Below are 56563 nucleotides of genomic sequence, written 5' to 3'. Positions count from 1 at the left end.
CCTAGGATTTTTTTGGACCATTAAGGTCATTAAGTTCATGGAGAAAATGCTGCTCAAATCGATTTTGGCTTTCGCGTCGCTCATTATTTGCCATATATAAGCGGATTTTCACGGATTTTGGCGCCGCTTTCATCTCAGATTTACTTCTGATGTTTTGGCCACGAATGCACGAATGCTTGTAATTCGTGCATTCGTGGCCAATTATTCATCATGTTACAATCTCACTGATATACAATGTAAGACTTGCCCATTTTTTGCCACGACCTAAGCAGCGCGAATTGGTTGAAGGCAATGCATGGATTTTCACGGATCGCACGGTTCTAGCCATTTGACGGCGGGATCAAGTCGGTACAATCTTAACTACCTAACTTCTTAACGGCTAAAAATGGCTTCAAACCAGCCTTTCGGTAAACAAAAGCAAAGCGCCTTACTGAACTTAATGTACTTAATGGTTCAAATTTTTACCGCTGATTTTTTGCCGCGAATTCATGGCCATTCGCTGCAGATTTGGACTATCGAAAATGTTGCTTTTTGCCGACGATTGAACAAAAGCGCAATTTTTCTGGTTAACCGGTTCGCAGCCCGGATGGACACGGAAAGCCCGCAGTTTGCAAGCCTGTATTTTTTTGCGGCTTCGCAGCGACCGGAGGAAGCTCGCGAAGCCGCCTTAAAAATAGGGCTTGAAAACGAGGACTTGCAGTTACAGCCGGAATTTGCTGCCCAAATTATTAATTATTAATTGAACCCAGCTGTCAATATCATTCTTGATAACTTTAAAGCCTGCGACTAGCCTCGCGCGTGTATTAAATTTATATTAGCACAAAACTGATTCCCCCGAAATGACTGAGCTAACCAATTACGACGAAGGCAATATACGATCCCTCGACTGGAAAGAACACATCCGAATGCGTCCCGGCATGTACATCGGGAAGCTCGGCGACGGTTCTTCTCCGGACGACGGCATCTACATTTTGCTCAAAGAAGTCATGGACAACTGCATCGACGAGTTCGTCATGGGCGCGGGCAAAACCATCGAGGTCTCGATTCGCGACAAGCAGGTCACGGTTCGCGATTACGGACGCGGCATTCCTTTGGGGAAAGTCATCGACGTGGTCTCGAAGATGAATACAGGCGGAAAGTACGACTCACTTGCGTTCAAGAAATCTGTGGGTTTGAACGGCGTCGGGACAAAGGCCGTGAACGCTTTGTCGAATTATTTTCGTGTGGAATCGGTGCGGGACGACAAACAAAAAGCCGCCGAATTCTCTGCCGGAGAACTCACGCTTGAAGAAGACTTGATCGAAACCACGAAACGCCGCGGCACCAAAGTGGTTTTCGTGCCGGACGAAGCGATTTTCAAGAATTTCAAGTTCCGGAACGAATACGTTATCCGAATGTTGAAGAATTACTGTTATCTCAACACAGGACTTTCGATTTATTACAACGGAGAGAAATATTCGTCAGAAAACGGGCTCAAGGACTTGCTCGAGGAAGAAATCCAGATCGAGGAAATGGTCTATCCAGTAATCCATTTGAAAGGTGAGGACATCGAGATTGCGATGACGCACTCGAAAACCCAATATTCCGAAGAATACCATTCCTTCGTAAACGGACAGAACACAACCCAAGGCGGAACCCACCTGAACGCATTCCGCGAAGCGATGGTCAAAACCGTGCGCGAATTCTACAACAAAGGCTTTGAACCGAGCGACATCAGAAAATCGATCGTAGGCGCAATTTCGGTAAAAGTCATGGAGCCGGTTTTCGAATCGCAGACCAAGACCAAATTAGGCTCGACCGAGATGGGGCCTGAATTGCCGAGTGTGAGAACTTTCATCAACGATTTCATCAAGACGAACTTCGACAATTTCCTGCACAAGAATCCGGAAACCGCCGATGCCTTGTTGCGAAAAATCCTTCAGGCCGAACGCGAGCGCAAAGAACTTTCGGGAATCCGTAAACTGGCGAGAGACCGCGCCAAGAAAGCGAGTCTTCACAACAAAAAACTGCGCGATTGCCGCGTGCATCTGCCCGATATCAAAAATCCGCTGAGTCTTGAAAGCACGCTTTTCATTACCGAGGGAGATTCCGCTTCGGGATCGATCACAAAATCGAGGAATGTCAACACGCAAGCTGTCTTTTCATTGAGAGGAAAGCCGTTGAACTCGTACGGAATGTCAAAAAAAATCGTGTACGAAAACGAAGAATTCAACTTGCTTCAAGCGGCCCTGAACATCGAGGAAAGCATGGAAGACCTGCGTTACAACAACATCGTGATCGCCACGGACGCCGACGTCGACGGAATGCACATACGCCTGCTGCTGATCACGTTTTTCCTGCAATTCTTCCCCGAGATGATCAAGAAAAACCACCTGTATATTTTGCAGACGCCTTTGTTCCGCGTGAGAAACCGCAAGGAAACTATCTATTGTTATTCTGAGGAAGAACGCGTCGCAGCCATAGAAAAGCTCAAACCGAAACCCGAAATCACGCGATTCAAGGGATTGGGAGAAATTTCGCCTGACGAATTCGTGCATTTCATCGGAGCCGACATCCGCCTCGATCCCGTCATGCTCGACGAAGCCACGACGATCGAGTCGCTTTTGGAATTTTACATGGGCAAGAATACGCCCGATCGACAGGAATTCATTATCAGGAACTTGAAGGTGGAACTCGATGTGGTGGAAAAGAATTAATAATTATTAATTAGTAATTAATAATTGGTTTTCGGCAGCGAATTCCGGCCATTCGCTCATAGTCCTCGTTTTTTGTCTGGTTTTTGTAGCCTTTGCACTGGCTTCCTGCGGTCGCCGCGCAAAGCCTCAAAAACCAAAGCCAAAAAGCCTGCGGGCTAACCGCGATGTCCGGGCTGCAAACTGGAAAATACAACCTGCAAGGTTTTCAAAACCTTGTAGGTTTCAGGACGAAACAACATCCGTAAGTTGCGGAAAATCGATATGAACTAAAACGTTCAGAACTAAAAATAAAAACCTGAAAGGTTGAAAAAACCATGCAGGTCAGGACTAAAAAATGCAAGAAGACGACCAAAACAACATCCCCGAAGACGAGAATTTCGACGACCTCGAGCCTACGTCCGAAGACCAATCAGTAGACGAAACCGCTTCGGAGAGTTTGTCGCACGACGCATCCTCGGCAGAAAGCGCACATTTTTTCGAAAACCAGGAAACGAATCCCGAAGACACGATCACCAAAGTCACCGGCATGTACAAGGACTGGTTTCTCGATTACGCGTCTTACGTAATCCTAGAGCGCGCTGTTCCTGCGATTGAAGACGGTTTCAAGCCGGTTCAAAGACGTATCATGCATTCGATGCGCGAACTCGACGACGGCCGCTACAACAAGGTGGCCAATATCGTCGGGCACACGATGCAGTATCACCCGCACGGCGACGCTTCGATCGGTGACGCGATCGTGCAGATTGGGCAAAAAGACTTGCTTATCGATACTCAGGGAAACTGGGGAAATATCCTTACGGGCGACGGAGCGGCGGCTTCGCGTTACATCGAGGCGCGTCTCACGAAATTCGCCCACGATGTTTTGTACAGTCCGAAAATCACGCAATGGCAAGCCTCATACGACGGACGTAGAAACGAGCCGGTAAACCTTCCGGTGAAATTTCCGCTGCTTTTGGCGCAAGGCGCTGAAGGAATCGCCGTGGGTTTGTCGACGAAAGTCTTGCCTCACAACTTCAATGAGTTGATCGACGCCTCCATCAAAATCCTAAAGAACAAGCCCTTCACGATCTATCCCGATTTCCCGACGCAGGGAATCGCCGATGTTTCCAATTACAACGACGGGATGCGAGGCGGTCGCGTTCGCGTGCGCGCCAAGATTTCGCAGCTTGACAAGAATACGCTCGTCATCACGCAAATCCCGTTTTCGACCAACACATCGTCTTTGATCGACTCGATTCTGAAAGCCAACGACAAAGGCAAGATCAAGATCAAGAAAATCGAGGACAACACCGCGGCCGAAGTCGAGATCCTGATCCATTTGTTTCCGGGCGTTTCCCCGGATAAAACCATTGACGCCTTGTTCGCGTTCACGGCTTGCGAGACGTCGGTTGCGCCTTTGGGTTGCGTTATCGAAAACCACAGTCCGCGGTTTGTGGGCGTTTCCGAAATGCTTCGGGTTTCTACGCATCGCACCGTTGATCTGCTAAAAGCCGAACTCGAGATCCAGCTCAACGAACTCGAGGAACAATGGCACTTTTTGTCGCTTGAAAGAATCTTTATCGAAAACAGGATTTATCGCCTTATCGAGGAAGAAGAAACCTGGGAAGGCGTGATCCGCGCGATCGACGAAGGTTTGAAGCCTTTCACGAAACATCTGAAACGCGCAGTCACCGACGAAGATATCGTCCGCTTGACGGAAATCCGAATCAAACGCATCTCGAAATTCGACATCGACAAAGCCCAGGAAAAACTCGAAGCTTTGGAAGGCGACATCGAACAGGTCAAACACCATCTCGAACACATCATTGATTTTGCGATCGCTTTTTTCACGACGCTCAAGGAGAAATACGGAAAAGGACGCGAGCGCCAAACCGAATTGCGTTCGTTCGACAATATCGAGGCCACGAAAGTCGTGCTTCGCAACACCAAATTGTATGTGAACCGCGAAGAAGGTTTCATAGGAACCGGACTCAAAAAGGACGAATACATCGGCGATTGCAGCGACATTGACGACGTGATCGTGTTCCTGAGAAACGGAAACATGATGATCGCCAAGGTCGACGACAAGAAATTCGTAGGGAAAGACATCATCCACGCGGCGGTTTTCGACAAGAACGACAAGCGCACGATCTACAACATGGTGTATCGCGACGGAAAATCGGGATCGAGTTACATCAAGCGCTTCAACGTTTCGGGCGTGACGCGCGATAAAATGTACGATCTGACGCAGGAAAAGCCGGGTTCGATGGTGCTGTATTTTTCGGCCAATCCGAATGGGGAAGCCGAAGTAATCACGATTTTGCTGAGACAGATCGGAACCATCAAAAAACTCAAATTCGACCTCGATTTCGCCGACATGGCCATCAAAGGAAGGGCTTCGCGAGGCAATACGGTTTCCAAATATCCGATCAAGAAAATCGAACTCAAGGAAAAAGGCATTTCGACGCTTTTGCCAAGGAAAATCTGGTTTGACGATACCGTTCAGCGTTTGAACACCGATGCGCGGGGCGAACTTTTGGGCGAATTCCGTCCAACCGACAAATTGCTCGTGATTTCCTCGACGGGAAAACTCAAGGTCATTATACCGGATCTGTCCACGCATTTCGAACAGGATATGATCATTCTCGAGAAATGGATTCCGAAAAAACCGGTTTCGGCAATTTATTACGACGGAGAAAAAGAACGGTATTTCGTGAAGCGCTTTTTGGTCGACAATGAGAACAAGGAAGACGTTTTTATCACCGAACACGAGAAGTCGCAGCTGGAAATCGTTTCCACGGATTATCGTCCGGTGGCCGAAATCATCTTTGCCAAAGTGAAAGGCGTGCAAAAGGAAAACCAGACGATAGACATCGAAAGTTTTATTGCCGTGAAAGGTTTCAAGGCCTTGGGAAATCAACTGACATCGGATAAAATCAAGCAAGTCAATATGTTGGAATCGCTGCCTTATGACGAACCTGTCGAGGAAATTCCCGAAATGCCTGTCGATATCGGGGAAGCTCCCGATTCTGAAATTGACGACGAAGGACAGATAACTTTGTCTCTGGAATGATGACTAATTTGCTCCTAAATTGCAAATTTCCTTTTTAACCAGTAGCTGTGAAGGCCAATCGTTGACTCAACTTCTCGATTGTATACTTGGTTCAATGACAATTGATTAAGCCACGAATACACGAATCCCGGAACTTGTGTAGTCGTGGCTTTTTATTTTGCGTTGTTGTCCAAGCCGCAAGAAACGTACTTACAAGCTGTAATTGACATTGATGCCAACACGGTATTTTGCATTGACTCGGCCGCCGGTCAAATCCTGGTTCAAAGGCAATAGAAACTGCGCTCCAGCCGACCAACGTTTGATTCCGCCTTCAATCCCAAGCTTTCCGAAGAGAATGTTGCCCGAAGTTCTCGAAACCAATTGGCGGTATTGCTTGTTGCCTTGGGAAACTTCTCCGGCCACGCCAACTTGAGGCGAAAGTGAGAATGCGTCCCGTTCCTGCAACCAAAAAAACGTTCCCGAATAGTTGAATTGGTTCCCGAATCGGTAATGTTTTTGGTTTTCGGTTTTCACCACGTAATTCAGCATGGTCTGGAATCCGAATTTTTTTCTTCTGATCGTGTTTTCGGCCAAAAACAAATAATCCCAACTTCCCGTTCCAAGCTGAAAACCCGGATTGATACTGCCGTTGTTGGCCTCGTCATATTTTCCTGTCGGAGCTTTTAAGCCGGCACCAAGTTGGATCGTATGCGCAAAAAATGTGGAATCGGTCATGGTTTGGTAGACGCGATAAAGTCCGATGACGGTCAAATCGCCCAATCCGGAAATCGTATGCGAACCCGTTTCGGTCTCACGCGTGTTGTTGTGGTAAGGCAAAAGCACGCTCACTTGCGCATTTTTGAAAACCGGAATTCTTCCCCAAACTTGTACCGAATTGAATTGCTCGGTGAACCAGGGCGAATTCGCGTAAAGGCCGTCGGTGCTGGAATAGCGTTGGTAAATGTAGCGCAGCCCGACGAAATTCGTGTTGAGCAACGATGCAAAACCCATGCTTCCGCCAGTAGCCGAACATCCGCACGCGTCGCAATCGTCCAGCATTTTGGCGAACTGTCGTTTGTAATTTGTCGAAAGCGTGTCGGTTTCCGAAGCAAAAGCCAAGATCGGAAACAGCAAAATCAGTATAAATCTTTTCATTGGAATTCTGAAAATTTAGGATTGGTCAGGAAATCATCGTCCGTCAAAGTCTTGAGAAACGCGATAAGCTTGGATTTTTCGTCTAGTGTCAATGGAATTCCAGGCGTTCCGTTCTGGTTCAAAATCGGATCCAAAGTCGCCGAAGGTTGCACGCCCGCCGCATAATGGTCGAGTACGGCATCCAAAGTATAAAATCGGCCGTCGTGCATATATGGCGCGGTTTTCTCGACATTTCGCAAACTCGGAACCTTGAATTTGTACTTGTCCGAAACCAGGTGCGTGACGCGAAAACGTCCTTCGTCGTTCAATTGCATGTTTACTGCAAGTCCGTTGTTTCGGAACGAATTGTCGGTTTGCAAGTCTGTTGCGTGACAGGATGCACATTTGTTCTGGAAAATCTGGTAACCCGAATTTTCGTCGGGAGTCATGCTGCCACCGCTTTCGTTGCGACGGAACTTGTCGAAACGCGAGTTCGAGCTTTGCAGCATGGCCATGAATTGTCCAAGGGCTTTGAGCAGGTGTTCCGTATCGATTTCGGCGTTTGGAAAAGCGCGTTTGAACAACTTCCGATAGTCGGGATCGGACTGTAAAACAGTGACGATATTCGCCAGATTGCCATGCATTTCGACTTCGCTCGTAATCGGGATTACCGGTTGCAGGTCGAGATTGTCGGTCGATCCGTCGTACATGAAAAACGGTTGGAAAGCCATGTTTTGGATGGCCGGTGTATTTCGCATCCCGACGGCGTTGTCGATTCCGTGGCTCAAACTGTGGCCGTGGTGCGTAAAGGCGTGTTGCTGGATGTGACAAAACCCGCACGAGATCGTTCCGTCAGCTGAAAGCCGTCCTTCGTAAAAAAGCTTGCGTCCGAGCTCGAATCCGGCCTGAGTCGGTTGGTTCGCTTCGAAATTGTAAGCGAGATCGGGGAAATTCGACGGTTTTTCGATCGCAAGCGGCACATCGACATAAGAAGTTTCATCGGACGAGCAAGAAGCCAATCCGATGAAAACCAAAATAAAAATCCGCTTCATTACTCGTTGTGTACGTGGTTGACCGTAAACATTTGCGACAGGTTGGCCGTGATCAAAGGCAAATTCGCTCCGCCCATGATCATCGCGCCCATTCCGCCTTCGTTGTTTTGGGACAGGATCACCTTGTTCGTTCCGTCGATGATTTTCGAGGCATCGGCAAAAATGTGCACCTGAGGCGTGATGTTCGTGCGCACCAAAGCGGCGTTCGTGAACGGAATCGTGACCGAAGTGTAATTGTAATCGGTTCCGGTTTTGCCCGTATGAACCATGAATACGGTTTCCGACGAAACGCCCGGAGCAGTGAAAGTGCCTTCGAACGCCAGAAATTTATAGCCCGCGCTCCATGACCAAAGCATGTCCTGCGATTGCGCCAAAGCCAAAAAGTCGCCTTGTCCGTCGGCGCCCAACTGCCATTGTTGTTCGTCCACGCCAATCCCGAAACTGATCGAAACGTAATCGCCGGACGGAATGCCTTGGAGGTTGATGATTTGGGATGCCATATCGGTTTCATCGACGATAAAATAACTTTGTGATTTCGGGTAGGTGAACGTGGTGCCGTCGGCTTTGTTCAATTTGATGTTGCTGACGATGTACTTGAGTTGGGAAACCTTGAGTATCTCACTTTGGGAAGTCGTGTTCGGTTGCGTGTTCAAAATCAGGTTGTTCGATCCGTAGACGTTGTCGAATTCTATGTTGATACTGCCGTCGCCTGCCAAATTCGCATTTGAGTCGTCGCTGCTGCATGAGGCCAAAAGGCATGCGCTTGCCATTGCGGCAAAAAGTGTTTTTACTGTCATTTCCAAAATTTTGAGAATAGTTGATTGTTGCCGAAAAGGCGTGAAAATGCAGAACCCGTAAAGGTTCGCAAACGAGAAAATCAACTAGGCCAAAATAGGCGGATGGAAAACGCTGCCGTCAAAACCGACGGCTTTCGAGGTATGAAAAGCGTAAAAAGGGGTACGTGCGGAAATCTCAAAAACGGGCTCAAGCACGATTTCAGTCGCCGTGTTGCAGAACAATTCGATAGGTGAGAAGGCTTTCTTGTCGTTTTGGGAAGCCGGTTTTTCGGTTTCGGACGACTTGGCCAATTCCTGCATCAGGTGACATTTACCATTACATTGCATTTCTGGTTTGGCCTTGTTCTCACAAAGCACTTTTGAGATGTAATCATAATTCACGACGTAATCCAACACCGGGAAAACCGGTTTGAAAAGCAGGAAAAACGCCGTTATGATGACTAGAAATTTCAAGGTTTAGGCCGATTCGTCAGGTGAATTGCTTTTATTGTTCCGGTCCATTTTCATGTTGAGGAATTCCACCAACAGGGAGAACGCGATCGCAAAATAGAGATAGCCTTTCGGAACCGACGTAACGGTATTTCCAAAGAACGAAGCGTGAGCCACGTGGGCGGCCTCGATGACCAGCATGAATCCGATAAGGATTAAAAAAGTCAACGCCAGTATCTGGATAGAAGGATGTTTGTTTACGAAAGTTCCCACCGGAACGGCGAATTGCATCATGATAAGAACCGAGATCACAACCGCGGTAATCATTATGTAAAGCGCTCCTTCGACGCCACTTGTCATTCCGACGGCCGTCAAAATACTGTCAAAAGAGAAGACGATGTCGATAAGGATGATCTGGAAAATCACGTTCGTGAACGACTTGGTCGCCGATTTCTTGATTTCCTTTTCTTCTTCCCCGTGATATTCTACCTTTTCGCGAATCTCGACCGTACTTTTGTAAAGCAGGAAAAGTCCGCCAAGGAACAAAATCATCGCCTGACCTGAAACGTGAATCTCGAACCATGAGATGTTCACCTCGAACCAAGGCGCTTTCATGGCAATCAAAAGGCTGATTCCGAACAACATCGCGATGCGCATGAACATAGCCAGAAACATCCCGATTTTGGTCGCTTTCTTTCTGAGTTCCTGCGGAAGTTTTCCGGTAGTGATCGAAATGAAAATAATGTTGTCGATACCGAGCACGATTTCGAGAAAAGTCAATGTCAACAAGGCGACCCAGGCATTCGGATTCAGGAAAACTTCCATTTATTCAGGCTGTTATTTTATTTTGGTAACGGTACCTTTTTGGGTCGCGGCGCTGCCTACATTCCCGTATTCAAAGGTATACGAATTTTTCGACGTGGTCAAGATTTTCATGGCGATAGCCTTGCGTTCCGCCATGTTTTTTGGATGTAATTTCTGCACGATATACTCGCAGTCGTTCACCCAACGAATACTCGAAGTGTCTGATTTCCCTTGGTAAAAATCAATCTCGAGCGTATCGTTCCTCACGAACTTCGTGGTTCGCATTACGCCGTCCACTTTGGTCTTGAATTCGAATTCCCCGGTCTTGAAATCCTTGCATTCGCGTTGAGTTTCGTAGCAAGAAGTTGTCGAAAGTAGGAGTTGCAGCAGCAAAAGCAGTGCGAAACCTTTTTTTACGTTGGAAGGAATTCTCATGTTGCAGTTGTTTTTTTGGGCAGCAAAATCCCGCTGTTTGCTGCTAGTCCTCGGTTGCAGGCCAAATTTTTAGCCGTCTGGCACGAGCTTCCTTCGGTCGCTGCGCCAGGCGGTAAAAATAAAGGCCTGCAACCTGTGGGCTATCCGCGGCCATCGGGGCTGCATTCCGGTGGCAAAAGTACGACTCGGCTTTCAAACCACACAAGCAAATCCCGCTATTTTATTCTTTTGAGTTCCTCTTCGGTAAAATGCCGCATCGCCTTGTCTGCCGAGAATTTCGCGTCATTGTAATTTCGCGAGGCATTGCGCGGAATCGACAAGCTTTCCCAAGCGCTCGATTTCAGCATCTTGGCACAGAACACGATCTGCCCGATGTGATAAGGATAATGTGCCATCTGCCGGTTTATAGCTTCCATCACGGTATGGCCTTCGTTCCTTATATATATGATTTGCGCAAGATCGCTTTCAGCCAGATTTTCGAGCGCTTCGAACAGGCACTTCCAGCCTTTTTCCCAAGCGTCAGAAACTTCCTTTTTGGTTTTCAGTACATCTTCAAACTCCGAGTCGCGGTCGCGCCAGTCTTTTTCTCCGTCCGAAGTCAGGAAATCAGTCCAGCGCGAAAGCATATTGCCGCACAAGTGGTTCACGATCATCGCGATGCTGTTCGAATCTTCATCCTGTCTCTCAAAAAGTTGTTCTTCGTTCAATTGCGCTATTGCTTTTTCTCCAAGAGTCTTGTAATAAAGAAACTGCCTTTTGGCGCTCGTAATGTAATTCGGCTGTTGGTTTTCCATGGCTGGCTACGGTTTTTGACTCCTAAAATTACGGCCTTTTTTTCGTACTTTTCCCAATGGTAAACGACAGTAAACGTTTACAAACGACAGTAAACGTTTATAAACGACAGTAAATGCTTAACAACCGACTATCCCGAATTCTTTTTTGCAGCTTTGCATCGTTAGCCGCGATTTTATCCGCGGAAGCGCAATCCAAAAAGGCGAAATCTCCTGATGCAAAAGGCAATACATACAGAATGTTCTATTTGGGCGGACAATCGAACATGGAAGGATTCGGATATACAAAAGATTTGCCCACTGAATTGAATACGGCGCTAAAAGACGTCTATATTTTCGACGGCAATAGAGGCGGAGACGGAGAGCCAAACCTTGGACTCGGGAAGTGGGAACAGCTAAAACCCGGCCACGGAACAGGATTTTCATCAGATGGAAAGCAGAACAAATTGTCAGATCGGTTCGGAATCGAGCTCACATTTGCCAAAACGTTGCAGGAATTGTTTCCGGGCGAAAAAATCGCCATAATAAAGTATGCCAGAAACGGCTCAGGACTCGACAGCCTGGCGACCGGTCCATTCGGCTGTTGGGAACCCGAATACAAAGCAAAACCCAACCAATACGACTTTTTCCTGAAAACAGTAGAAGGCGCGATGGAGGCGAAAGACATCGATGGAGACGGAAAACCAGATAAGCTCGTGCCGTCGGGGATTTTGTGGATGCAAGGCGAAGGCGACGGCTCGTTCACCGAAGAAATCGCTTTTGAGTATTACGCCAACCTCAAACATCTGATGGAGAAAATGAGAGGCGTTTTCGGCACTAAGGATTTGCCCGTAGTTATCGGTAAAATCAGCGATTCTGGCAATAGCGATTCGGGAATCGTATTCAAGTTTGGCGACATCGTCCGCGCGATGCAGGAAAAGTATGTTCGGGAAGATGCTCACGCGGGAATCGTCAGGACAACCTCGAAATATTCGTATTCGGATGCTTATCACTACGACACCGCGGGCTATATAGATTTCGGGAAACAATTCGCGAATGAGATGTTTAAGGTAATTAACAAAAAATGAGAAAGTTTTCAGTACTGGTAGTTTTATTGTTTTCGGCATTCGTCGGATTTGCGCAGCAAGACCTTCGCAATCTGGCGTATGGAAAAGAAAGACAACAGAATCTCGACCTTTTCCTTCCGAAGAAAATCGACGCGAAAACGCCTGTGTTGCTACTGCTTCACGGTGGCGCATGGAGTCTCGGCGGCAAAGAATTCACCGATAAAACGGCGCGCGACCTAAGAGACCGCGGGTTCGTCGTGGCAAATGTCGATTATCGCTACGTGAGTGAGAACGTGCATGCGAAAGATTTGCTGGACGACATAGGCAACGCAGAGAAATACATGCGCGAAGTTGCGTCGAAATATGGATTTGCGTCCAAAGGCTATCATTTCTCGGGAATCAGTGCCGGAGCGCATTTGGCCATGCTGTATTCCTACACGCGGAATTCCGGCGTGAAATCAATTGCGGTTTTATGTGGCCCGACGCAATTCGATACAGAAGAAAACAAGGCGCACATCGCCAAATTTCAGTTATCCGATGTCGTCGAAAAACTCGCCGATTCGAAATATGGAGACGGAAAGCCTGGAAGGAAATTCACCGAAATCAGTCCTTATGCCCAAATCAAAAATATCCCGACATTGTTGTTTCATGGTGACAAGGACGATTTGGTCTTGTATTCACAGGCGACATTGATGCGCGACAAACTCAAGCAAGCAAAAGTTCCAAGCCAACTGATAACCATGCAAGGCAAAGGTCACGACTGCGGAATGAACCAAGCCGATTCCGAAAAAGTCGTTTTGGACAACATCGAGAACTGGATTGTGAAGTACAATTGAATTGACTGAATTTTTTCCTGACAAACTTGAGACTTGTCTTTAAAAGTCGGGCTATACTCGGTAAGTCGTTTGGATTACATTGCGAATTCAGGACAAAAAATAGATCCGGAAGCAGATGAAAGTTGCAGGCAGGAAACGCGGCAATAATTCAATCTGTCATGCTTTTGACGATCGTCGAAAGACCTCGAAACGAAAAATAGACCGCACCGAAACACATCGTGATCCCGACGGCCAAAACCAAATAATGCCATGCGTTTTCCTTATTCTGGAAAGCGTTGTAAATGACCGATGGTCCGATAAAAAACAAAGGAAGCGCATAAGCCATAAATTTGATTCCTTTGTTCAGCAAGATTTTATCTGTAGGCATTTTGTGGATTTTTGGATTGGAAATAAGCGAATTGCGCCAAGGCGATTGTTTATAGCTCGAGCCTTTTGGGATCGTAATTTTCAACGGCTTTTCGAACGCTTCCGTATTTGTGTAGCATAGCTGAAGCTTCTTCGTACGAAACCGGGATTTCGCCCATGATCATTTTCGTGCCTCGGTCCACGAGTTTGTCGTTCGAGAGTTGCATGTCGACCATTTTGTTGCCTTTTACGCGTCCGAGTTGGATCATTGTCGTGGTCGAGATCATGTTCAATACGAGTTTTTGCGCGGTTCCGGCTTTCATTCTCGAACTTCCCGTGACGAACTCCGGGCCAACGACAACGTCTACCGGGAATTGGGCCGTTTGTGACAAAGGACTTCCGGCATTGCAACTGATCGAACCGGTAAGAATGTTGTGCTCGTTGGCCTTCTTGAGTCCGCCGATTACGTATGGTGTCGTGCCAGAAGCCGCGATCCCGACGACGCTATCATTGCTCGAAATTCCCGCTTCCAACAGATCTTTCCACGCTTGTTCCGCGTTGTCCTCGGCATTTTCGACAGCACGACGGATCGCTTTGTCACCGCCGGCAATGATGCCGTTGACCAGATTGAAAGGAACACCGAACGTTGGCGGGCATTCCGAGGCGTCGACGATCCCGAGCCTGCCCGAAGTTCCGGCTCCGATGTAGAACAAACGTCCGCCGTTTTTCATTCTCGGAACGATTTGCGAGATAAGTGCCTCGATTTGCGGCAGCGCTTTTTCGACGGCGAGCGGAACGGTTTTGTCTTCGTTGTTGATGTTTGCCAACAGCTCGTTTAGCGGCATATTCTCGAGGGAATCGTAATGCGAGGCTTGTTCGGTCGTTTTGGTGAAGTCTGACATTTTGTTGTTTTTGGCCAAAAAAAGAGCGCGGGTCTCCACACTTGGAATGTGTGATCTCGCAGGTTTTGTGGCGTGGATGTTTTACAAAGATAAGTAATGTGGCGAGCGTAATGGCCTAAAATGTTCGGTTGGAATACCGTCATCACGCACTTTCTTGTAAACACGATTTTTGCTGAATTTGGACAGGATTTACTGCGGCCGAAACGGCATTACGCGTTTTGAATGCGTGTCAATTGGCGAGTTTGAACGGCTTCCATTTGTCGTTGACGCTTTTGCGTTCGGCACCGACATTTGCGGGCATTTCGTAAAGTTCGTTCAACGTCTCGTCAAGCTCGACCGCTTGTCTTAATGAGATGATTTTGGCATTTTCGTCGGTGTGGTCGTCCTGTCCGCACAAAAATTGCCAGTCGCCTTCTGAATCGTGGGCGGCATAAAGGATTTTTCTCGATTTGTCGAGCACGTGATCGCAAATTAAAACGGCCGTCGTTTCGGGTTGTTTGAACCTGAATTCTGTTTTTGATTTCTTTTGGCCGAAAACACTCGTTAGGGAAGCCAAAAGCGATAAAGTAAAAAGTATGGATTTTGTCATTTGGTAAGTTCGTTGATTGCTTTATTTGTGGTCACAAATCGGAACGATAAGTGGTGTTCCAAATTGTGTTGATTGGTAGCGAAAAGCCTATTATCGTGAAAAGAAAAATTCGTTAGCCGTGCGAATGCGGGTGTAAAACATAGACTTTTCCAGTCGAAAGATTCATTTTCATCTCGAAGTAAGAGTTCCGCCGTCACTAACAAGTACGATTTCCGATTTCCACTTTTGTTTCGAAATGCCCGATTCTTTGGCTTCACCATAAACAAAAACGTCAATTTCGCCGTTCGCCTTTCTCGTGAAAACACATTGTTTATAGTAATCGGATTGTTTTTTGCCAGTGAAGTTGTGAGTGTCCGATGTGAATGCCGAGTCGATCGCTGCCTTGATTTTGTCGAAATCTCGTGATGTTGCATAGAAAGGCTCGTCTGTCGGGTCGAAGTTGCGTTTTTGGAATTCACTCAAAGAAAATATCGCGAAGTCACCTGGTTCTTTTATTTGGTCGACTGATTTTACGTCAAGCCGATTTGTGCGGATTTTGACGCGGAAAAGCCCCAAAAGTTCGATATAATTACCATGTAGCACGCCTTTGGAAAAAAGTTTACTGTCTTCGAAAAAAATAATGTCCCTGAATATCTTATATCGGCCACTTGCGGATTTAGGTTTGAAATAGCGCTTGTTCTCAGGAATTTCCTTGACGTTATAAGTGCCATCATTTCTCAGGATCAGATTCACTGTTTTGCCAAAATCAGGGTCATTAACGAGGTGTTTTGCGACGAAAACCTCTTTAGGTAAAAAAAGAAGCGATAGGCAAACCAGCGCGAGTATTTTCAGGGTCATCGAAAAATGTGATTTGTTCAAATGTAGGAGTTTTTCGAAGCCGTACAAAGTTGTTTTTGGACCGAACTTCAATTGAAAATCGTGTCTGCGTTAGGGATGGCGGCATTTGTCTGAGCTCTTTTTGCGCACCTGAATTTTCGTTCAACGATGCATTTTCCGCGCAAAAAAGCGAGTGACGCCAGCCCGGCGGCGGCGAACTAGGAGGCAGTGGCAGTGACCGAATGCGGTGGCCGCCGCAACGCCCAAATCAAAAAATCAAAGAAAACAGGCGAACAGAATCCCGAGAATGATCACCGAAATCTTGGCCACGTTGAACTTGTGGTCTTCGCTGGCCTCGAAAATGATCGTGGATGAAATGTGAAAAAGGATTCCGATGACGACTGCCGTGATTTGGGCATAATAAGCGGAAAGTCCGGGAACGGCGACCGATACGTAAGTGCCAAGTGGCGTCATGAGCGCAAAAGTCAGCATGAACGCGAAAACTTTCCATTTGCCAAGACCCGAATTGAGGAAAAAAAGCGTCAGGATGATGGCAATAGGCAAGTGATGGATCGCGATTCCCCAGGCCAGATCGTGGTGATGTCCTACGGGAAATCCTTCGAGAAGTGCGTGGAAACAAAGGCTGATGAAAAGCGACCACGGGATTTGGTGCATGTGGCCGTGTCCGTGGACGTGTCCGTGTTCGGCTCCTTTCGAGAAAAACTCGAGCACGATCTGGAGCAAAATGCCACACATGATAAAAATCCCGACCGAAACCGAATGGGAATGTTCGCCTTCGTGAGCGTGCAAAGTCGCTTCGTAAACCTCGGGCAACAGGTGCAGAACGGTGAGCGACAGCAGGAAAGATCCGCTGAAGGCGAGCAACAACTTAAGGCTGTTTTTCTTTTGCGGACGCAGTAACAGCGCCACTCCGTATCCGATCAAAACCGAAAGCAAAGGCAACAGATAGTTCATTACTTGAAAATCATGATTAGACGTTCGCTCTCGCTTTTGAAGAACTTGCGCAGTTTGTAATCGCCGAAAGTGTCGAGCAGATAGATTCCGGCTTCGTCCATCATCTGCTGGAAATCCTGCAGTGTCAGGGCTTTGACCTTTTCGTAGAAGCAGAAATCCTCTCCCTTGTCGTGAAACCTGATTTCTTTTACGATGTGGTTGTCCTCGAGGTAGCGCTTGATGTGGAAATCGATGCCGTCGACGGTTTTTATTTCGGATGGCACCAGATTTTCGAGCACTTTGGCAACGTTCATGAAGTCGATCACCGCGAATCCGTATTCGGATAGACTGTCGTGGATCGCTTTCAAAGTCGTGAAATTGTCCTCATCGGACTCAAAATATCCGAAACTAGTAAAGAGATTAAAGATCGCATCGAACTTTTGTTCCCAAGGTTGACGCATGTCGTGCACCTGGAAATGCAGCGTCGCGTTTGCCGATTTCGAGGCTTCGGCAATGCTGTTTTCAGACAGATCGCCTCCGGTAACGTCATATCCGAGCTTGTTCAGATATACCGAATGTCGGCCTTTACCGCACGCCAAGTCCAGTATTTTCGCGTCTTCGGGAAGATTCAGGTAGGCCGTTATATTGTCCATGAACAACTGGGCTTCGGCATAATCGCGGTCTTTGTAAAGAATATGGTAGTAAGGTGTGTCGAACCACGAAGCGTACCAGTTTTGCGGTTTGTAGCCTTGCGTTGTCGTACTGCGGGAATTTGGCATTTCGTCTTGAAGATTCTTGCAAATTTAGACTATTTTTGCAGGGTTTAAGCGATTCCTGAATGGAAAATAATTATGCGATGGTCGCCAAGACCTTCTTCGGATTCGAGGAAATCCTGGCAAGAGAATTACAGCAACTCGGTGCCCAAAAGGTGGAAGCGGGCGTGCGGATGGTCAGTTTTATGGGCGATCTGGGATTCATGTACAAAGCCAATCTGGCCTTGCGTACGGCACTCAAGATCCTCAAACCGATCCATAACTTCCGGGCGTTCAACGAAGCTACGCTTTACCGCGGCATCCAAATGGTCGATTGGTCGCAATATCTCGATGCGAGCCAGACGTTCGTGATCGATGCCACGGTGCATTCGGATGTTTTTACGCATTCGGAATTCGTGGCCCAAAAGTGCAAGGACGCGATCGTCGATCAGTTCCGAAATAAGACCGGCCAACGTCCTTCGGTTGACAAAACGCATCCGGATTTGCGCATCAACATCCACATCGCCAAAGAAAGCTGCAATGTTTCGCTTGACACTTCTGGCGCGTCGCTTCACCATCGCGGTTATAGGACAGCGACGAATATCGCGCCTATCAACGAGGTTCTGGCCGCGGGAATGCTGTTGCTTTCGGGTTGGGACGGAACGAGCGATTTTCTTGATCCGATGTGCGGTTCGGGAACGATCCTGGCCGAAGCCGCGATGATCGCCTGCAACATTCCGGCAAACATCAACCGACGCGAATTTGCTTTCGAGAAATGGAGGGATTGGGACAACGAACTCTTCGATATGATCACTAACTCGCTTTTGAAAAAGACACGTGAATTCCATTATTCGATTGTTGGGTATGACAAAGCGCCGTCGGCTGTACAAAAAGCAAAAGACAATTTGAAAAACGCGAATCTCGACGATTATGTCAAGGTTTACGACCGCAATTTTTTCGATACGCAAAAGGAGAACAAAGGTCCGTTGCACGTGGTTTTCAATCCGCCTTATGGGGAACGCCTTGACATTCACCTCGAAAGATTTTACAGAGAGATCGGCGATACTCTGAAAACGAATTATCCGAATACCAACGCATGGTTCATCACCGGAAATCTCGAAGCTTTGAAGTTCGTCGGACTCAAACCTTCGCGCAAGATCAAATTGTTCAACGGAAGCCTCGAAGCCCGATTCGTCAAATACGAGATGTACGAAGGCAGCCGAAAAGCCAAATTCCAGCAATGACGCCACAAACCAAAGCCCTTATCTACAATTTTGTAGGATTCGCGATACTTTATATTCCGCTTTATTTTCTGATTCAGCACTTCACGAATCTCACCGGTTGGTTGCGACCGATTACGGCGGCCGTGGCAACGACCATCCTTTCACCGAAATTCCAGGCCACGCGGACCAAAGACGGCGTGAAGATTTTTATGTCTTGGATGTTTGTCAAAGGACTTCGAGAGGTGAAGTAGTTGCAGTAGCAGTTGCAGTGGCAGTGGCAGTGGCAGTAGCAGTAGCAGTAGCAGTGGCAGTGGCAGGTTGTACCCGACAAAATTGCCGTGAAATTTGATGTCGTCATGTCCAATTGATTGTATGATTCTCTGTTGGATTGCAAGTGCCTCCGTTGTTGTGATTTTTTAACATTTTTTACAGAAAATCTGTAATCGGGTTTTCCGGATTGCGTTTATTTTCGCATTGAGTATTAGCCAAATAATCAATCTTAAAATCAGCGCCATGAACGAACAACTTTACTCCCAGAGCTTTTCAAAACGCGACAAGAGCTATGTTTTCGACATTTATAAAGACGAGCACGACAGTGTATTACTGAGAATTTCCGAAACCCTGAACACAGAATCGGGAATAGAAAAACGCCAAATAGGGATTTCCGAAGAAGATCTTGACCTATTCGTCGAATCGCTGCAGATTTCGTGCAAGGAATTCCGCAAAATCAAACCCTCACAACCCAAAGCGAATACGCGAGCCGAATTCCTGGAGAAACTCAGGGAGAAACACGGACAGGCTTTTATGCCGTGGTCGAAAGAAGACGACGGACAACTCGAAGTGCTGTATTGCGAAGGAAAATCCGTACCCGAACTTGCCAGATTTTTCGGAAGGCAAAACGGCGCCATTCGCGCGCGCATCAAAAAATTGGAATTGGAGGAGAAGTATGCGAAATAACGATCAAAAGCAGCGAAAGGTGAAATCGGTGGATTTTTGTACCTATATTTGTACAAATTCCGTCGATATGATAGTCACATCCATCTCCGATTTCCGCAAAGACATAAAATCCTATCTGGATCGCGTCTCGAAAAATTTCGACACGTTGATCGTCAATCGTGGAAAAGACTCCGGCATTGTGGTGATTTCGCTTGAGGAATACAATTCCTTGATGGCCACGAACTACGAATTATCGTCCAGAGTCAACGAAAAGCGGCTCGATTCGGCAATCGAAAGATTCCGAAAAGGAGAATCTTTCGGCAAAGATCTGACTGAGGAGTAATGCGGTATATTTTCGTCGACGAATCCTGGGAGGATTATCTTTATTGGCAAAAAGTCGATAAGGTCAAGGTCAGGAAAATAAATGAATTGCTCAAGGACATTTCGAGAACGCCTTATGAAGGATTGGGAAAACCCGAACCGCTGAAGCACAAATATTCTGGATTCTGGTCGAGACGAATCGACGAGGAACATCGGTTGATCTACCGTTTTCAAGAGGAGGCGATATACGTCCTCAAGTGCCGGCATCACTACGATTGAAGCAAAAAAACCGTAGACAAGCGCTACGGTCAAAGGTTCGGGAAACTTATTTTTTCCTGGCTTTTTCTTTTTCCTTCACTTTGGATTTGTAGATCGGGATAAAGTAACTCACAGTGTAATTGAATCCGACGCCAAATTTACCGTCATAAGTGCGGTTGAATCCGGGAATATACAAATTGGCGAAATTGTTCGGCTCTTTCTCCGAGACCATATAATTGATTCTGGCGCTAAAGCCAACGAAGATGTTTTTGAAAACCTCGGCCTTCATCCCGAGTACGATCTCTATCCAACTTGCGCTCAATCCGTCGAATTCCTCACCCGAAACCACTACAACTTCTTCTCCGTAATCGTTGTGTGAGTTGTAGATCTTGTATCGGTTCAACTTTTGGCTGAAAGAACTCAGTCCGTAGCGCATCCCGATCGAGACGACGTTTTCCATGTCGAGCCAGTTGTCGAAGAAATTGTAGTCGAAGCCAACCTTGAAATACGTTCCTTTCGTTGTGAAATTCAGGCGGTCGTCGTCGGTAGTTTTGTCTTCGTTGCCAATTTCGGCTGCGAGGAAGTAACTGCGCGTCAGTCGGTAATCGCCCGTAATTTCGAGTCCGCGGTAGTCTTTGTCCCAAAAGCCTCTCGAGAGTCGGAACAAATCAACCCCGACGCGAAGTCCGTGGCGCGTGAATTTGGGTTTGATCGTGTCGGTTTTAGTGGAATCGGCGACCGCGTTCCCATTTACCTTGAGGCCGACGATATCCGTAGCCGTCGAATCTGTCTGTCCGAAAGACGAAAAACAGAAAACAAGGCTAGTAATAAATCCTAATATGTGTCTCATCTTCAGCTTCAATGGTGTGGGTGTCGATTATGATGTTCCTGATCCAGGTTCCGGGATTGCCGTTGTTGAGCAAAACCGCCGGAACGCCAACTTCCCGGCTCAGGTCGAAAACCGTTTTGTATCCGCAGGCTCTGGAAACGTAGATTTCGCGCGTTCCGTAAGTGAAAGTGATTTGGTCCGAAAAAGTTGCAGTGGCCGGATTCTCGTCATCGTTGATCGTGAAGGTATAAGTCGTGCTTGTATCGAAAGTCTTGAGCGGCACGTAAAGTTTGCTCGTGTTGGTAAAGGTTGTCACCGAATCGGTTTCGGTGGAACGCAGCGTCATGTTCGGCACCGTGCGGAGCAAGCTGTTGTTTGTGTAATCGTAGACGTCGATCACGATTCTGGGCGTCGTCGGATCGGTTTCGGCACAAATGTCGTCGCGCTCACAATTCACCTGCGAGGCCGCAAGCAAAAGAATGAGAAAACACGAAAAAAATCTTTTCATAGCAAAATCAGCGTTTTTCCAAAAGTACGACATTTTCTACGTGGTGCGTTTGCGGAAACATGTCCACGGGGCGCACTCTCACGACTTTGTAAGCTTCATCCATGAGTTGCAAATCACGCGCTTGCGTCGCCGAATTGCAGCTCACGTAAACCACTTTTTCAGGAGCGATCTTAAGGATTTGGGCCACGACGTCCTTGTGCATCCCATCGCGAGGCGGATCTGTTATCAAGACATCGGGCTGCCCGTGTTGTGCGATGAAAGCGTCATTGAAAACCTCTTTCATGTCGCCCACGAAAAACTCGCAGTTGTCGATATTGTTGCGTTTGGCGTTTTCCTTGGCCTCGATGATCGCCTCGGGAACGCTTTCTACACCGACGACTTTTTTGGCTTTTTTGGAAACGAATTGCGCGATCGTTCCGGTTCCTGTGTACAAATCGTAGACGAGTTCGTTTCCGGTCAAGCCCGCGAAATCGCGCGTGATTTTATAGAGTTCGTAGGCTTGGGAAGGATTCGTCTGATAAAAAGATTTGGCATTTATCGAAAATTTGAGGCCTTCCATTTCCTCGAAAATATGGTCGCGACCTTTGTAGACAACCACATTCTGGTCGTAAATGGTATCGTTCTGCTTTTGGTTGACCACGTAAAGCAATGAGGTGATTTGAGGGAATCGTTCCGAAAGGAAATCGAGAATAAGCTCGCGTTCCTTTTTGTTGTCGTCGAAAAATTGGATCAGGACCATGGTCTCTCCGGTCGAAGAAGTCCTGATCATAAGCGTGCGCAACAAACCTTCGTGGTTTCTCGGATCGAAAAACGCAAGATTGTTCTCTATGGCGAATCTTCTCACTTCGTTCCTGATGTCGTTCGACGGATCTTCCTGAAGCCAGCATTTGTCGATGTTCAGGATCTTGTCCCACATTTTCGGAATGTAGAAACCGAGCGCGTTTCTATCGTCGAGCGCTGTGGTCGATGCGATTTCGTGAGGCGTCAACCAACGCGAATTCGAGAATCCGAACTCCATTTTGTTGCGGTAGAAAAATTGTTTTTCAGAACCAAGGATCGGTTCGAACTCAGGCAATTCGACTTTCCCGATGCGCTGTAAATGGTTTAGGACTTCGTTCTGTTTGTAGAACAACTGTCGGTTGTAGTCCATGTTTTGCCATTTGCATCCGCCACAAACGCCAAAATGCTCGCAAATCGGTTCGATGCGATGCTGTGAAAGTTCGTGGAATTTGACTGCTTTTCCCTCATAATACGACTTGCGTTTCTTGAAAGTCTGCACGTCGATGATGTCGCCAGGCACGACATTCGGGATAAAAATTACTTTTCCGTCAGGAGCTTTTGCCACCGAAACGCCTTTTGCGCCCGCGTCGAGCACCTCGATCTGTTCAAAAACGATTTTGTCCTTGCTTTTTCTTGCCATGGCGCAAAAGTAATTATTTGGAAGCGCAGATTTGAAAATTGACACTTTTTTATGAGGTGTATTGGCGTCGGATGCCGTTATTTGTTTAACATTTAAACAAGAAAAATCAGACTGACTTCGATCAGTCAAGCAAAAGCAGCGCCATGACGTTATACAAAAACTTATCCTCGATAGGATTTTTGAGGAAAAATTACGCCTTTAAATTCCTGTTCGTCGCCTTTTTGGGAATCCACATTCCTTTGATTGGACTTATTTTCTTTGTGCTTTTCGGCAATGCCAACGAATCTCCTGCGTTGATTCTCGTTTTTACGCTAGTACTGACTTTGGTCGCCACGGCCGCAACTTTGATCCTCTTGCGAAAGTTGACCTGGCCGGTCCATTTGGCCGCGAATCAACTTGAAGACTACCGACTCAAAGGTATTTTGCCGAATTTGCCGCGAGGTTTTCAGGACGAAGCCGGAATTCTGATGGCCAATGTGCAAAGGACAATCGAGGAAAATCACTCACTCGGAGCCGAAAAACTCGACCTGATCTACCTTTTGTCGCACGACTTGCGGAATTTCGCGAGCAACGCCCAGGCTTTGGCCAAGTTGATTCCCGATGAAACAGACCGCAACGCTATAAACGAATATGCCGGATTGATCGTGGAATCGACGCACCAGCAATTCAGTTTTCTCGAGAATTTCATCAAGTTGATCCGGGACGAGGAAGAGATCTCGAAACGCCTGCCGGTTTACCGACACGTATCCATAAACGAGATCATCACGGAGCTGAACAAGGAAAAAGGAGGCGATCTTTCGAAAAAAGCGCTGGCTTTGGTCGTGGACAACAATGTTCCGGAGATGCTTTTGCCGATCGATTTCGATCTGCTTATCCGCGTTTTGGTCAACCTGCTCGACAATGCCATCAAATTTTCCGAAAGAGGCACTTGCATCCGCATGAATTTCCACCAGGACAAAGTAAGGTCCGTGATTTCGGTCAGCGATGAAGGATTTGGATTTCCCTCGGACAAAGCCGACGAACTTTTCCGTAAATTTACTCCAATGGCCAGACGCGGAACCGAAAATGAACCGACGACGGGAATCGGGCTTTACCTGTGCCGAAAGATAGTCGAGAAATACGACGGTCGCCTGATTGCCGAAAGTGCAGGAAGCCATAAGGGCGCTAAGTTTACGGTGACTTTTGGTTTGGAAGTTTAGTGGCGGAAGCAGTTTGCAGTAGCAGTTGCAGTTGCAGTTGCAGTAGCGGAGGCAGTAACGGCGATAGAAGCAGTGCGATGGCAGAAAAGTGGCTGTCGAAAAATTAGTTGCCATACCGCGAATCCGTTCAAAAAATAAAGAAACATTCAACAACTCAATATCATGAAAAGAAATGCAACTGCCGTTTGGCAAGGTTCGCTTAAAGAAGGAGCCGGAAAATTGACTACACAAAGCAAGACGCTCGACAACACGCAATATTCGTTCAAGACGCGTTTTGAGGAAGGTGTCGGGACAAATCCTGAAGAACTGGTCGCCGCGGCTCACGCAGGTTGCTTTACGATGCAGCTTTCGGCATTCATTACAGAAGAAGGCCACAGGATCGAGTTCATAGAGACGCGTTGCGACATCGATCTGCAAGAAGGCACGATCGTAAGTTCGGAGCTGAATCTATCAGCCAAAATCGAAGGCATCACCGAGGAAAAGTTTCAGGAACTCGTGACCAAAGCCGAAAAAAATTGTCCGATCTCGAAGCTCTTCAACGCCAAGATCACTTCGAACGCCAAATTGGTATAAAAAACGAAAGCTCCAAATTGGGGCTTTTTTTATGCATGATGTTTCTTGTTGGGATTCGTCTCGAAGACTGCGTTGGTGATTTTAACACCGTTCGTCGATTTGGTTGAAAACATAGAAAAAAGGAGGCTGGTTTTTTGTCGATTATTCAGTATTTTTGGCCGAATCAGGATGATTTCTCTCCACAAGCAGGAATTGTAGACGATAATTTAAATTTGAATGCAATGTCAGTTTTGCAAACTACGAAGTCAGAAGCGTTGATGGCGCTCGAAAATGAATACGGAGCGCACAATTATCACCCGTTGCCGGTGGTTTTGACAAAAGGGGAAGGCGTTTTCGTATGGGATGTGGAAGGGAAAAAATACTACGATTTCCTCTCGGCTTATTCTGCCGTGAATCAAGGACATTGCCACCCAAAAATCATCAATGCGCTGATTGAGCAGGCCAAGCAGTTGACGCTTACTTCGAGAGCTTTTTACAACGACAAACTCGGACCGTACGAACAGTTCCTGACTGATTATTTCGGATTCGACAAAGTACTTCCGATGAACACCGGAGCAGAAGCTGTGGAAACGGCGCTCAAGATCACGAGAAAATGGGCATACGAAGTCAAGGGAATTGCCGAAAAACAAGCTGAAATCATCGTCTGTGAAGGAAATTTCCACGGACGCACGACCACGATAATCTCTTTCTCGAACGACGAAGGTGCGCGCAAGAATTTCGGGCCTTATACGCCGGGATTCCTGAAAATAGAATACGACAATCTCGAAGCTTTGGAAAAAGCGTTGAAATCGTCGCCCAACATCGCCGGATTTCTGGTCGAGCCGATTCAGGGCGAAGCCGGAGTTTACGTGCCAGCCGAAGGTTATCTGTCGAAAGCGAAAGCCTTGTGTGAACAATACAATGTTTTGTTTATAGCCGATGAAGTGCAGACAGGCGTGGCGCGAACAGGGAAACGCCTCGCGGTCGATCACGAAAACGTGAAGCCGGACGTCCTTATTTTGGGCAAGGCACTTTCGGGCGGCGTTTATCCGGTTTCGGCGGTTTTGGCCAACGACGCGATAATGAATGTGATCAAACCCGGACAACACGGATCGACCTTTGGCGGAAACCCGATAGCTGCGGCCGTTGCCGTAGCGGCTTTGGAAGTCGTATCCGATGAAAAACTGTCCGAGAATGCCGACAGGCTGGGGAAGTTGTTCCGCGAGAAAATCGGTGAGTATATCAAAACATCCAACATTGCCACTCTGGTTCGCGGAAAAGGCTTGCTGAACGCCATTCTGATCAACGATTCCGAGGAAAGTTCGACGGCTTGGGACATTTGTCTGGCCTTGAGAGACAACGGACTATTGGCAAAACCTACGCACGGAAACATCATCCGTTTCGCACCTCCTTTGGTCATGAACGAAGCGCAATTGCTTGACTGCGTTTCGATCATCGTCAGGACTTTGAAGCAATTCGAGCGATAAATGCGAATTACATCCATAAAAAAAGTCCGCCATTACAGCGGACTTTTTATTTTTCAATACTCGATGATCAACCTTTTTGCCATTGGCGCATCATTTCCTCGTTCATCTGCATCATGCCGTCAAGCCCGATGGTCGTAAGCAGATAGATGTAGAAAATCAAAGTGATAAGGCTTACTGCCAATCCGATGTAAGCGATGATCCTGCCTGCGTTCAGCGTTGAATAATTGAGGTAGATTTCGGGTTCGGCACGGTAGAGTTTCATGTCTTTGGCCGCGAGTACCAAGGCGATGGGAGCCAAGATGACGCCCAAAATGCCGTAGCAGCAACAGCCGAAAATCGACACGATGCCAAGTATCAATACCGCCGTTGCGTTCGGTAAATTGCGAGGTTGTTTTTCCTGAAGTAAATCCATAAGTATAGTTAAATGATGGTTGCGATTTTGTAGAAATAGACGCCCAAAACGATCGAAGTGTTCAAAATGGCCGAATAGATGATCAATTTGTGGTAACTGCGCGATTTGTCGATGAAGTGAAGTGCCACGAAAACGAACATGAGAATAGTCGTGTAAATGGCCGGAAACATGTGGAAAGCCGCTACGAAATCACCGTGAATCAGGAAATTCAGGGAGCGCTGGGTTCCGCATCCGGGGCAATCGAATCCGAAAATCCTTTTGTTCAAACACGGGATCATATAGTCTTCCATGGCGAGAATTTATACAATGTTACGAAAAAATAAGCGTAAGGCATCGGGCGATAGGTCTCGTAATTGTTATTTTTGGCAGATGAAAAAATGGTTATACCTAATGACTTTGGCCGGAATCGCATTGGCGTTTTACGAACAATCCAAACCCAAATCGAATCCTTATCTGCTTGCTTTGGGCGTAATTTTGATGATGTTCGGAATTCTCAAACTAAGCTCGATCCTGCCTTCCAAAAACCAAAATCAAAACGACGGGAACGATGCAGAAAGGTGATAAGGTTGCAGTACTTGACGACGACTTCGAAGGTACCGTCACAAAGGTCGAAGGAAACAAAATCACGATAGAAACTACAGACGGTTTTCAGATGACATATTTTGTCAATGAACTGATTAAGCTAGACAATTCCAATGACTTACATAAGGAAATCGGAAGTTTCAATCCACGTAAAATCCAATCGGAAAAGGAAGAGCCTACAAAGCGTTCTTTTGCCGCTCCAAAGAAATCCAAAGGGGAAATTCCGCCTCCGGAATTCGATCTCCACATCGAAAAACTCGTCAAGAACCACAAGTTTCTTTCGAACTTCGACATCCTCACGATACAACTTGACACGGCCAAAAGGCACCTCGATTTTGCCGTGAGAAATCGCATCCCGAAGATCGTTTTGATTCACGGCGTCGGTGAAGGCATCCTAAAATCGGAACTGGATTTTTTGCTCGCGCGTTACGACGGGATCGACTTCCGCGAGGCAAGTTTCCAAAAGTACGGCCAAGGTGCGACCGAGGTTTATTTCCGTCAGAATTATTGAGGAACGGTCAATTCGCCAAATAGGTAATCGTCGGCGAGCTTGAAGGAAAATGCTCCGTCGGCACGAATGAAAGTCATGTTCTTGAGGCGGATCGAATGCACAACGCTCGTTCCTACAGTCGTGCTGGTTACCTCGATGATGCCCGTGGTCGTTCCGTCGCCGGCAGCTCCGACCCATCGATCAGTCGGTGGCAGGGAAGCCGTGTTGTACTGCGTGCAGAAATCAGGGGACAAAAGTGGCAAATCCGTTCCGACCGCGTAGCGTTTGTATTCAACCGAATTGACTCCATCGATCGTTATCGCGCCAGTTTTGGGTGTGTTCAGAATGGTCGGATCGAGCAAAGCCGGATTGATGTTTATCGCAAGAGCGTTATTCGACGAAATCCTGTAAACCAGATTCGGATTGTTTGCCGTGTCGCATTTGAAAACATCCGAACCAATGGCGTTCAAAGCCGGAGCTGTCGTAAAGGTCTCGTCGGTATAACCAAGTTCGATATCGTCGGTAATCGAATTGTTCGGCGTCTGCCAGATCACATCGCGGATCACGATAGCGTGGCGCAAGGCCGTAATCGTTTCGCCTCCAAGGAAAGCTTCGGCAGTATTGGCTGTTTTCAATGCGGATGTCCGGATTTGTATCGTTCCTGAAGTCGCATTCCATTCCTCGATCACAGTTGGCGTCGGAGGTTGGATGCTTGCGCAGATATTGTCAGCGACCGGTTCACCGTTGTAAACCCGATAAAGCAATTTTACGGTACTTCCGTTTATCGCCACAGACGTAAAAGTGTCCGGAGCCGACGGAACATCGGGCAAAACGAGGTCAAGGTTCGTGATCTGAAGAATCAAGGCGTCGCGATCGGTCAACTTATAAAGGACGTTCGCATTTGTCGTTCCGCATCTTTGCAGCGCGATATTCGAGAAATCGATGTCTTGCGAAATGAGGTCGCCGTCGTCGCATCCGTTCAAAACGAGGACAAAAGCCAAAAGCGCGAATATTCTTTTCATAGCGGGAATTTTGAGCAAAAATAAACGTTTTTCGAGATTGGCCTCAGAGAAGCCCGACTATTACGACAATTTTAACCGATATTCCTATCTTTGTAGGACTTCGTAACTTTCGAAAAATCCAATGAAAAAACTACTGATTCTGTCGCTTCTCTTCGGAAGTGGCGCGGCATCTGCCCAAACGGCGTTTTCCCCGTCAAAGGAAATCAAGCTCGAATTCAAACTTGTTGACAACGGAAGACCGTCGTACACACTCGAGTACAAAGGCCGTCCCGTGATCGAGCAAAGCCTTATGGGATTCCGATTTGAGGAACCTCAGGTTTTTGATTCCGATTTCAAGATAGTGAAAACCGAATCTGCCACGGGAGACGAAACCTGGAAACCGGTTCTGGGCGAGCAATCGTCTATCCGGAATCACTATAATGAGCTCAGGGTTGAGCTTTTACAGACCACGACAGAGCGCAAACTCAACATCGTTTTCCGCCTGTATGACGAAGGTTTGGCGTTCCGATACGAACTTCCGAACCAATACCGATGGAAATACTTCAAGGTAACACGCGAAATCACCGAATTCAATTTGACAGGCGATCACAAAGCGTTTTGGATTCCGGGCGATTTCGACAGCCAGGAATATGAGTACACCGAATCTCCGCTCTCGAAAATAAACGGCGACCAGTCGCAAATCTCGAACGGCATCGGTTTCAAAGGGCCGATGGAAACCACCCGCGTGCAATCGCCATTGATGATGAAGACCAGCGACGGACTTTACATCAACATTTTCGAGGCTGCCGTAGTGAATTATCCGGTGATGCATCTGAACCTGAACCCGAAGACTTTCACTTTTCGTGCCGATCTGGCACCGAATGCGATCGGCGACCTGGCTTATCTCGAAACGCCCTGCAAATTGCCTTGGCGCACCGTTATGGTTTCGGACGATGCAAGAAAAATCGTGGGTTCACGGTTGATCCTGAACTTGAACGATCCGTCGAAAATCGATGATACGAGTTGGATCAAACCGATGAAATACGTCGGGATTTGGTGGGAAATGCACGTCAACAAAAGCACTTGGGATTACGCCGGAGCGCAATCGGCATCCACGCAAGGCGTCGACGGGCTAAAACCGACCGGAAAACATGGAGCGACGACTGAAAACGCTAAGAAATACATCGACTTCGCGGCCAAAAACGGCTTCGACGGCGTGCTTATCGAAGGTTGGAACGTGGGTTGGGAAGATTGGTTCGGGAACTGGAAAGAGGAAGTTTTCGACTTCGTGACGCCCTATCCGGATTTTGACGTGAAAGCAGTTTCCGAGTACGCCAAATCCAAAAACGTCCAATTGATCATGCACCACGAGACATCGGGTTCGGTCGCAAACTATGAAAGAAGACTTGACCGCGCTTACGATTTCATGCAGAAATACGGATACAAAGCCGTGAAAACGGGCTATGTCGGACGCATCATTCCAAGAGGCGAATGGCACGACGGACAAACCATGGTGAACCATTTCAATTGGGTCGTGCAACGCGCCGCAGAGCGCAAGATCATGGTGAATTCGCACGAGTCTTCACGTCCGACCGGCGTTCACAGAACCTGGCCCAATTACGTTTCGGCCGAAGCCGCGAGAGGAAACGAGTTCAACGCCTGGGCAAACGGGAATCCGCCTTCGCACGAGACGATTTTGCCGTTCACGCGGCTTCTCGGTGGTCCGATGGATTACACGCCCGGAATTTTCGAGATCAAGATGTCAGCTTACGATCCGGGCAAAAAAGAGCAGGTCCACACGACTTTGGCCAAACAACTCGCGCTTTATGTGACGATGTATTCGCCAATCCAGATGGCCGCCGATTTGCCAGAGAATTACGAAAAACACACTGACGCTTTCCAGTTCATCAAAGACGTCGCCATCGATTGGGACGACACGAAAATCCTTGAGGCCGAACCCGGGGATTTCCTTACGATCGCCAGAAAAGCCAAAGGAAAAGACGCGTGGTTCATCGGTTCGATCACAGATGAAAATGCCAGAAAGACTACGATCTCACTCGATTTTCTCGCGGCCGGAAAGAAATACAAAGCCACGATTTACGAGGACGGAAAAGACGCCGATTGGGAAAAGAATCCGAAATCATACGCGATAAAAACGATCGACGTCGATTCGAAGTCAAAAATCAACCTGGTTTTGGCGCCAGGCGGAGGAACGGCGATTTCGATTGTTCCGAAAAAGTGACGTTCGGTTGTCAGATTTTCGGATCATCAGACATAGACAATCCGCAAATTCGGCATTCAGACAATCCGCCAATCAACAAATCAAAAATCAAATCCTTTGAAAACAGTTTATCTAGATAACGCCGCGACAACGCAATTGCGATCTGAAGTCGTGGCTGAAATGGCAAAAGTTTTGGCCGAAGATTACGGAAATCCATCGTCCACGCACAGTATCGGCCGTCATGCCAAAAGTGTGATCGAGAGCGCGAGGAAGTCGATTGCGGCCAATCTGGGTGCCTCGGCTCAGGAAATCATTTTCACTTCGGGCGCGACCGAGGCCAACAATTGGATCATCAAAAGCGCGATCTCCGATTTCAAGGTTGAGCGCATCATCACGACCAAGATCGAGCATCACGCCGTTCTTGAAACCGTCGAGCATCTGGGAAGCGAATTTTCGATCGACGTACAATTTTTGAATGTGTTCCCGAACGGGGAAGTCGATTTGATCCAACTTGGGAAATTGCTGTCTGACAATATCCCGACTTTGGTTTCGTTGATGCATGTGAACAATGAGGTCGGAACGGTTCTCGATTTGGTTCGCGTCGGAAATCTTTGCAAACAATATGGCGCTTATTTTCATTCGGACACGGTGCAATCCATCGGGAAAACGGAGTTCAGTCTCAAGGAGATCCCGATAGATTTCGCGGTCGCATCGGCACATAAATTCCACGGTCCGAAAGGCATCGGATTCGTTTACATCCGCAAGGGTTTGGTGGTCAATCCTATCCTTTTCGGAGGCGAACAGGAGAAAGGGATCAGGCCCGGAACCGAAAGCGTGCACAACATCGCCGGTATGTCAAAAGCGCTCGAACTCTCTTACAGCAATCTGGAAGGTGAAAGAAGTTATATCGCTGGTTTAAAGCAATATGCGACTGATGAATTGACAAAAGCTTTTGCAGATGTCAAGGTAAATGGCAGTCAAGAAAACGGATTCTACAACATCCTGAATGTATGCCTTCCGATGGACGAACAAAAGACGCTTATGATCCTTTTCAACCTCGACATGAAAGGCATTGCGTTGAGCCGCGGAAGTGCGTGCCAATCGGGTAGTGCCAAGCCGTCTCACGTACTTGCCGAAATGCTGGCCGAAACCGATATCAGGAAACCGTCTTTGCGGATTTCTTTCAGTCATTACAATACGCAGGCAGACATCGATTTTTTGGTGGAAGCGCTTAAAGGAATTTGATTTTTTTGATGTAAGGATTGTCGGATTTTCAGATTATCGGAAGTCCGACAACCCGAAGATCCGACAATTTGAAGATCAACCTCAGTCGATATGGTGAATGAATTCCGATTCTGGCGTTCTCACTTTTTTCATGTTCACGAGCCAATCCTGTTCAGCATCCCGGTAACCGATCGGCAAAATGACCGCGCTTTTGAGCCCGAGCTCGCCAAGGTTGAGGATTTTGTCGAGTTCTTCGTTCAGGAAACCTTCCATCGGAGTCGCGTCCACGCCTTGTTCCGCCGCGGCGGCGATCGCCATGGAAAACGAAATGTAGGCTTGTCGGGCTGCGTGATTGGCCTGCCATTCTTTTCCGCGAGGTTCGTACATGCTCCACAACATATTTTTGTAATCGTCCATCTGCGTAGGCGGCAAACCTCTTTCGGCTGCGGTTCTTTTGAAGACGTGGTCGATTTTTTCGAGTGAGTATCCGTCCCAAGCTGCAAAAACGAGCACGTGGGAAGCGTCCGTGATCTGGCTTTGGTCGAAAGAAATCGGTCGGATTTTCTCCAGGATCGCCTTGTCGGAAATCACGAAAATCTCATAAGGTTGCAATCCGGAAGACGATGGCGCAAGGCGAGCCGCTTCGAGAATGTAGTGTAATTTGTCGTCCGGAACTTTGTTTCCGTTCATTTTTTTGGTCGCGTAACGCCATTTAAGGCTGTCGTGTAAAGTCATTTGGATAAATATTTTATTTCGTAAGGCGAAAGTAGCTACCTTCTGTGTTTATGTAACTTTGTGACAAAAAGTAACCGTGACAAAATTGTCACCAACTGACAACTAATGGAACTACTCGAACCGCTTCAGCTTACCGGATGCACCAAATCGATACGCGCGATCCACGATGTGATGGACTTGATCGGTGGAAAATGGAAAATCTCGATCATCGCCAGTTTGTGTTTTCACCCGAGCCGATTCAGCGATTTACTGCGCCAGATCGACGGCATTTCGGGAAAAGTACTGAGCCGCGACTTGAAAGAACTCGAGGTGAATGGATTGATTTCTAGAAAAGTACTCGATACGCAACCCATTTCGGTGGAATATACGATTACCGAATATGGCGCGACATTGAAAGAACTGACTGCGGTGATTTCAGATTGGGGTTTGGCGCATCGTCGGCGGATTATTGATGGATTGAAGTGATTTTTGGGTTGGTGCTGCTTTTGCTGCCGGGAAATCGTAATGTGGGCTTCTTTTTGTGGGGAGCGAAGTCTTTGACTTTGCGATAGGCGTGACGGAGTCTGCGACTCCGACGTTAAAGTTGTTGAAAACACAAATCTGTTTTATCAAAGTGGAAGTATGAAAAAGATTGGACTTTTAGTGCTGCTTACGGTTTTTGTTTCCTGCCAATACAATCCGTTTGCGCATTTGTATCTGATGGAGAAACCAACGTCGGCCGGGGTTGTCGGCACATACATTCTGAAACGCCAAACGATGGATCGCGACCTGAAATTCGAAAACAAACCAAGAATCGTATTTCGTAAAGACGGCAGCTACAGGGCTTACAATTTCCCGGTTTTCAAATCGGACAACCTTTTGGACTACAAATTTTCACGCCAGCTTTCGTTCTCGGGAAAGTGGTCGATCGATTCTTTCGGCGTAGTGGATTCGGGCTTTTCACGAGATCCCAATTATGGCATTTATCTCGAAAATGCACCCGAAAGCGCCAAATATCTCGAACTTACAGGTGAAGAAAAACCCGATGGATTCGCAATCGTCTACGGCGATCCGGATTCTGGAAACGGTGTCGTTTTTACCAAAATTTGATTTCGTCGCGAAACTGTTTGAGACAAGAAAGGGTAAGAAAGTCCTTTTCTCCGACCTGATCATTCATTATTCATTATTAATTACTAATTGATTCCATTTTTCCGGTCAAAACCAAATATCCCCAAGCGTCCAATTCAAAAATATCATCGCCTTTGAGTTCGATTTCCTTACCCGAAAAAGCGTCCTTGTATTTGCCTTTCTGATATTTCGAATCGAGTTTTACCGTTGTTTTTTGATCGGAATAATTCACGACTGCGATGACGCGATTGTCATCTTTGGTGCGTGAGAACGAGATAACGTTGTCGAGTTTGTCGTTGTATATGCGAATCATGTGGCCGCCTTCGTTTCCGTTCCAAAGCGCTTTGTTATTGTGTTTCAGGTCGAAAATTGTCTTGAACATAGGTGCATAAGGCAGCTTTGACCAATCGATTTCATCTTTGTCGAAAAACTTGAGCGAACGGTCGAGCCCGGCTTCCTGACCGCCGTAGCACAAGGGCATTCCGTTTATCATTCCGCACAAGACCATCGAGGCCTTGAGTCCGTCCCCGAAATTCGCTACCATATTTTTGTTCCAGGAATTCATGTCGTGGTTGTCGGTAAAAAGCATGCGATAGCCGCCTTTCGGGAATGTGCTTTCGTCGTGGGCCAGATATTCCACCAATCCGGCGGTGCTTTTGTGGTCGCGCGTCACGGCCGTCATCTTGTCGAAAAGCGTCCACGAGTAAGTCATGTCGAAAGCATACTCGTGCAGGTCACGCGATTCCCATTCGGCGAGCATGAATACGGGTTTTACGGCATCGAGTTCGGTTCTGGCGTTGTCCCAAAAATCGGTTGGGATAAAACCCGCGGTATCGCATCTATAACCGTCGATGTCAAAATCTTTGACCCAATAGACGAGCGCTTCGGTCATGTATTTGCGCAAACCAGGTTGTTCGTAGTCGAAGTCGATCACATCATCCCAATCGTACCATGGCGTTGGCTGGAAATTGCCTTCGGGCGTTTTGGAATACCAATCCGGATGTTGCTTGGCCAGCGGATTGTCCCAAGAAGAATGGTTCGCGACCCAGTCGATGATGATGTGCATGCCCATAGAATGCACTTTGTCGACCAAATGTCTGAAATCTTCCTTGGTTCCGAATTCGGGATTCACGCCCAAATAATCCTTGATTGAATATTCGCTTCCGAGCGTGCCTTTGCGTTTTTCGACGCCTATCGGATGGATCGGCATAAGCCACAAAATGTCGACGCCCATTTCCTTGAGTCGCGGCAAGTGTTCCTCAAACGCTTTGAAAGTGCCTTCTTTCGTGTATTGGCGAATATTGACTTCGTATATCGTAGCCGATTTCGACCATTCCGGATGCTTGACTTTTACGTATTCCGAAGGTTGATAAGGATCGGATTTTTTGTCGGATGTATCGGTTTTGCCCGATTTGTCACAAGAGAAAAACGTCAGTAGGACAGACAAGATCGAGATTGGAAGTATTCTTTTCATCGGATTCAAAATTTATTAAATGTAAGCAAATGTCAAGAATGTCCATCGGTTTGCGAGATTATCTGATAGAATTGCCAATCGCACAAATTCGAATCTTTTTGTTTTTGTTGAGAAAATCCTCGAACCTAAAAGTGTAACTTTAGAAAAAGACCACCATGGAAAAATATTGGTATTTCGCGGCACGGCTTCCGCTGGCCTTCTCTTTTTTCGGCCACGGACTCGTTCGTTTGCCCAAACTCGACAAATTCAGCGACTGGATGTTGACTTCAATGGAAAAATCGATTTTGCCCGCAGAACTCGTGCGCCCGTTCAGTTACGCGCTTCCGATTCTCGAATTCGCGATCGGCTTGCTGTTGCTTCTGGGACTTTTCACGCGTCAGTCGCTTTTCGCCGGACTGTTTGTGATGGCCATTTTGGTCTTCGGATCGACCACGGTAGAGAATTGGGACGCGATCACAAGCCAGTTGGTCCACGCGGGCTATTTCGCGGTTTTGCTTTATTTCGTCTCGAGCAATACGCTTGCGGTCGACAACTTTTTCGTAAAAAAGGTTTACGCTTGATATTTGGGCGTGCCGGCGGCCGTTTTTCAAATGGCAGTTTGCGGTAAGCCTCACAAGTTGGTTTCAATTTAAAGTCTGGAAGCCGCCGTCGCGCTGGACGGCACTCGCTTTTTTGCACGAAGTTCCCGTTTCGGAACAAAAAACCGGCAGGCAAAAAGAGCTCAGACAAAGCCGCCATCGCTCACGCGAATTCCATCGATCGAAACCATCGGAAATAGTTCCAACAATCGCCGTCAAGCCTTAAATTTGGAAAACGACAAAACCAATTTCTAATGACGAAGTTTTTGTTCTGCGAATCGAGGCACTCAACAACTTCGCACCAAGCAAGAAAAAAATGAACTACAGAAAACTCGGAAACACGGACCTAAATCTTTCAACAATAACTTTCGGAGCGTGGGCTGCCGGTGGCTGGATGTGGGGCGGAAACGAATCCAACGACGCGATACGCGCCATCGAAGCCGCGATCGATCACGGTGTAAACGCAATCGACACGGCGCCAATCTACGGGCAAGGGGCGAGTGAGCAAATTGTCGGTGAAACGCTTATGGTGATTCCTCGTGACAAAGTCCACATTTTAACAAAATTCGGAATGCGTTGGGATTTGGCCAAAGGCGATTTTGCGATGCATTCCCAAAACAATCTCGGAAAAGACATCGACGTCTACAAATACGCCGGAGCCGAAAGCATCGTCAAGGAATGCGAGGAAAGCTTGCGCCGCCTGAGAACGGATTACATCGATCTTTACCAAATCCACTGGCCTGATTCGACAACGCCAATCGAGGAAAGTTTCACGGCTGTAGAAAAGCTGATCAAAGATGGGAAAGTGCGTTATGCGGGCGTTTGCAACTACAATGTCGGCCAAATGCAAGAAGCCGAGAAGTATGTGAATCTGGCGTCGAATCAAGTTCCGTATTCGATGACGAGACGCGAAATCGAGAAAGACATGATTGCCTATTGTCTCGAAAACAACAAAGGAATTCTCGCTTACAGCCCGATGGACCGCGGCCTTTTGACCGGAAAAATGAAACCGGGACAAAATTTCAACGAAGGCGATCATCGCAAAAACCTTTGGCAGTTCAAAGACGAGAATATCGCAAGCATAAACGACTTTCTCCAAAAAATCAAACCAATTGCCGACGGGAAAGATTTGTCGATCGGTCAGCTCGTACTGCTCTGGACGCTGGAACAACCCGGAATAACGATCGCCCTTGCAGGTGCGAGAAATGAGGAACAAGCCGTCCAGAATGCGAAAGCCGTCGAAAAATCACTGACTAAAGAAGAAATCGAAAAAATCACAGCAGCGCTCAACCAGGTAAAACTTGTCAGATGATTGCCGGGCTGAGTTCGTTTTTTCTTATTGTTCCGCTTGTTTTACAGCTGTATTTCGGGAGATTGGATATTTCGGGGAAACGGTTTTTGCTATTGTCTTTGGGCAATTTCCTATTGAGCTGGATCTTGATCGGGCTCGCCGTTCAAATCGTGAATTGGGCGACACCGGCAAACTATACTTCGGGAGAAGTTCCGTCATTGAACGTCGCGGTTTTTGGGGTGACAATGGGTTGTCTTTTTTTGATTGTCGCATCCGTTCAAGGGATTATTCGGTGGACGAGGCGGTAACTCACATCGGGAAAATCACTTTTTACAGTACGACAGCGACCAAAGTCCGAATCTTTGAATTTCAACTGACAAGATTTTGTGATAATAAAAAAAATCCGCTCTCTCAAGCGGATTTTTATTTGAATCTATATCGAGTCGAAACCGACTTTCAAGTACTGATTTACAAGTGGATCACCTCGCCGTAAGCGTCGGCGGCGGCTTCCATCACAGCTTCGCTCATCGTTGGGTGAGGGTGAACCGATTTGATGATTTCGTGCCCGGTCGTCTCCAGTTTTCTGGCAACGACTGCCTCGGCGATCATGTCTGTAACGCCGGCGCCAATCATGTGACAACCCAACCATTCACCATATTTGGCGTCGAAGATCACTTTTACGAAACCGTCAGGCGTTCCGGCAGCTTTCGCTTTTCCTGAAGCCGAAAACGGAAACTTACCGATCTTGAGTTCATATCCTTTTTCTCTGGCCTGTTTTTCGGTCATTCCTACAGATGCGATTTCCGGAGTTGCATACGTACAACCAGGAATATTTCCATAGTCGATCTTGTCTACGTGCAAACCTTTGATTTTCTCGACACAAGTGATTCCTTCGGCAGAAGCCACGTGAGCCAAAGCCTGACCCGGAACTACATCGCCGATCGCATAATAACCCGGAATGTTGGTTTGGTACCAATCGTTCACGAGAATTTTGTCGCGATCGGTGGCAATGCCAACATCTTCAAGCCCGATGTTTTCAATGTTGGTCTTGATTCCGACAGCCGAAAGCAAAACATCGGCCTCGATAACTTCTTCGCCTTTCGCCGTCTTCACGTAAGCTTTCACACCATTACCGGAAGTGTCGATACGCTCAACGGAAGAGCTCGTCATCACCTTGATTCCGGCTTTCTTTATGGAACGCTCGAATTGTTTCGAGATATCTTCGTCTTCCAAAGGCACGATGTTCGGAAGGAATTCCACGATTGTGACTTCTGTTCCCATCGAATGGTAGAAGTGAGCGAACTCGACTCCAATCGCTCCCGAACCGACTACGATCAACGATTTCGGTTGCTCCGGCAAGGTCATTGCCTGGCGATAACCGATCACTTTTTTTCCGTCTTGCGGAATGTTCGGCAATTCGCGCGAACGTGCTCCGGTCGCAATGATGATGTGGTCGGCGGAATATTCTGTCTTATTGCCGTCTTTTGATGTTACGTCGAGCTTTTTCCCGGGTTTCAATTTCCCCGTACCTTCGATGACGTCGATCTTGTTTTTCTTCATAAGGAACTGGATTCCCTTGCTCATTCCGTCAGCGACACCGCGCGAACGTTGGATCACTGCCGGGAAATCCTTATCGTAAGCCGTTACGGTCAGTCCGTAATCGGAAGCGTGTTTCAGGTAATCGAAAACCTGGGCCGATTTCAAAAGCGCCTTTGTTGGGATACAACCCCAATTCAAGCAGATTCCACCCAAACTCTCGCGTTCCACAACCGCGGTCTTAAAACCCAGTTGAGCCGCGCGGATAGCGGCTACATAACCGCCTGGCCCGCTTCCTAAAACTATAACGTCGTATTTCATGATTGACTATTTTTTGCTGTGCGAAAGTAGTGAATATGTGCGAAAATGCCAAGTCCATAAGTTTGTGTTTTGGTGTTCGATACCGCTTTGAATGTCGCTTGTCGGGAAACGTTTCGGTGTTTGGGAATCGAGACGTATGCCGATCGACGTTGCGAAGTTGGGAAATAGCAACCGAATTAGTCGGTTGTTAAACGTTTACTGTCGTTTATAATCGTTTGTAAGCGTTTACTGTCGGATAAGTCGTTGTTATTCAGTGTTTTTTGTGTCGTTGGGAATTCTAGCCCGGATATCGCGGCTAGCCTTTCGCGAAAAACGGCGTGGTGCTGTTCGCGCCCCAAAGCGACCGGAGGAAGCTCTTGGGGCGCGTTACAGCACCCGACGTTTTTTAGGAAGCTACTAGCGAATAGCCGGAATAGCTCCAAAAAAAAACGCCCGAAATCACTTCGGACGTTGTTGATGAAATAAGGTTTTGCCAGCAGTTTTTCGTGATTTGGCTTTGTTGATCCGTTATTGTTTCAGGACTGATTTTCTTCTTCGGTGACGAATTGGGAAAAGTAAAGATTCCTGTAATAGCCTTCGCTTTTGCCCAACAATTCCTGGTGCGTGCCTTCTTCGACGATAAGGCCTTTGTCCATCACGACGATCTTGTCGGCTTTTACGACTGTCGCCAAACGGTGCGCGATCACTATGGATGTTCGTCCGGCGGTGATTGTTTCGGTAGCGTGCTGGATCAATTCTTCTGTGTAAGTGTCAACCGAGGACGTGGCTTCATCGAGGATCAGAATCGCGGGATTGCTCACGAAAGCGCGCAGAAACGCAATGAGCTGTCGTTGTCCGGACGAAAGCATGACGCCTCTTTCCTTGACGTTGTAATCGTATCCGCCGGGCAAATTCATGATGAAATCGTGTACGCCAATGCGCTTGGCTGCCGCGATGACCTCTTCTTTTGGGATGGTGTCGTTGTTGAGCGTGATGTTGTTGTAGATCGTATCGGCAAACAAAAACACATCTTGTAAGACGACGGCGATCTGTTTGCGAAGCGATTCGAGTCTGTAGTTTCTCACGTCTTGTCCGTCCACGTAAATACTGCCTTCGCTTATTTCGTAAAAACGGTTCAAAAGATTGATTATGGTCGATTTTCCGGCTCCCGTCGAACCGACGATCGCGATAGTTTCGCCAGCATTCACCTTGAGGTCGATGCCTTTTATGACTTCTTCGTTGCCGGTGTAACTGAAACGGACGCCCGTAAATTTGATGTCGCCTTTGAAACTCGGGGCTTCAATCGTTCCGGTTTGCTGGACTTCTTCTGTGATGTCAAGAATTTCGAAGACGCGGTTGGCCGAAATCATTCCCATTTGCATCTCGTTGAACTTGTCGGCGATTTGACGCAATGGATTGAACAGCATTCCGATACACATGGTGTAAGTGGTCAAATCTCCAAGCGATGTCGTCAAATCTTTGTCGAGAATCAGGTTCGCGCCATACCAGATCACGGCTCCGAGCGTGAAAGCCGAAATGATGTCGGCAATAGGAAAGAAGATGGAGTTGTACAAAATTGTCTTGACCCAGGCTTTTCGGTGTTTGTCGTTGATGTCACGAAATTTTTCGTACTCGATGCGTTCCCTGTTGAAAAGTTGCACGATTTTCATTCCCGTGACGCGTTCCTGCACAAAAGTGTTCATGGCTGCGACCTGCGTTCTCACTTCCTCGAAAGCGAGTTGCATCTTGCGTTGGAAAATTCTCGTGATGTAGAACAAGACCGGCATTGCCAAAACTGCAATCCACGCGAGTTTCCAGTTCATGTAGAACATGAAAACCAGTACGGCGACCATTTTGAGAAAGTCAGAAATGATCATGAAAAGGCCTTGGCTGAAAATTCTCGCAATTTGTTCTATGTCAGACACCGCGCGGGTTACGAGTTGTCCTACCGGAGCATTGTCGAAATATTTCATTCGGAAACTCAACAAGTGGGCGAACATCTTGTTTCTAATGTCCTTGATGATATCCTGACCGAGCCAGTTTGCCCAGAACACGAAGTAGAATTGCGACAAAACCTCGAATACGAGTACGATTCCCATGAGAACGACATAGAACAAAAGTCCTTTGGCGTCGCGTTGCTGGATATAGGAATCGACGGTGTTTTTTAGCAGATACGGGCGCAAAGCCGCGAATATCGACAGTAGAATTGCCGATGCGACAACGCCGTAAAACATTGTTCGATAGGGCTTCGTGTAAGTGAGAATCCGCGAGAATAAACGTGTGTCGAACGCTTTTGCTTTCATGTTGTCTGTCCGTTTTGGGGCGGTTTTATGTATTCATATTTTACGTCCACAAGATACAATCCTTTGGCGGGAACCGAAAATCCGGCGTTTGAACGGTTCTTGCTTTCGATGATTTTGGTGAACTCCTCGAGACTTTTCTTGCCAAGGCCGACCTGAATCAAAGTTCCGACGATGGCGCGCACCATGTTTCTCAAAAACCGGTCGGCGGAAATCGTGAAAACGAGTTTGTCACCTGTTTTTTCCCAATGTGCATGCGTGATTTTGCAGAGGAAAGTCTTTACGTCAGTATTCACTTTTGAAAAACATTCGAAGTCGTCGTGCAACAACAGTTGACGCGCCGCGAGATTCATCGCTTCTACGTCGAGATCGCGAAAATGATGGAAACTCAGGTTTTCAAGAAAGACGTTTTTGTGCTGGTGGACGTGGTACTCGTAAGTGCGCTGTGTGGCATCGAATCTCGCGTGGGCATCGTCGTGCGTAGGAATGATATCGAAAACGGCGATGTCCTGCGGCAAAAACGAATTCAACCGATTTACCAGAAAAGGGATTTCGAAATAGGTTTCAGTGTCGAAATGGGCGTACATGAGTTTTGCGTGCACGCCTGTGTCGGTTCTTCCTGCGCCCATAATTTCCAAGGTTTCACCCAATAAAACGGAAAGCGCTTTTTGCAAAGTTTCCTGTACGGACAAGGCGTCGGGTTGGATTTGCCAGCCTTTGTAAAGTGTGCCGTTATAGGAAAATTGGAGGAAGTAACGCATTTTTCGAGGTGTCCGGATACTGCGTTCTGGTCTTTGGACGAGTTCCAAAACGGATCACAAAAGTAAGCATAAAAGCGGCAAGGTCGTCCGTCGGAAATCTAATGGAATGTTAATTTGCGCTTTTGCCACAAGTAGTCGCGATTGGTCTGTACTTGAATCTACTTCTGCCACGGCCACTGCTTTCTGCTACTGCCACTGCTTTTTGCTACTGCCACTGCTACTGCCACTGCCACTGCCACTGCTACTGCCACTGCCACTGCTACTGCCACTGCCACTGCCACTGCAACCGCTTTCCAAACATCCAAAAGCAATTCCCTACCTTTGAGCCTAGCCCCGATGCAAGCGGCTAGCCTTTTGAAAAAGCGGCCCGCGTTTGCCCCAAAAACAAAGCGACCGGAGGAAGCTCTTGGTTTTGGGTTGCAAACGCAGGCCGGTTTGAGAAAGCTAACAGCGGGCAGCGGGAATTTGCTTCAGATGAAAAAAATCCTTCTATTATCGGATACGCACGGTCATATCGATGACGTGATCCTTAACTATGTTTTACAGGCCGACGAGGTTTGGCATGCGGGCGACATCGGAAACCTCGCTGTCACGGACGCGATCAAGGCGGTAAAACCGTTGCGCGCCGTTTTCGGCAATATCGACGGAGCGACGGCCCGACTGGAATTTCCGCTCAACGACCGTTTTATGTGTGAGGACGTCGAGGTGTGGATAACGCATATTGGCGGTTATCCCGACAAATACAACCCCGAGATTCGGGACGAGCTCAGGAGAAATCCTCCTAAAATCTTTATCTGTGGACATTCGCATATTCTGAAAGTTATGTTTGACAAAAAGTTAGGTTTGTTGCACATGAACCCCGGTGCCGCCGGGAAAAGCGGTTTCCATCAGGTCAGGACGATGTTGCGTTTCGTCATTGATGGAAAAGATATTCGCGATATGGAGATTGTGGAGTTGGGGCGAAAGTAATTTCAAAATCCAAATCCCAAAATCCAAATTCCAATCCTGAGCTGTCGGGACAAATCCCAAATTCCAAATCCCAATGCTTGGGCGTCAGGACAAAATCCAATTCGAAATTCCAATCCTTGACTGTCGGGACAATTCCGTCCGTTTTGCTATTGAAAAAAATTCTGATTCAATATCAATTCGACTGACTTTCTGTTCCAGATGCTTTTACTATTGATTGGGTTGTATTACAATTTTATTTTTTTGGTGTTTTCATATCAACGGTTACTGTGTTGCAGTTGGAATTTGGAATTTGGAATTTGGAATTTGTTTTTTTTGGTTTTCACACCGGTATCGTGATTTCGATCGATGTTCCGCTTCCTATTTTACTCGACACGTTCACTTTTCCGTTCATCGAGGCGACCCTTGCCCTGATTTGCGTGAGTCCGAAACCGTCCGGTTTTGAGGTGTCGAAGCCTTTTCCGTTATCTGCTACTTTTATCGAAAGTTCTTTTTCTGACTTGAGCGAAAGTTCGGCTTTGGTCGCTCCCGAATGTTTGATCGCGTTGTTGAGCAATTCGCTTGTGATGAAATAAATTCTCGTTTCAAGATCTTCGTCGTATCGTTTTGCCGATGCGTCGTGGCTGAACCTAAACTCGAGTTCGGGTGTCGAAAATTTCTCGCACAGATCTTCCAAAGCGTACGCAAGTCCGAATTTTACGAGCAAAGTCGGAACGAGCTCGTGCGAGAGATCGCGAACTTTGTCATGCGCTTCCCGAAGTATTTTTCGCGTCTTGGCAATTTCCTCGTTGTCGCCTTGTTGGGCAGAGAAGGCCGTTAGCTGCAATCCCGCTGACGAAAGCAATGCACTGACATTGTCGTGTAACACGGCCGCGATTTCCTTTCTTTCGATTTCGCGTGCGTCGAGTGTCGTAGAGAGCAATTTTTGGCTGGTTTCGGTTTCTATCTCGATCAACTTGTTCTTTTGCTTGAGCTTGCTGTTCTGGTAAAAGAAATAGAGCAAGATAAGTGTGAGGGCAAATACGGCCCCGACGATGTAGAAAACCTGCAGGTCGCGCTGTCTTTTTTCGGTTTCCTTTTCTACCAGGTAAAGCGTTTCGACGTCGCGGATCGAACTGTTGACTTCCTCTCCGTAAGTGTCGCCCATCAAATCGATGGATTTTTCTGCGTAGTCGTAAGCTTCTTTGTATCGGCCCAATCCGTAAAGAATTCCGGAGTAGGTGTAATAGAATTCGCCCATTTCGGTAGAGATCGTGTCTTTTTGAAGCAAAAACATCTCGTCGTACAGCTTTTTGGCACTCGCGAAATCCTTTTGGTCGTAATAGACGCCGGCGCGATTGCCAAGAGCGCCAGTAAGACCAAGTTTGGAATTCAGTTTTTTTGCCTCTGCGACCATACTGTCCGCATCTTTGGCGGCCGTTTTGAGATCGCCTTTCTGGTAATGATAGATGAACGAGTTATTGTAAGCCGAATAATTTCCGGCGTGGGTTTTAAGCGCAAACTTGAAAGCGTTGGCACGGGAAAGGAAATATTCGGTGCTGTCCGTCAGTTTGTCTGCGTGCACATTGAACAATCCTTGCATGAAGTCGCCTTCGAGGCTGTCGTTTTTGATCTTTCGCGCGATCTTGAGTCCGGCGTGGTAGCGTTTCATCGCCGTTTTATAATCGACTCGTCTGTAGAGCAGGTCGCCCATTTCCCGGAGCACGATCGCCTGGCTTTTCTCATCGTTTTCGCGCTCTGTCAATTTCAGGGCGTCATAAAGGATTTCGGTGGCCTTTTCGCTGTCTCCAAGTTTGAAATAGATAAGCGATTGTCGTTTGGCGACCAGGATTAATTTCGGAACGTTGTTCTCTCGCTTGTACTTTAAATAAGCCTCGTTGGAATATTTCAAGGCCTTCCTGAAATCGTTCTGATTGATGTAAATATCAGCGGAATCTCTGCTCCCGTTTTTGACTTGGGCGCAGAGACTCGCTGAATAAAAGCAAAAAGCCATTAGTAAAAAACGCGTCACCTTATTCTTCTTCTTCCTCGGTTCCGACGTTACTTACTGCCGAGATTTTGGGTTTTTTGACACCTTTTTGGTCAGGCATCAGGAAATCGGCTTCAAAAAAGCCTCTGTTGGACAACAAACTTGCGGTTTGCGGAACGAAATTCGTGCTCGGTAACGACGCGCCGGAGTTCAATGCGATGGCGATACAATACGTGCCGTTCGCTCCCGAAGTCTGGAATCCGCAATTGTCAGGAATCGTAAAAGTTACCGAAAAGGTGATGTTGTCTGCTGTAGAAACGGCGTAAGAGCCCAGATAAGTAAATAATGACATAAGTTAGGTTTTAAAGGTTGATAAGATTTTGCTTGATGGCGTATTTCACGAGTCCGACCGACGAATTCACCTCGAGTTTTTTCATGAGATTTTTGCGGTGCGTCTCGACCGTGTGCTGGCTTATGAAAAGTTCCTCGCCGATTTCCTTTCCGCTGTATTCTAGCGAGATCAGGATAAGCACTTCGGTTTCCCGATCGGTCAGGGCAGAGGCGAAACTGTTTCCGTAAGTGTTTACTTTGGGATTTCCTTTGGCGAAACTGTTGAAGATCTTGTCGCTTATCGTCGGACAGAAATATTCCTCTCCTTTGTTGACCAGTTCGATAGCCTCGACGATATTCTCGCCTGCACTTTGCTTGGTGATGTAACCCAAGGCGCCGAGTTTCATGACTTCGCGAACCAATTTCAAATCGTCATAGCTGGAAAGCACGATCACCTTGAACGGAAATTCATGACCCGAGTGTTCCTTCAAAACCGAAAGTCCGTCTTTTATGGGCATGTTGATGTCCATTACGAGTACGTCGGTATTTTTTTCAGAAGCGTTTTCGAATAGCTTTTCGCCATTACTCGAGAATCCGACGACCTCAAAATTTGGTCGCGTTTTGAGAACAGCCTGCATGCCATCTATCAATAACTGATGGTCATCAGCCAGGTACACTTTGATCTTCGGGTTCATTTGTTTGGGTATTTCGGCCAAATCTAACATAAATACGAACGCGTTCCAATCCCTATTTTTAGGGATATTTCGCAAATACCGGATTTTGTCACTGCGGTTTTTCCTACAAATCTGACAGTGAGGGCCAGGCGACTTACGGCCATAAAAAAACCCGGAGAGTTCCGGGTCTTTCTTCGCACTAAAATAAACTAAGTTTCGTGAGATTATCGCAACCTGTCAACAGATTTTACGAGATCTTCGTCCTTCTTTATGGCCTTGTTCGCGAGAACAAGCAAAACGATAGAAACGATAGGAAGAAGCATCCCAATACCTTTCTCCGGTGAAGTTTCACCTCCAGATACAGTTAGTGACCGATAAAGGAATAATCCCAACAAAATTAAATTTAATATCATGTTCAGCCTGTTTATCACAAACTGCTGTTGTCTTTTTTGGAACGTGAGGATGGAAAGCAACGCAAATGTAGTGCTCAATCCGAAAAAAACCGAATACAATGCCGACTGCATGAAATAAACCGCTTTTCCGCCTTCGCTCCACAAAGGGAAGACAAATGGCAAAACACCACTGACGATAAGGGCCAGGGCGAGGTAAACGGTTTGTATTCTTTGAAACATCTGACGGTTTTGACTTCCGCAAAAATAATTTTTCTTTTTGATAATTGCTATTGGAAAAAACATTTTTATTCGTAATATTGCATGACACAACCGTAAGTACTTCAACCGCGGTTCTTTAAACCACCACCCATTTTTTCCATTACAATTCCATTTCACTTAATACACATCTTTCATTCATGTTAGATATTTCTTCGTTAAAAGAAATGAAGCTTCCTGAGCTTCAGGACCTTGCCAAAGCCCGTAAAATAAAGTCTGCAGGCGTTAAAAAGGATGCTCTCATTTACCAGATATTAGATCACGACGCCGCAAATCCCGCCAATAACGCGGTTGCTGAAAATCCGGATACAAAACCGGACAAGCAAAAACGCGCAAGGATAGGGCACGAAAAGTCGACTGAAACCGCCGAGCCTCAAGCCGAATTCACGTTTGAAGCCGCAGCGGTCGAAGCAGAACAGCCTCAAGCGCCGTCGCCTCAACAAATTCAGCCAATAAGCGATTTCCAGAAAGGCAAAAGAGGCCGCAAACCCGGAAGTTTCAATAAAGTAAAGGAAGATTCAGCCGATTTGCCGCAAGCCGTTTCCGAATATAAAGTCGAGGAAAAGGCCGAAGTTTCGATAGCCGCCGAGCCTGTACAGGAAAAGCCGCAACCGAAGCAGCAAAACCCGCAACAGAAGCCTTTCCACAAGAATCAAGGGCAAAATCAGAATCCGAATTCCGGTCAGAATCCGACCCAAAGTCCGAATCCGAACCAAAATCCGAATTCCAATCAGAATCCGAACCAAAATTCGAATCCAAACCAAAATTCGAATCCAAACCAAAACCAGAATCCGAACCAAAACAACGGAAACGCCCAGCACTCCCAAAACAACCAGAACGGGAATTCGCAACAGAACCAAAACCAAAACCAAAACAAGAACTTCAAGGACAAGAAAACCCAAAACTACCGCGATGCCGACTACGAATTCGACGGTATCATCGAAAGTGAAGGCGTTCTCGAAATGATGCCAGACGGATACGGTTTTTTACGTTCATCCGACTATAATTACCTGGCGTCACCTGACGATATTTACCTGTCGACTTCGCAAATCCGCCTGTTCGGACTTAAAACGGGAGACACTGTCAAAGGTGTGGTGCGTCCGCCAAAAGAAGGCGAAAAATTCTTTCCATTGGTGCGCGTCCTCAAAATAAACGGGCACGATCCGCAAATTGTGCGTGACCGAATTTCTTTCGAACACCTAACGCCGGTTTTCCCTACCGAAAAATTCAAATTGGCCGAGAAACAGAGCACGATTTCTACGAGAATCATCGATTTGTTCTCTCCGATAGGAAAAGGACAGCGCGGTATGATCGTCGCCCAGCCAAAAACGGGTAAGACGATGTTGCTCAAAGACGTGGCAAATGCAATTGCGGCGAATCATCCCGAAGTTTATCTTTTGGTACTTCTTATCGACGAACGTCCCGAAGAAGTTACCGATATGCAAAGAAGCGTGCGTGGTGAAGTCATCGCCTCGACCTTTGACCGCGAGCCTCAGGAACACGTGAAAATCGCGAATATCGTTCTTGAAAAAGCCAAGCGTTTGGTTGAATGCGGACACGATGTCGTCATTCTCCTTGACTCGATTACGCGTCTGGCACGAGCCTACAACACGGTTCAGCCGGCGTCGGGAAAAGTACTTTCGGGTGGTGTCGATGCCAATGCGTTGCAAAAACCGAAGCGTTTCTTCGGAGCCGCGCGCAACGTCGAAAACGGAGGTTCCTTGAGTATTATCGCCACGGCCTTGACCGAAACCGGTTCAAAAATGGACGAGGTCATCTTCGAGGAATTCAAGGGAACGGGCAATATGGAATTGCAGCTCGACCGCAAAATCGCAAACAAACGCATCTTCCCGGCTATCGATCTGATGTCTTCAAGTACGAGAAGAGACGATCTTTTGCTCGACGAGACAACGCTCCAAAGAATGTGGATCATGCGTAAATATCTCAGCGACATGAATCCGGTAGAAGCCATGGATTTCATCAACGACCGTTTCAAGAAAACGAGAAACAATGAGGAATTTTTGGTCTCGATGAACAACTGATTAATTAATAATTATTAATTAATAATTAATAATGGTCCCGGTCTTTTGATCGGGATTTTTTTTGCGCTTTTTTAAGGTTTGGAAAACTGCCACTGCCACTGCCCACTGCCACCTTTTTATTTGGGCGTGCCGGCGGCCGTTTTTCAGCGGGCAATTACAGAGGCAAGTGGAGGTCGGGTTTTCATAGCAACGCCTGAAGACCGCCGTCGGGCTAAGCGGCGCTCGCTTTTGCCCAGCTTTTGGGGCTGGGTAAAGAGCTCAGACAACGCCGTTATCCCTCACGCGAAATTGGAGTCCGTAGGTTTTTTTTGGTATGATTTCTTTTTGGGGTGCGTTGTTTTTGCTGGGTCGCGAAGTTTGTAACTTCGCGAGACGCGTGACCGAGTCTGTGACTCGGAAAAAAACGCAGGTACTTTCCCGTTCGGGCACTTTTCAAAAAAAAGCCTCCGTTTCGGGAGGCCAAATAGTGTATTAGACAGGTTTTTGATCAATTCACGATCACTTTTTTCACCAAAGACTGGTTTCCTGAAGAGAGCTTGATCATATAAAAACCTTGCGGCAAATTGTCGATGCTGAAAGTCTGATCCACAAAAACCGGATGCTCGATCTTGCGAACAACTTGTCCGTTAACCGAGATGACTTCGATTTCCTCCAAATCGCGATCGCTCGAAATATTCACTTTGTCATGAGTAGGATTCGGGTAAACCGAAACGGTGCTATACCAAGTGTAATCTGCGGTTGCGAGGTTTGGCCAGCGGTTTTGGGCAACAGGTCCGCCCCAAATTACAGTCGCCAGATAAGGATTGTCGATAAATGGGTTGCGGTTTCCCTGAGCGTAGGTGTTCGAGGTCGACCCCATATAAGTATTTCGGTTGTCCTCATATTGAGAAACTGGATCTTCGGCATTCCACTGAAGGAAAATCTGAGGCATATTGGCGTCTGAGGCTGCGACGGCGCCCGCTCCAACGAAAGTCGGCAAACATTGGCTTCCGTAGTGCAGGTACATGTACATTATCATCCTTGCTATATCGCCTTTCCACTCATCGCCAGGAAACCATCCGCCGTTGACGGTTGAAGACTGCACGCCTGAACCAGCGGCATATTTCAGGTTTCCACGGGAGTTGTTGCGTTGCACGTCGCTTGCTCTCAAGTGATGCGCATCCGAACCCGGACCTTCCTGACCCAAAGCCGGATTGCCCAAGGCCTGTGCGAACGTGTGTTCGCGATTCCATTGTCCGTTGCTTCCTCCGTTGTTGAAACGGTCGCGGGAACGATCATTCGTAACATCGGAATCAGCGCCATTTTCCCATCCGTAAACCAGGAAAACATTGCTCAAGTTGGACGGGTCGCGATCTACAAGTTGCAGCGCATCCCAAACCTGTGCGTAAGTAAGTTGATGCGTGTGCTTATTTTGGGTAAGCGTGGCTAAAGCGTTCTTAAGCGCCGTTCCGGTCAAATTGAAATTGAAACCGTTGTAGTAAGGAGATGCCGGCGCACCGTTCTGGGCGAACGAAATCGAAAAAACGGCAAGAGCTAATAAAGCGTAGATTTTTCTCATTGGGGTAATCTTATTGTTTTCTTTCTAATAAAGCCATATAAAATCCGTCAAATCCTGATTCTGAGGCCAGAATTTTTTCATCTTTCACAAAGGTAAAATTTTTGCCCGCCTCGGTTGTTAAAAAACGGTCAATTTGTTCCTGGTTTTCAGACGGTAACACAGAACAAGTCGCATAGACCAATTTTCCTCCGGGTTTGACCATTCTCGAATAACTTTCCAGAACCTCCGACTGCACTTTTCTGATGTTGTCGATGAATTCAGGTTGCAGTTTCCACTTGGCGTCGGGATTTCTCTTGAGTACGCCAAGTCCGCTGCAAGGTGCGTCAATCAGGACGCGGTCGGCTTTCTCCTGAAGTTTTTTTATGACTTTCGTCGAGTCGATTATTCTGTATTCGATGTTGAACGCTCCATTTCTTTTGGCGCGCAACTTGAGTTGTTTGAGCTTGCTTTCGTACAGGTCCATCGCGATCAATTGGCCTTTGTTTTCCATCAACGACGCCATGTGAAGCGTTTTTCCGCCCGCTCCGGCACAAGCGTCGACGACTCTCATTCCAGGTTTTACGTCGAGAAAAGGCGCTACCAATTGCGAACTGGCATCCTGAACTTCGAAAAGTCCTTGCTTGAATGCATCCGTAAGGAAAACATTGGCGCGTTCTTTCAACACCAAAGCGTCGGCCTGGTCGGGAAGAAATTCGGTCTCAATGTTGAGATCCATTAAAATGGCGCGCAGTTTTTCTTTTGTCGTATTCAACGTGTTGACACGCAGAATCACTTTAGCAGGTTGGTTTTGGGCATGGATTTCCTTCGCCCATTTCTCTTCCCCAAGTTCTTTCACGCCAAGTTCGTCCATCCAATCGGGAATCGATTCCTTGAGTTTTCTGGTTTTGGTCAGTTCGTCGAAACGGCCTTTGATCTTGCGTTCAGGCGTACCTTGCAACTGGTTCCAGTCCGGAATCGGGTAACCGCGCATGACAGCCCAAACGGCGAACATTCTCCAGATGTTGTCGCGATCAAAAGGTTCGCGTACTTCGGCAATTTCGGCGTAAAGTCGCTTCCATCGCACGATTTCATATATGGTCTCGGCTACGAACTTGCGGTCGGCGCTGCCCCAACGCTTGTCTTTCTTGAGTGCGCGGGCGACGACTTTATCGGCATATTCGCCTTCGTTGAAAATCGCGTTAAGCGAGTCGATCGTCGTATAAACGAGGTTTCGGTGTAATCTCATTTTTGGAAATTGAGGCGCAAAGGTAGCACAATTCGGAACACAAACGCGCGGTTAAACAAATGTTTGTCAGAAGTTAACATATGGCCATTATTTGATTATTAACTGTAAATTAGATTGTTACAAAAAATAGATCCATGAAAACAATTTTACTTTCTTTGCTGATTCTGGTATGCGTTCCGATGTCGGCGCAAAATTTTGCGATCGGACACCTTTCGACCACTTATACAGACGTTTCCCGAAACAATCGTACTATCGATGTGGAGATTTATTATCCGGCGGTAACTTCGGGAGAAAATGCCGCGCCAGCCGATGCGACGTTTCCGCCAATCGCGTTCGGACACGGTTTCGTGATGACGTGGTCTGCCTATTCCAACATTTGGGAATCGCTCGTGCCTCAGGGTTTTCTTTTGATATTTCCGAAAACGGAAACCGGACTTGCGCCATCTCACGACGCCTTCGCAAAAGATTTGGCGTTCTGTCTGACGCAACTTCATGCGCAGCACCTCGACGGAAACGCATTTTTTTTCGGCAAAATCGCTCAGGCAGACTGCGTCATGGGGCACAGTATGGGTGGCGGCGCAGCTGTTCTTGCCGCGAGTCAGCATCCTGAAATAGCTGCTTTGGCGGTTTTGGCCGCAGCAGAGACAAGCCCGTCGGCAGTCGCGGCGGCTTCCTCGATCTCGGTACCCGCGTTGATTTTTGCGGGTTCCAATGATTGTATCACGCCGGCTTCTACGAACCAACTTCCTGTGTACCAAAACTTGCAAAGCGACTGCAAGACTTTCGTTTCGATCACTGGCGCGAGTCATTGCCAGATGTCCGATTTCAATGCGCTTTGCCAGTTTGGCGAGATTACGTGCAGCCCGAGTCCTGATATCACGCGAGCGGAACAACATGCCGTGATTGAAACTTACTTGGGAAAGTGGCTCAAGGCCAGTTTGTTGCAAGATTGTGAATCTGGTGAGGCTTTCAATATTTCGATAGAAGCTGATGCTGCTATCACTTTTATGCGCAATTGCGAACAGTGCCAAAGTCTTGGTTTTACCGGGATTGCAAAATCGAATACTGTCGTTTTTCCGAATCCGGCCGATACGCAGCTCACTTTCAGTATCGAAAATCCGTCCGAATTCAGGCTTCACGATGCTTCCGGGCGCTTGTTATTGACGAAAAACGTCCAAGACAAACAAATCTTGGACGTTTCCGGTTTTCCCAGTGGGATTTATTTTTATTCGATTTCGGATCCGGGGCAGATACTGAAAGGTAAACTTGTCAAAAAATGACTATTCCTTTCTTCTGTAAACTCGCGTAAGCTCCATCTTTTCAGGTGGATGCAGCAAAAGCGGGAATTTTTCGACCTTGACCGAACTGCTGTCGAGTCCGAAGGCTTTTTCTTCGGATAAACTGAACTTCTTCATCGCGAAATAAGTGTTCATGATGACTTTTTCGTCGAAGCCCAGGTCGCTGTCGTATGAAAGGATTTTTTCCGAAAGGACGAATTTGAAATCGCCCACGATGTTGTTTCGGTTCAACGATTCGTAACGAGACGTGACGTCGACTTCGCCTTTTTGAACCATGTCTTTCAGTACTTCCTTGAACATCATCGAGATACGTGTCGGCTCGCGGAAACCGAGGTTGAAATCGATCCGGAACAAGTCGTCCTTGATGATTTCGGTCACTTTGTACTCGCGTTTATAAGGCTCGTTAAGGATATTCACGTGGACGAACCAGTAAAGATCGGCCCGCTTCGGACGTTTCTGCAAAATCGAGATCATCACTTTTTCCTCGATTTCGTCGGTGCGGTTCGCATTTGTCATATAAACGAGGTGCGTCGCATATTTCGGAATCGACAAATCGACGCTCAAATCGGCTAAAACCTTTTTGTAATCTTCGATCTTGACGAATTTCGTATAAGCTTTGGAGATTTTCTTGGCCTTGAACCAAGTCGCCATCACACCGATCAAAACGCAGGTAATGAAAAGGGAAACGTAGCCTCCATGAGGGAATTTGTCGAGATTCGCCCAAAGGAAGGAGCACTCGATAATAAGGTAAACCGTGACGATAGGAGAGAAAATGTACCACGGGATGCGCTTCATGATCATGTAATAATTGAGCAAGATCGTAGTCATGATCATACACAGGACGATCGCCAATCCGTAAGCGGCTTCCATGTGTTTCGACTCGCGGAAGTGCAGCACGACGCCTATACATCCGGCAAGCAAAAACCAGTTTATCGATGGAATATAAAGTTGTCCTTTGAGTTCCGTAGGATATTTGATCTTGACTTTTGGCCAGAAACTGAGTCGCATCGCCTCGTTGATCAGCGTGAACGATCCCGAAATCATGGCTTGTGAAGCGATTACCGCAGCGATTGTCGCAATCACGATTCCGAAAGGCTTGAACCAGTCCGGCATCATGAGATAGAACGGGTTTCCGAAATCACCGCCGAGCGCCTGCAAAGTCTGTCCTTCGTGCTGAATGAGATATGCGGCTTGTCCGAAGTAATTCAAAACCAAAACCGTTTTCACGAAAATCCAGCTGACGCGGATGTTCTTTCGGCCGCAATGTCCCATATCAGAATACAAAGCTTCGGCTCCGGTCGTACAAAGGAAAACGAATCCCAGCACATAAAATCCTTCAGGGTGAATCTTCAAAAGTTCGTATCCGTAGTAAGGATTGAGCGCTTTCAGAACTTCGGCATGGCCCATAACCTGGATAAATCCGAGCACTCCGAGCATCACGAACCAGATCATCATCATAGGCGAGAAGAACTTGCCCACGAGTTTGGTTCCGAATTGTTGTATGGTAAACAGGAAAACGAGAATTCCGATTACGATTGGAACTGTGTTAAGCTCAGGATAAAATGTCCTGACGCCTTCAACCGCGGACGATACCGAAATTGGCGGCGTGATCATTCCATCTGCCAGCAAAGCCGCGCCACCAATGATTGCGGGCACGATAAGCCATTTGATCTTGGTTTTTTTGACGAGCGCGTAAAGTGCAAAAGTCCCGCCTTCACCGTGGTTGTCCGCGCTAAGGGTTATGAGGACATATTTGATCGTGGTTTGTAGTGTCAGCGTCCAGAAAATGCAGGAAATTCCGCCCAGGACGATGTCTTTGTTGATGGCGTGCTCACCAATTATGGCCTTCATTACATAGAGCGGGGAAGTACCGATGTCGCCGTAGATGATCCCGAGGGTAATCAAAAGGCCCGCAAAAGTAAGCTTGTTGTGGAGGCCGTGATGTTGTGAACTCATGATTCCAATAAAGAATAAAGGTGCAAAGTTATGATTATTAACCGTATTAATGATAAGCGCGCCCTTTTTTTTGGAACGCAAAAAAGCACCGTGTCATACGATGCTTTTTGGGAATATGTAGGGTCGTGATTTTAATTTCTTCGGCCGCCGCCGCCGCCATTTCCACCTCTGTTGCTGCCACCGCCACCGGGTGATTGCATTTGCGGAGCCGACTGTCTCGGTTGTTGTTGCATTTGCGGAGCCGCTTGTCTCGGTTGTTGCATTTGTGGAGCCGATTGTCTCGGTTGCTGCATTTGCGGAGCCGATTGTCTTGGCTGCTGCATTTGTGGAGCCGATTGTCTTGGCTGTTGCATTTGCGGAGCCGATTGTCTCGGTTGCTGCATCTGCGGTGCCGATTGTCTCGGTTGCGCTTGCGGAGCTTCGGAACGAGTGGCGCGATTCGGCTGATTCACTGCTCTCGGCGTTGATTCGTTTCTGGGAGAAGTTTGGGTTCTTGGCGTGGCTTCGCTTCTCGTAGCGCGTATTTCCCGGGTTTCGTTTGCGCGTCCTTCGCCTCTTGTATTGGCGTTTTTGATCGTTCCGTTGTCGCGGGTCGCGTTCTTGATCGTACCGTTTTCACGTCCGCCTCTCGGGTTGGAACGCGTTGGATAATCGCGTGTTCCCGAATTTTTGATCGTGGCTTTCTCGTTGTTGCGCGTCGCGTTCTTGATCGTTTCGCGGTTGCTTCTTGTGCCTTCGGCTCTTGTGCCGTTGTTGGCTCTTGTGCCATTCGCTCTTGTGGCGCGGGTTCCGTCCGATGTTCTTGTCGGTCTGGCATCACCACGTCTTTTCTCGAGTTCGTGACGGTTGGAGACGTTGGCGTGGCGTTGGGCGAACGATTGGTTCGGATTGCGTCGGGCATAACCGTCGTTGCGTCGGCCGTTGTACATCGTAGCTGCCGTGCGGCTTCTTCTCACATTCACGTAGTTATAGTGGTTGTGGACGTTGACGTGAACGTGCACGTGATTTCTGTATCGGTAAACCGGCATCGGATTCCAAACATGCCAGTAAGACGGGTAATATCCCCAATACCAAGATGAAACGTAAGGTTGGTAACCGATTCCCCACCAAGCGTCATAAAAAACCGGACGCGTTACGTAGACCGGCTCGTAAATGTAATTCGGGCCGTACATGTAGACGTCACCGACAACCTGCAGCTGAACATTGTTTCCACTTTTCTCAACTTCGATCGTGGCGACATCCTGGTAAACATCCCTATCCAAAACGGCCTGGAGCACGACAAGTCTAGTGTTTCCCTGAGTCGATTCTATCACGCGGATGTAATCGACCTCGTTGTCCTGGTTAAGGTCAAGGTTGGAGATTTGATTGTCAGGATCGTTCAATCGCTGCTCAAAATCCTGAAGATTGCGCGAGTCGCCAAAAATCGAGGCGACGGCTTTCAGGTCGAGGTTATCACTCACGTCATAATTGGTCGCCGTGACAGTTGTCCGGTCCTGGGCAAAAGCAGCCGTTGCGAGGAACAGGCTGAAAATCGAGTAAAATATCCTGGTTTTCATAATCTTGGTTTTTTTGGTTGCTGAATTTCTTGAAAGCCAAAATTCAAACACTGTGCCAAAAAAATCGCATTGGCTTCCAAGCCTTGATTTTATTGACTATCTTTAATCGAAAGTTACCATTAAGCATATGAAATACATTACACCATTACTGCTAATTTTCACGTTTT

General features: G+C 47.3%; 58 protein-coding genes (1 of these 58 only partly in view). 26 read left to right on the top strand and 32 right to left on the bottom strand.

Annotation, left to right across the window (positions count from 1 at the left end):
- Positions 1-385: 385 nt before the first annotated feature.
- From EOO49_RS07400 to EOO49_RS07390, 3 genes are all read left to right on the top strand, one after another.
- Positions 386-739 carry a hypothetical protein gene (locus EOO49_RS07400; protein ID WP_290844230.1) on the top strand — a complete coding sequence of 118 codons (354 nt, stop codon included), beginning with the start codon at positions 386-388 and terminating at the stop codon, positions 737-739.
- Between the two features lie 100 nt (positions 740-839).
- Positions 840-2696: a DNA topoisomerase IV subunit B gene (locus EOO49_RS07395; RefSeq protein WP_290844229.1), complete on the top strand. Its 1857-nt coding sequence runs from the start codon at positions 840-842 to the stop codon at positions 2694-2696.
- 334 nt (positions 2697-3030) lie between these two features.
- Positions 3031-5748, top strand: a complete 2718-nt coding sequence (locus tag EOO49_RS07390; RefSeq protein WP_290844227.1) for a DNA gyrase/topoisomerase IV subunit A — start codon at positions 3031-3033, stop codon at positions 5746-5748.
- A 189-nt stretch (positions 5749-5937) separates the two neighbouring features.
- Here EOO49_RS07390 and EOO49_RS07385 read toward each other — a convergent pair whose 3' ends face one another.
- The 7 genes from EOO49_RS07385 to EOO49_RS07355 form a co-directional block, all read right to left on the bottom strand.
- Positions 5938-6882: a transporter gene (locus EOO49_RS07385; RefSeq protein ID WP_290844225.1), complete on the bottom strand. Its 945-nt coding sequence runs from the start codon at positions 6880-6882 to the stop codon at positions 5938-5940.
- On the bottom strand, positions 6879-7913 hold the full coding sequence (locus EOO49_RS07380) for a cytochrome c peroxidase (protein WP_290844223.1): 1035 nt from the start codon (positions 7911-7913) through the stop codon (positions 6879-6881). The genes EOO49_RS07385 and EOO49_RS07380 overlap by 4 nt, the downstream gene beginning before the upstream one ends.
- Positions 7913-8710 carry an MbnP family protein gene (locus EOO49_RS07375; protein ID WP_290844221.1) on the bottom strand — a complete coding sequence of 266 codons (798 nt, stop codon included), beginning with the start codon at positions 8708-8710 and terminating at the stop codon, positions 7913-7915. Before EOO49_RS07375 ends, EOO49_RS07380 begins: the two co-directional genes overlap by 1 nt.
- A gap of 84 nt (positions 8711-8794) precedes the next feature.
- Positions 8795-9130 carry a hypothetical protein gene (locus tag EOO49_RS07370; protein ID WP_290844309.1) on the bottom strand — a complete coding sequence of 112 codons (336 nt, stop codon included), beginning with the start codon at positions 9128-9130 and terminating at the stop codon, positions 8795-8797.
- Between the two features lie 36 nt (positions 9131-9166).
- Positions 9167-9964 (bottom strand): TerC family protein, encoded by a 798-nt coding sequence (locus tag EOO49_RS07365; RefSeq protein ID WP_290844219.1) that lies wholly within the window; start codon positions 9962-9964, stop codon positions 9167-9169.
- Positions 9965-9976: 12 nt separating this feature from the next.
- A complete protein-coding gene (locus EOO49_RS07360; RefSeq protein ID WP_290844217.1) occupies positions 9977-10378 on the bottom strand; it encodes a DNA topoisomerase IV in 402 nt (133 codons plus the stop codon).
- Positions 10379-10593: 215 nt separating this feature from the next.
- Complete coding sequence (locus tag EOO49_RS07355) at positions 10594-11172, bottom strand: DUF1572 family protein (protein ID WP_290844215.1); 579 nt, start codon at positions 11170-11172, stop codon at positions 10594-10596.
- 113 nt (positions 11173-11285) lie between these two features.
- Between EOO49_RS07355 and EOO49_RS07350 the strand changes: the two genes are divergently transcribed.
- Together EOO49_RS07350 and EOO49_RS07345 are read left to right on the top strand one after the other, a co-directional pair.
- Entirely contained in the window at positions 11286-12236 is a 951-nt protein-coding gene (locus EOO49_RS07350) for a sialate O-acetylesterase (RefSeq protein WP_290844213.1), read from the top strand.
- On the top strand, positions 12233-13051 hold the full coding sequence (locus EOO49_RS07345) for an alpha/beta hydrolase (RefSeq protein WP_290844211.1): 819 nt from the start codon (positions 12233-12235) through the stop codon (positions 13049-13051). Before EOO49_RS07350 ends, EOO49_RS07345 begins: the two co-directional genes overlap by 4 nt.
- Positions 13052-13199: 148 nt before the next feature.
- Here EOO49_RS07345 and EOO49_RS07340 read toward each other — a convergent pair whose 3' ends face one another.
- The 6 genes from EOO49_RS07340 to EOO49_RS07315 all read right to left on the bottom strand — a co-directional run bounded on the left by EOO49_RS07340 (position 13200) and on the right by EOO49_RS07315 (position 17436).
- A complete protein-coding gene (locus tag EOO49_RS07340) occupies positions 13200-13418 on the bottom strand; it encodes a DUF6095 family protein (protein ID WP_290844209.1) in 219 nt (72 codons plus the stop codon).
- A 49-nt stretch (positions 13419-13467) separates the two neighbouring features.
- Complete coding sequence (gene murQ / locus EOO49_RS07335; RefSeq protein WP_290844207.1) at positions 13468-14298, bottom strand: N-acetylmuramic acid 6-phosphate etherase; 831 nt, start codon at positions 14296-14298, stop codon at positions 13468-13470.
- 229 nt (positions 14299-14527) lie between these two features.
- A complete protein-coding gene (locus EOO49_RS07330) occupies positions 14528-14887 on the bottom strand; it encodes a hypothetical protein (RefSeq protein WP_290844204.1) in 360 nt (119 codons plus the stop codon).
- Between the two features lie 168 nt (positions 14888-15055).
- Entirely contained in the window at positions 15056-15724 is a 669-nt protein-coding gene (locus EOO49_RS07325) for a hypothetical protein (RefSeq protein WP_290844202.1), read from the bottom strand.
- Between the two features lie 255 nt (positions 15725-15979).
- Positions 15980-16678: a ZIP family metal transporter gene (locus tag EOO49_RS07320; protein WP_290844200.1), complete on the bottom strand. Its 699-nt coding sequence runs from the start codon at positions 16676-16678 to the stop codon at positions 15980-15982.
- Positions 16678-17436: a class I SAM-dependent methyltransferase gene (locus EOO49_RS07315; protein WP_290844198.1), complete on the bottom strand. Its 759-nt coding sequence runs from the start codon at positions 17434-17436 to the stop codon at positions 16678-16680. Before EOO49_RS07315 ends, EOO49_RS07320 begins: the two co-directional genes overlap by 1 nt.
- A 59-nt stretch (positions 17437-17495) precedes the next feature.
- Between EOO49_RS07315 and EOO49_RS07310 the strand changes: the two genes are divergently transcribed.
- The 5 genes from EOO49_RS07310 to EOO49_RS07290 all read left to right on the top strand — a co-directional run bounded on the left by EOO49_RS07310 (position 17496) and on the right by EOO49_RS07290 (position 20168).
- Entirely contained in the window at positions 17496-18653 is a 1158-nt protein-coding gene (locus tag EOO49_RS07310; protein ID WP_290844196.1) for a THUMP domain-containing protein, read from the top strand.
- Positions 18650-18883 carry a hypothetical protein gene (locus EOO49_RS07305; RefSeq protein WP_290844194.1) on the top strand — a complete coding sequence of 78 codons (234 nt, stop codon included), beginning with the start codon at positions 18650-18652 and terminating at the stop codon, positions 18881-18883. The genes EOO49_RS07310 and EOO49_RS07305 overlap by 4 nt, the downstream gene beginning before the upstream one ends.
- A gap of 262 nt (positions 18884-19145) precedes the next feature.
- On the top strand, positions 19146-19589 hold the full coding sequence (locus EOO49_RS07300) for a hypothetical protein (RefSeq protein ID WP_290844192.1): 444 nt from the start codon (positions 19146-19148) through the stop codon (positions 19587-19589).
- A 67-nt stretch (positions 19590-19656) separates the two neighbouring features.
- Complete coding sequence (locus EOO49_RS07295) at positions 19657-19911, top strand: type II toxin-antitoxin system Phd/YefM family antitoxin (RefSeq protein WP_290844190.1); 255 nt, start codon at positions 19657-19659, stop codon at positions 19909-19911.
- A complete protein-coding gene (locus EOO49_RS07290; RefSeq protein ID WP_290844188.1) occupies positions 19911-20168 on the top strand; it encodes a Txe/YoeB family addiction module toxin in 258 nt (85 codons plus the stop codon). The genes EOO49_RS07295 and EOO49_RS07290 overlap by 1 nt, the downstream gene beginning before the upstream one ends.
- Positions 20169-20214: 46 nt before the next feature.
- On the opposite strand, the gene EOO49_RS07285 is transcribed toward EOO49_RS07290, so the two are convergent.
- From EOO49_RS07285 to rlmD, 3 genes are read right to left on the bottom strand one after another with little or no spacing between them, the layout of a single operon-like run.
- Entirely contained in the window at positions 20215-20997 is a 783-nt protein-coding gene (locus EOO49_RS07285; protein WP_290844186.1) for a DUF6048 family protein, read from the bottom strand.
- Positions 20969-21484 carry a DUF6452 family protein gene (locus EOO49_RS07280; protein WP_290844183.1) on the bottom strand — a complete coding sequence of 172 codons (516 nt, stop codon included), beginning with the start codon at positions 21482-21484 and terminating at the stop codon, positions 20969-20971. Before EOO49_RS07280 ends, EOO49_RS07285 begins: the two co-directional genes overlap by 29 nt.
- A gap of 7 nt (positions 21485-21491) precedes the next feature.
- On the bottom strand, positions 21492-22904 hold the full coding sequence (gene rlmD / locus EOO49_RS07275; RefSeq protein ID WP_290844181.1) for a 23S rRNA (uracil(1939)-C(5))-methyltransferase RlmD: 1413 nt from the start codon (positions 22902-22904) through the stop codon (positions 21492-21494).
- Positions 22905-23047: 143 nt separating this feature from the next.
- On the opposite strand from rlmD, the gene EOO49_RS07270 reads away from it, so the two are divergent.
- The 3 genes from EOO49_RS07270 to rocD all read left to right on the top strand — a co-directional run bounded on the left by EOO49_RS07270 (position 23048) and on the right by rocD (position 26142).
- Positions 23048-24103 (top strand): HAMP domain-containing sensor histidine kinase, encoded by a 1056-nt coding sequence (locus EOO49_RS07270; protein ID WP_290844179.1) that lies wholly within the window; start codon positions 23048-23050, stop codon positions 24101-24103.
- Between the two features lie 162 nt (positions 24104-24265).
- Positions 24266-24676: an OsmC family peroxiredoxin gene (locus EOO49_RS07265; RefSeq protein ID WP_290844177.1), complete on the top strand. Its 411-nt coding sequence runs from the start codon at positions 24266-24268 to the stop codon at positions 24674-24676.
- A gap of 221 nt (positions 24677-24897) precedes the next feature.
- Positions 24898-26142 (top strand): ornithine--oxo-acid transaminase, encoded by a 1245-nt coding sequence (gene rocD / locus EOO49_RS07260; protein WP_290844175.1) that lies wholly within the window; start codon positions 24898-24900, stop codon positions 26140-26142.
- Between the two features lie 67 nt (positions 26143-26209).
- Here the strand turns inward: rocD and EOO49_RS07255 are convergent, their stop codons facing one another.
- Positions 26210-26554, bottom strand: coding sequence for a CCC motif membrane protein (locus EOO49_RS07255; protein ID WP_290844173.1), 345 nt, complete (start codon positions 26552-26554; stop codon positions 26210-26212).
- Positions 26555-26562: 8 nt separating this feature from the next.
- Positions 26563-26844, bottom strand: coding sequence for a DUF2752 domain-containing protein (locus EOO49_RS07250; RefSeq protein ID WP_290844171.1), 282 nt, complete (start codon positions 26842-26844; stop codon positions 26563-26565).
- A 79-nt stretch (positions 26845-26923) separates the two neighbouring features.
- On the opposite strand from EOO49_RS07250, the gene EOO49_RS07245 reads away from it, so the two are divergent.
- Both EOO49_RS07245 and EOO49_RS07240 read left to right on the top strand, forming a co-directional pair.
- A complete protein-coding gene (locus tag EOO49_RS07245) occupies positions 26924-27115 on the top strand; it encodes a hypothetical protein (RefSeq protein ID WP_290844170.1) in 192 nt (63 codons plus the stop codon).
- Positions 27102-27647, top strand: coding sequence for a Smr/MutS family protein (locus EOO49_RS07240; RefSeq protein WP_290844169.1), 546 nt, complete (start codon positions 27102-27104; stop codon positions 27645-27647). Before EOO49_RS07245 ends, EOO49_RS07240 begins: the two co-directional genes overlap by 14 nt.
- Here the strand turns inward: EOO49_RS07240 and EOO49_RS07235 are convergent.
- On the bottom strand, positions 27641-28648 hold the full coding sequence (locus EOO49_RS07235; protein WP_290844168.1) for a hypothetical protein: 1008 nt from the start codon (positions 28646-28648) through the stop codon (positions 27641-27643). The two genes, EOO49_RS07240 and EOO49_RS07235, sit on opposite strands and share 7 nt — an antisense overlap.
- A 121-nt stretch (positions 28649-28769) precedes the next feature.
- On the opposite strand from EOO49_RS07235, the gene EOO49_RS07230 reads away from it, so the two are divergent.
- Positions 28770-30869: a glycoside hydrolase family 97 protein gene (locus tag EOO49_RS07230; RefSeq protein WP_290844167.1), complete on the top strand. Its 2100-nt coding sequence runs from the start codon at positions 28770-28772 to the stop codon at positions 30867-30869.
- Positions 30870-30965: 96 nt separating this feature from the next.
- Entirely contained in the window at positions 30966-32093 is a 1128-nt protein-coding gene (locus EOO49_RS07225; protein WP_290844166.1) for a cysteine desulfurase family protein, read from the top strand.
- Between the two features lie 81 nt (positions 32094-32174).
- Here the strand turns inward: EOO49_RS07225 and EOO49_RS07220 are convergent, their stop codons facing one another.
- Entirely contained in the window at positions 32175-32807 is a 633-nt protein-coding gene (locus EOO49_RS07220) for a nitroreductase family protein (protein ID WP_290844165.1), read from the bottom strand.
- 105 nt (positions 32808-32912) lie between these two features.
- Here EOO49_RS07220 and EOO49_RS07215 point away from each other — a divergent pair, with 105 nt between their 5' ends.
- Positions 32913-33272 (top strand): helix-turn-helix domain-containing protein, encoded by a 360-nt coding sequence (locus EOO49_RS07215; protein ID WP_290844164.1) that lies wholly within the window; start codon positions 32913-32915, stop codon positions 33270-33272.
- Positions 33273-33428: 156 nt separating this feature from the next.
- Positions 33429-33896 (top strand): hypothetical protein, encoded by a 468-nt coding sequence (locus EOO49_RS07210; protein ID WP_290844162.1) that lies wholly within the window; start codon positions 33429-33431, stop codon positions 33894-33896.
- Between the two features lie 76 nt (positions 33897-33972).
- Here EOO49_RS07210 and EOO49_RS07205 read toward each other — a convergent pair whose 3' ends face one another.
- Positions 33973-35388 carry an alpha-amylase family glycosyl hydrolase gene (locus tag EOO49_RS07205; RefSeq protein ID WP_290844161.1) on the bottom strand — a complete coding sequence of 472 codons (1416 nt, stop codon included), beginning with the start codon at positions 35386-35388 and terminating at the stop codon, positions 33973-33975.
- A 155-nt stretch (positions 35389-35543) separates the two neighbouring features.
- Between EOO49_RS07205 and EOO49_RS07200 the strand changes: the two genes are divergently transcribed.
- The 3 genes from EOO49_RS07200 to EOO49_RS07190 all read left to right on the top strand — a co-directional run bounded on the left by EOO49_RS07200 (position 35544) and on the right by EOO49_RS07190 (position 37750).
- Entirely contained in the window at positions 35544-35948 is a 405-nt protein-coding gene (locus tag EOO49_RS07200; protein ID WP_290844160.1) for a MauE/DoxX family redox-associated membrane protein, read from the top strand.
- A gap of 334 nt (positions 35949-36282) precedes the next feature.
- On the top strand, positions 36283-37278 hold the full coding sequence (locus tag EOO49_RS07195; protein WP_290844159.1) for an aldo/keto reductase: 996 nt from the start codon (positions 36283-36285) through the stop codon (positions 37276-37278).
- Positions 37268-37750 (top strand): hypothetical protein, encoded by a 483-nt coding sequence (locus EOO49_RS07190; RefSeq protein WP_290844157.1) that lies wholly within the window; start codon positions 37268-37270, stop codon positions 37748-37750. The genes EOO49_RS07195 and EOO49_RS07190 overlap by 11 nt, the downstream gene beginning before the upstream one ends.
- On the opposite strand, the gene lpdA is transcribed toward EOO49_RS07190, so the two are convergent.
- The 3 genes from lpdA to truA all read right to left on the bottom strand — a co-directional run bounded on the left by lpdA (position 37726) and on the right by truA (position 42154).
- Positions 37726-39114 carry a dihydrolipoyl dehydrogenase gene (lpdA, locus tag EOO49_RS07185; protein WP_290844155.1) on the bottom strand — a complete coding sequence of 463 codons (1389 nt, stop codon included), beginning with the start codon at positions 39112-39114 and terminating at the stop codon, positions 37726-37728. The two genes, EOO49_RS07190 and lpdA, sit on opposite strands and share 25 nt — an antisense overlap.
- A gap of 515 nt (positions 39115-39629) precedes the next feature.
- Positions 39630-41396, bottom strand: coding sequence for an ABC transporter ATP-binding protein (locus tag EOO49_RS07180; protein ID WP_290844153.1), 1767 nt, complete (start codon positions 41394-41396; stop codon positions 39630-39632).
- Positions 41393-42154, bottom strand: coding sequence for a tRNA pseudouridine(38-40) synthase TruA (gene truA / locus EOO49_RS07175; protein WP_290844150.1), 762 nt, complete (start codon positions 42152-42154; stop codon positions 41393-41395). Before truA ends, EOO49_RS07180 begins: the two co-directional genes overlap by 4 nt.
- Before the next feature lie 474 nt (positions 42155-42628).
- Here truA and EOO49_RS07170 point away from each other — a divergent pair, with 474 nt between their 5' ends.
- Complete coding sequence (locus tag EOO49_RS07170) at positions 42629-43123, top strand: metallophosphoesterase family protein (RefSeq protein WP_290844148.1); 495 nt, start codon at positions 42629-42631, stop codon at positions 43121-43123.
- A gap of 319 nt (positions 43124-43442) precedes the next feature.
- On the opposite strand, the gene EOO49_RS07165 is transcribed toward EOO49_RS07170, so the two are convergent.
- From EOO49_RS07165 to EOO49_RS07150, 4 genes are all read right to left on the bottom strand, one after another.
- Positions 43443-45011: a sensor histidine kinase gene (locus tag EOO49_RS07165; RefSeq protein WP_290844146.1), complete on the bottom strand. Its 1569-nt coding sequence runs from the start codon at positions 45009-45011 to the stop codon at positions 43443-43445.
- A gap of 121 nt (positions 45012-45132) precedes the next feature.
- Positions 45133-45441, bottom strand: coding sequence for a hypothetical protein (locus EOO49_RS07160; RefSeq protein WP_290844144.1), 309 nt, complete (start codon positions 45439-45441; stop codon positions 45133-45135).
- 10 nt (positions 45442-45451) lie between these two features.
- Positions 45452-46114, bottom strand: a complete 663-nt coding sequence (locus tag EOO49_RS07155; protein ID WP_290844142.1) for a response regulator transcription factor — start codon at positions 46112-46114, stop codon at positions 45452-45454.
- Between the two features lie 203 nt (positions 46115-46317).
- On the bottom strand, positions 46318-46725 hold the full coding sequence (locus EOO49_RS07150; RefSeq protein ID WP_290844140.1) for a DUF4293 family protein: 408 nt from the start codon (positions 46723-46725) through the stop codon (positions 46318-46320).
- Between the two features lie 176 nt (positions 46726-46901).
- On the opposite strand from EOO49_RS07150, the gene rho reads away from it, so the two are divergent.
- Positions 46902-48803 (top strand): transcription termination factor Rho, encoded by a 1902-nt coding sequence (gene rho, locus EOO49_RS07145; protein WP_290844137.1) that lies wholly within the window; start codon positions 46902-46904, stop codon positions 48801-48803.
- A gap of 487 nt (positions 48804-49290) precedes the next feature.
- On the opposite strand, the gene EOO49_RS07140 is transcribed toward rho, so the two are convergent.
- Entirely contained in the window at positions 49291-50361 is a 1071-nt protein-coding gene (locus EOO49_RS07140) for an endonuclease (protein ID WP_290844135.1), read from the bottom strand.
- 10 nt (positions 50362-50371) lie between these two features.
- Positions 50372-51586: a methyltransferase domain-containing protein gene (locus tag EOO49_RS07135; protein ID WP_290844133.1), complete on the bottom strand. Its 1215-nt coding sequence runs from the start codon at positions 51584-51586 to the stop codon at positions 50372-50374.
- Positions 51587-51720: 134 nt separating this feature from the next.
- Here EOO49_RS07135 and EOO49_RS07130 point away from each other — a divergent pair, with 134 nt between their 5' ends.
- Positions 51721-52866 carry a T9SS type A sorting domain-containing protein gene (locus EOO49_RS07130; RefSeq protein ID WP_290844131.1) on the top strand — a complete coding sequence of 382 codons (1146 nt, stop codon included), beginning with the start codon at positions 51721-51723 and terminating at the stop codon, positions 52864-52866.
- Here EOO49_RS07130 and EOO49_RS07125 read toward each other — a convergent pair whose 3' ends face one another.
- A complete protein-coding gene (locus tag EOO49_RS07125; RefSeq protein ID WP_290844129.1) occupies positions 52867-54840 on the bottom strand; it encodes a KUP/HAK/KT family potassium transporter in 1974 nt (657 codons plus the stop codon).
- Positions 54841-54971: 131 nt separating this feature from the next.
- Positions 54972-56396 (bottom strand): hypothetical protein, encoded by a 1425-nt coding sequence (locus EOO49_RS07120; protein ID WP_290844127.1) that lies wholly within the window; start codon positions 56394-56396, stop codon positions 54972-54974.
- A gap of 127 nt (positions 56397-56523) precedes the next feature.
- On the opposite strand from EOO49_RS07120, the gene EOO49_RS07115 reads away from it, so the two are divergent.
- Positions 56524-56563: the beginning of an oxidoreductase gene (locus tag EOO49_RS07115; RefSeq protein ID WP_290844125.1), read on the top strand. The gene runs 1001 nt beyond the window's last position; the window shows 40 of its 1041 coding nt (coding positions 1-40); its start codon is at positions 56524-56526; the stop codon falls past the right edge of the window.

The organism is Flavobacterium sp., assembly GCF_004295795.1.
GTDB lineage: Bacteria > Bacteroidota > Bacteroidia > Flavobacteriales > Flavobacteriaceae > Flavobacterium.
The sequence above is the reverse complement of the archived record's forward strand: the minus strand, read 5'-3'. Positions and strand labels throughout refer to the sequence as shown.

Excerpts from the sequence above, each read along its gene's own strand:
- EOO49_RS07400 (WP_290844230.1), top strand. The coding sequence starts at position 386 with ATGGCTTCAAACCAGCCTTTCGGTAAACAAAAGCAAAGCGCCTTACTG.
- EOO49_RS07395 (WP_290844229.1), top strand. The coding sequence starts at position 840 with ATGACTGAGCTAACCAATTACGACGAAGGCAATATACGATCCCTCGAC.
- EOO49_RS07390 (WP_290844227.1), top strand. The coding sequence starts at position 3,031 with ATGCAAGAAGACGACCAAAACAACATCCCCGAAGACGAGAATTTCGAC.
- EOO49_RS07385 (WP_290844225.1), bottom strand. The coding sequence starts at position 6,882 with ATGAAAAGATTTATACTGATTTTGCTGTTTCCGATCTTGGCTTTTGCT.
- EOO49_RS07380 (WP_290844223.1), bottom strand. The coding sequence starts at position 7,913 with ATGAAGCGGATTTTTATTTTGGTTTTCATCGGATTGGCTTCTTGCTCG.
- EOO49_RS07375 (WP_290844221.1), bottom strand. The coding sequence starts at position 8,710 with ATGACAGTAAAAACACTTTTTGCCGCAATGGCAAGCGCATGCCTTTTG.
- EOO49_RS07365 (WP_290844219.1), bottom strand. The coding sequence starts at position 9,964 with ATGGAAGTTTTCCTGAATCCGAATGCCTGGGTCGCCTTGTTGACATTG.
- EOO49_RS07360 (WP_290844217.1), bottom strand. The coding sequence starts at position 10,378 with ATGAGAATTCCTTCCAACGTAAAAAAAGGTTTCGCACTGCTTTTGCTG.
- EOO49_RS07355 (WP_290844215.1), bottom strand. The coding sequence starts at position 11,172 with ATGGAAAACCAACAGCCGAATTACATTACGAGCGCCAAAAGGCAGTTT.
- EOO49_RS07350 (WP_290844213.1), top strand. The coding sequence starts at position 11,286 with ATGCTTAACAACCGACTATCCCGAATTCTTTTTTGCAGCTTTGCATCG.
- EOO49_RS07345 (WP_290844211.1), top strand. The coding sequence starts at position 12,233 with ATGAGAAAGTTTTCAGTACTGGTAGTTTTATTGTTTTCGGCATTCGTC.
- EOO49_RS07340 (WP_290844209.1), bottom strand. The coding sequence starts at position 13,418 with ATGCCTACAGATAAAATCTTGCTGAACAAAGGAATCAAATTTATGGCT.
- murQ (WP_290844207.1), bottom strand. The coding sequence starts at position 14,298 with ATGTCAGACTTCACCAAAACGACCGAACAAGCCTCGCATTACGATTCC.
- EOO49_RS07330 (WP_290844204.1), bottom strand. The coding sequence starts at position 14,887 with ATGACAAAATCCATACTTTTTACTTTATCGCTTTTGGCTTCCCTAACG.
- EOO49_RS07325 (WP_290844202.1), bottom strand. The coding sequence starts at position 15,724 with ATGACCCTGAAAATACTCGCGCTGGTTTGCCTATCGCTTCTTTTTTTA.
- EOO49_RS07320 (WP_290844200.1), bottom strand. The coding sequence starts at position 16,678 with ATGAACTATCTGTTGCCTTTGCTTTCGGTTTTGATCGGATACGGAGTG.
- EOO49_RS07315 (WP_290844198.1), bottom strand. The coding sequence starts at position 17,436 with ATGCCAAATTCCCGCAGTACGACAACGCAAGGCTACAAACCGCAAAAC.
- EOO49_RS07310 (WP_290844196.1), top strand. The coding sequence starts at position 17,496 with ATGGAAAATAATTATGCGATGGTCGCCAAGACCTTCTTCGGATTCGAG.
- EOO49_RS07305 (WP_290844194.1), top strand. The coding sequence starts at position 18,650 with ATGACGCCACAAACCAAAGCCCTTATCTACAATTTTGTAGGATTCGCG.
- EOO49_RS07300 (WP_290844192.1), top strand. The coding sequence starts at position 19,146 with ATGAACGAACAACTTTACTCCCAGAGCTTTTCAAAACGCGACAAGAGC.
- EOO49_RS07295 (WP_290844190.1), top strand. The coding sequence starts at position 19,657 with ATGATAGTCACATCCATCTCCGATTTCCGCAAAGACATAAAATCCTAT.
- EOO49_RS07290 (WP_290844188.1), top strand. The coding sequence starts at position 19,911 with ATGCGGTATATTTTCGTCGACGAATCCTGGGAGGATTATCTTTATTGG.
- EOO49_RS07285 (WP_290844186.1), bottom strand. The coding sequence starts at position 20,997 with ATGAGACACATATTAGGATTTATTACTAGCCTTGTTTTCTGTTTTTCG.
- EOO49_RS07280 (WP_290844183.1), bottom strand. The coding sequence starts at position 21,484 with ATGAAAAGATTTTTTTCGTGTTTTCTCATTCTTTTGCTTGCGGCCTCG.
- rlmD (WP_290844181.1), bottom strand. The coding sequence starts at position 22,904 with ATGGCAAGAAAAAGCAAGGACAAAATCGTTTTTGAACAGATCGAGGTG.
- EOO49_RS07270 (WP_290844179.1), top strand. The coding sequence starts at position 23,048 with ATGACGTTATACAAAAACTTATCCTCGATAGGATTTTTGAGGAAAAAT.
- EOO49_RS07265 (WP_290844177.1), top strand. The coding sequence starts at position 24,266 with ATGAAAAGAAATGCAACTGCCGTTTGGCAAGGTTCGCTTAAAGAAGGA.
- rocD (WP_290844175.1), top strand. The coding sequence starts at position 24,898 with ATGTCAGTTTTGCAAACTACGAAGTCAGAAGCGTTGATGGCGCTCGAA.
- EOO49_RS07255 (WP_290844173.1), bottom strand. The coding sequence starts at position 26,554 with ATGGATTTACTTCAGGAAAAACAACCTCGCAATTTACCGAACGCAACG.
- EOO49_RS07250 (WP_290844171.1), bottom strand. The coding sequence starts at position 26,844 with ATGGAAGACTATATGATCCCGTGTTTGAACAAAAGGATTTTCGGATTC.
- EOO49_RS07245 (WP_290844170.1), top strand. The coding sequence starts at position 26,924 with ATGAAAAAATGGTTATACCTAATGACTTTGGCCGGAATCGCATTGGCG.
- EOO49_RS07240 (WP_290844169.1), top strand. The coding sequence starts at position 27,102 with ATGCAGAAAGGTGATAAGGTTGCAGTACTTGACGACGACTTCGAAGGT.
- EOO49_RS07235 (WP_290844168.1), bottom strand. The coding sequence starts at position 28,648 with ATGAAAAGAATATTCGCGCTTTTGGCTTTTGTCCTCGTTTTGAACGGA.
- EOO49_RS07230 (WP_290844167.1), top strand. The coding sequence starts at position 28,770 with ATGAAAAAACTACTGATTCTGTCGCTTCTCTTCGGAAGTGGCGCGGCA.
- EOO49_RS07220 (WP_290844165.1), bottom strand. The coding sequence starts at position 32,807 with ATGACTTTACACGACAGCCTTAAATGGCGTTACGCGACCAAAAAAATG.
- EOO49_RS07215 (WP_290844164.1), top strand. The coding sequence starts at position 32,913 with ATGGAACTACTCGAACCGCTTCAGCTTACCGGATGCACCAAATCGATA.
- EOO49_RS07210 (WP_290844162.1), top strand. The coding sequence starts at position 33,429 with ATGAAAAAGATTGGACTTTTAGTGCTGCTTACGGTTTTTGTTTCCTGC.
- EOO49_RS07205 (WP_290844161.1), bottom strand. The coding sequence starts at position 35,388 with ATGAAAAGAATACTTCCAATCTCGATCTTGTCTGTCCTACTGACGTTT.
- EOO49_RS07200 (WP_290844160.1), top strand. The coding sequence starts at position 35,544 with ATGGAAAAATATTGGTATTTCGCGGCACGGCTTCCGCTGGCCTTCTCT.
- EOO49_RS07195 (WP_290844159.1), top strand. The coding sequence starts at position 36,283 with ATGAACTACAGAAAACTCGGAAACACGGACCTAAATCTTTCAACAATA.
- lpdA (WP_290844155.1), bottom strand. The coding sequence starts at position 39,114 with ATGAAATACGACGTTATAGTTTTAGGAAGCGGGCCAGGCGGTTATGTA.
- EOO49_RS07180 (WP_290844153.1), bottom strand. The coding sequence starts at position 41,396 with ATGAAAGCAAAAGCGTTCGACACACGTTTATTCTCGCGGATTCTCACT.
- truA (WP_290844150.1), bottom strand. The coding sequence starts at position 42,154 with ATGCGTTACTTCCTCCAATTTTCCTATAACGGCACACTTTACAAAGGC.
- EOO49_RS07170 (WP_290844148.1), top strand. The coding sequence starts at position 42,629 with ATGAAAAAAATCCTTCTATTATCGGATACGCACGGTCATATCGATGAC.
- EOO49_RS07160 (WP_290844144.1), bottom strand. The coding sequence starts at position 45,441 with ATGTCATTATTTACTTATCTGGGCTCTTACGCCGTTTCTACAGCAGAC.
- EOO49_RS07155 (WP_290844142.1), bottom strand. The coding sequence starts at position 46,114 with ATGAACCCGAAGATCAAAGTGTACCTGGCTGATGACCATCAGTTATTG.
- EOO49_RS07150 (WP_290844140.1), bottom strand. The coding sequence starts at position 46,725 with ATGTTTCAAAGAATACAAACCGTTTACCTCGCCCTGGCCCTTATCGTC.
- rho (WP_290844137.1), top strand. The coding sequence starts at position 46,902 with ATGTTAGATATTTCTTCGTTAAAAGAAATGAAGCTTCCTGAGCTTCAG.
- EOO49_RS07140 (WP_290844135.1), bottom strand. The coding sequence starts at position 50,361 with ATGAGAAAAATCTACGCTTTATTAGCTCTTGCCGTTTTTTCGATTTCG.
- EOO49_RS07135 (WP_290844133.1), bottom strand. The coding sequence starts at position 51,586 with ATGAGATTACACCGAAACCTCGTTTATACGACGATCGACTCGCTTAAC.
- EOO49_RS07130 (WP_290844131.1), top strand. The coding sequence starts at position 51,721 with ATGAAAACAATTTTACTTTCTTTGCTGATTCTGGTATGCGTTCCGATG.
- EOO49_RS07125 (WP_290844129.1), bottom strand. The coding sequence starts at position 54,840 with ATGAGTTCACAACATCACGGCCTCCACAACAAGCTTACTTTTGCGGGC.
- EOO49_RS07120 (WP_290844127.1), bottom strand. The coding sequence starts at position 56,396 with ATGAAAACCAGGATATTTTACTCGATTTTCAGCCTGTTCCTCGCAACG.